The sequence below is a fragment of the Lawsonibacter asaccharolyticus genome (assembly GCF_022453915.1).
Lineage (GTDB): Bacteria > Bacillota > Clostridia > Oscillospirales > Oscillospiraceae > Lawsonibacter > Lawsonibacter asaccharolyticus.
The window spans coordinates 342,955-399,103 of record NZ_CP091870.1 but is presented as its reverse complement, the minus strand read 5'-3'; the positions used below and the strand labels follow the sequence as shown (position 1 = coordinate 399,103).

Genomic DNA, 56,149 nt, shown 5'->3' with positions numbered 1-56,149 from the left:
GCCCTGGTCCTGGGCATCGCCGGGGCGGTGCTGCTCCTCCGCCGGGGTGTTGACGGGCCGCCCCTGATGGAGGCCGTCTGGGTCTGCCTGTTTGTCCTCTCCGGCGGGACCGCCGTGCTGGGGGGCAGGGCCTGGGGCCGGTATCAGACTCTGCTCACAGAGCCGGAGGCTATGGAACGGACCTGGCAGGCCCGCAGAGCCGGCCCCCAGACGGAGGCCGACCAGTCCTACCGCCGTGATGTGAGCCGGTCGGGCCGTCTGGGCCTCCTGCTCCTGGCCGCCGCCCTGCTACTCCTGCTCCTGGGCATTCCCCTTCAGGCCCAACTCACCGGGAGGGCGGCGGATGTGTATGGCCAGGTGATCTTCTGCCTGTTTCTGGTCGGCTTCAGCATGATGGCGGGGAGCTGGCACACCCTCGCCCGGCCGGAGGAGCTGCGCTCCGCCCGGGTGGCCCGCGACGACGAGCGCAGCCAGGAGATCGAGCTCCGGGCCGTGTGGAAGGCTGCCCGGGCTACCCAGACCGCCCTGTTCCTCGGTCTCCTGGCGGCCGGATGGCTCGGCTGGTCGGATGTGTCCCTGACCCTGTCCATCGTGCTGTTTTTCTACTTTTCCGCTCTGGCCGTCTTCCGCGCCCGGCTGTCCAAGCGGATGTGAGGGTGGCGGGATGGAACAGATACAGAGGAAGACCCGCCGCCTGGAGCTGGTCCTGGGGCCGGAGGACGGGGGCGTCAAGGTGGACACCCTGCTGCGGCGGAGGCTGCACCTGTCCGGCACGGTGATCCGCCGGATCAAGTGGCTCCCCGACGGCATCCTGGTGGACGGGGCCCGGGTGAATACCGCCTTCCGCCCCCGGGAGGGACAGACTCTGTCCGTCCGCCTGTCCGACCCGGAGCGGCGCAGCGGCATCCTGCCCGCCCCGGGTCCCCTGGATATCGTGTACGAGGACGGGGACCTGCTGATCCTGAACAAGGCCCCGGGGGTTCCGGTCCACCCCGGCCCCGGACATTTTAATGATACGATAGGTAATTTTTTGCTGAATTATTACAATTCGGAGGGAATTGAAGGAGATTTCCACCCCGTCCACCGGCTGGACCGGGGGACCTCCGGGCTGATGGCAGTGGCCAAGCACCCCCACGCCCAGGAGGTGCTGAAGGGGCAGCTCCACACCCCCACCTTCCGCCGTGTCTATCTGGCGGTGTGCGACGGCGGGCCTCAGCCCCCCTCCGGTGTGGTAGACGCCCCGCTGGGGCCCCGGGAGGGCTCCCTGGTGGAGCAGATGGTCCGCCCCGACGGCAAGGACGCCCGCACACGGTATGAGACCCTGTCCCGCTCCGGGGGGCGTTCCCTGGTCCGTCTGGAGCTGGACACCGGGCGCACCCACCAGATCCGGGTCCACATGGCCTCTCTGGGCTGCCCCTTGACAGGAGATTTCCTTTACGGGTACGAGGACCGTTCCCTGATCTCCCGCCCTGCCCTCCACTCCGCCCAGCTGTCCCTCCGGCAGCCCGTCACTGGGCAGGAGCTGTCCTTTACCCTCCCCCTTCCGGAGGATATGGCGCGCCTGCTGACCCATCAGAAAGGAGAGAAGGAGCCGTGAATGTGATCCGGCGCTGGATCACCCAGCCCAACGCCCTGCTCCGGGCGGCAGCTTTGTTCGGGGCAGGCATGGCCCTGACGCTGGCGGCGGCCTGCCTCAGCTGGCCTCTGCTCCCAGAGGGGCTCCTGAAAAACGCCAATCCCCTGTGGAACTGGGCGGTCTCCTCCCGCCCCCTTGTGGGCGGGCTCCAGATCTTCGGGTTCAACCTGATCTTTGCCTGCGTCCTCGTGGGGGCCAACCTCTTCGCCAGGGGACCGCAGGGGGGTCCCCTGATCCCCTGCGGCTACTCCTGTCTCCTCCTGCTGTTCCTGCTCTATGGGCTGATGGTGGGCACCTGGTCCTTCCAAATGGGCGGAGAAGCGCCCCCTTTCGCGGCCCGGCTGCTACGCATGCTCCATATCAGCGAGGCCTCCGGCATGGTGGAGATGTCCGCCTTCTGCTGCATCGCCTCGGGAACGGCGGACATCTCTTTCGTCCAGACCCTGGGGGGCCGGACCACCGCCGGACGGCTGCGGGATATCCGCCTGTCCCGTCAGGACAGGCTGGTCCTTGCTTTGGGATTCCCGCTCCTGTTCGCCGCCGCCATGATCGAGGCGGCCAGCATCCTCCGCCTGACCTGAACACAGGGCCCGGGATCAAAAATGATTCCGGGCCCCTCCCTTTTACCCTTTGGACTGATTTTGGGTATAAATAACCTCCCTTCGTCAAAATGACGTGGGAGGTATATTCGTAGTTGGCAGCTAATTGATAAAGCAGAATTTATATATTCTCCCGCTTTCTTTCGTGTTCCTGATGCTAATGTTTAAAATCAGGATACAGACTTATTCATCCACAGTTCAACTCTATAATAACTATTTCCGGTGGATTGTTGATTCTCACCGGAATGATACTGTTTCCAACACCTCTGCTCACAATCATAGTTGTTCCATTCTCTGTATAGGCTCCTGCGTCATATTTCGGGAAAAGTCCTTGGCCTGGAGCAATAACTCCTCCCCCCAATGGCAATCGAAATTGTCCACCGTGGGCGTGACCCGACAATACTAAGTCAATATTTTTATTTTGATAGACATTAAAATACTCGGGTCTATGCGATAAAAGTATAGTAAATCCATCGCTAATATTTACCTGCGAAAGTTTTGCTTCCAAAATACTTTCCGATAAAAGACGGTCTCGTTCTGAAAAATCAGGGTCATTTAATCCTATTAGCTGAATACACACATCACCATAGTTCAATTCGATGGCTTCATCTTGAAGAACAGTAATTCCTGTATTTTGTAATGATGTCTTTAACTCTTCGTATTGTGAGCCGATCCATGCCTCGTGATTGCCTGTGACAAAATAGCAAGGAGCAATTTTTACGGCTTGCTGAGCAAAAGATAATGCAACTTCAAGATTTGTATGGTTAGAATCTATCAAATCCCCAGTAATAGCGATTATATTTGGGCTTTCTGCCTCTAATATATCAATTAACTTTTCATTATTTTTTCCGTATTCTGCATTATGCAAATCCGAAATATGGGCAATAGAAAATTTGTCAAACGCTTCAGGCAAGTCTTTAGATGTTACTGTTAATTTGGTTGTTTCTACCGACAGATTTCCCCAAATCACCCAACTGACCATAATTGAAATCAGAAGCATCACAAGTATAATCGTTGTTCGATTTTTTATCTTTCTCACGACATTATGCCTCGCCATTATAAATCCTGCTCCACAAATTCCAATCTATTGTTTTGTTTACTTTATCATATTTATCTGTTTGCATCAATGTTTGGTACAATCGATGGAGTTAAAACCCATCGATTCAAATGTAAAAAGGGAACCGGGCCCTGTTCCGTTGCCTTTTTTCTTCCCATGGTGTATAATGCCCGGGAATCTGATGAGAGAGGAGGGGATGCTATGGACCAGCTGAAGGAGCTGCCCATCCCCCTGCTGCTGTGGTACCGGGAGAACGCCAGGGTGCTGCCCTGGCGCAGCCACCCCACGCCCTACCGGGTGTGGGTATCGGAGATCATGCTCCAGCAGACCCGGGTGGCCGCTGTGCTGGACTACTACCGCCGCTTTCTGGAGGCTCTGCCTACGGTGGCCGACCTGGCCGCCGTCCCGGAGGACGCACTGATGAAGCTGTGGCAGGGACTGGGCTATTACAGCCGGGCCCGAAACCTGCAGCGGGCTGCCCGTCAGATCATGGAGGAGCATGGAGGCATCTTTCCCTCCACCTATGAGGAGATCCGCGCCCTGTCCGGTGTGGGGGACTACACCGCCGGGGCCATCTCCTCCATCGCCTTCGGCCTCCCCGTCCCGGCGGTGGACGGCAACGTGCTGCGGGTGGCTTCCCGGGTCACGGGAGACGAGGGGGACATCGCCGCGCCGGCCACCAAAAAGCGGGTGACCGCCGCCCTGGCAGAGATCATCCCCCTGGACGCCCCCGGCGACTTCAATCAGGCCATGATGGAGCTGGGGGCCACCGTCTGCCTGCCCAACGGGGCGCCCCTGTGCGACCTCTGCCCAGCCCGGGCGTTCTGCACTGCCCGCCTCACCGGCCGGACCGGCCAGCTGCCGGTGAAGGCGGCCAAGAAGGCCCGGAGGGTGGAGGAGCGCACCGTCTTTCTCATCTTCCACGAAAACCGGGTGGCCCTGCGGCGCAGGCCGGGACGGGGGCTTCTGGCCGGGCTGTGGGAGTACCCCAACGAGCTCTCTCCCGCCGGGGACGCCCTGGCCCGCTGGGGCATTGCTCCTGCCTCCCTCCGGAGCGCCGGGATGGGGAAGCATATCTTCACCCACATCGAGTGGCGCATGGCCGCCCTGGCGGCGGAGGCGAGCTCCCACGCGCTGCCGGAGGGGTGGGTCTGGGCGGACCGGGCTGCCCTGGCCCGGGAATACGCCGTCCCCAACGCCTTCCAGCCCTTTCAAGGGGCGGTGGAGGAGAGGCTGGGACATTTTTGACCGGAGGAGGAAACGCCATGATCTGCGATCTCTGCCCCAGACGCTGCGGGGCGCTGCGCACAGAGGAGCGTGGGCTGGGCCGCTGCCGGATGCCGGAGCTGCCGGTGCTGGCCCGTGCTGCCCTCCACCGCTGGGAGGAGCCCCCTATCTCCGGCACCCGGGGCTCGGGGACCATTTTTTTCTCGGGCTGCTCCCTGGGCTGTGTGTTCTGCCAAAACGAGGAGATCAGCCACCGGGGCTTCGGGAAAGCGGTCACCCTTGAGCGGCTGGCCCGGATCTGCGGCGAGCTGGTGGACCAGGGGGCCCACAACCTCAACTTCGTCAACCCCACCCATTACGCCCATGTAGTGGGGCGGCTGCTGGAGGAGCACCCCCAGCCCGTCCCGGTGGTGTGGAACTCCGGAGGATACGACCGGGTAGACACCCTGCGGGCTTTGGAGGGAAAGATCCAGATCTATCTGCCCGACCTGAAATATCTGGACAGCGACGCCGCAGGGCGGTATTCCGGCGCCTCCGACTATCCTCAGACAGCCCAGGCCGCTATCCGGGAGATGGTGCGCCAGACCGGCCCCTGCGCCTTTGACGGGGATGGCCTGCTCACCCGCGGGGTAGTCATCCGCCACCTGATCCTCCCCGGCCAGGTCAGTCAGGCCAAGGCAGTGATGGACTGGGTGGCGGCGGAGTTCGGCCCAGGGACTGTGCTCTTCTCCCTGATGAGCCAGTACACCCCCTGGGGCCGGTCGGCGGAATTTCCCGAGATCCACCGGCGGCTCCGGGCCGGGGAGATGCGGGCGGCGGCGGAATATATGGCAAATCTGGGGCTGGAGGGCTTTACCCAGGAGCGGACCAGCGCCCAGCGGGAATATACCCCCCCCTTTGACCTGACCGGGGTGGCGGGGGAGGGAGGAGCACTGTGATATCCCCGGCCCGTCTGTTTTCCCTGATGAAGCGGGAAGCCGTTCTGTCCGCCGCCGCGGCGCTGGCTCTGCTGTCCATGCTGTGGGTGCCGCCCGACGGGGCCTATCTGTCCTATGTGGACTGGAGGACCATGGCCCAGCTGTTCTGCCTGATGGCGGTGATGGCTGGGCTGCGGGAGCTGGGGGTCTTCAGCCGCCTGGGCCGGCAGCTGCTCTGCCGGGTCAGGAGCGCCCGCCAGCTGGAGTGTGTGCTGGTCTTTCTGTGCTTTTTCACCAGCATGGCCATCACCAACGATGTGGCCCTGCTCACCTTTGTCCCCTTTTCCCTGGAGGTGCTGACACTGGCCGGACGGGAGGAGCGGGCGGTGCCGGTGGTGGTCTTTCAGACTGTGGCTGCAAACCTGGGGAGCATGGCCACCCCCATCGGCAATCCCCAGAACCTGTATCTTTACGCCCAGTCCGGCCGGGGACTGGGGGATTTTCTGGCCCTGATGCTGCCCTACACCCTTCTGTCCGGCCTGATGCTGCTGCTCTGTCTCCTGCCGGGGCGGAGCGCCCCCCTGGCCGGTCTGGCCCCCGGCGGGGCGGAGCCCTCTCTGCGCCGGCGTCGGACCGGGATGTACCTGCTTCTGTTCCTGGCCTCGGTCTCCTCTGTGGCCAAGCTGCTCCCGGTGTGGCTCCTCACCGCCGCCGTGGTGGTGTGTGTCCTGGCTGCCGACCGGCGGGTGCTGCGCCGGGTGGACTGGTCCCTGCTGCTCACCTTCGCCGCATTTTTCGTCTTTATTGGAAACATGGGCCGCGTACCCGCCTTCCGCTCGCTGCTGGAGCAGGCCATCTCCGGCCACGAGCTGGTCACCGCCGTGTGCGCCAGCCAGGTCATCAGCAACGTGCCCGCCGCCTTGCTCCTCTCCGGCTTCACCTCGGAGTGGGATGCCCTTATCGTGGGGACCAACCTGGGCGGGCTGGGGACCCTGATCGCCTCCATGGCTAGCCTGATCTCCTATAAGTTCTTCGTCCGGGAGCACCCCCAGAAGCGGGGAGCCTATCTTCTCTTCTTTACCGGGGCCAACCTGCTCTTTCTGGCCGTCCTGCTCCCGGCGGCCCTGCTGCTGGGCTGACCGGGCCGCGCCCATGGGAAGGGACTGACTGGTCCACTTTTCTAAAAACAGGGAGGCGCGCTGATTCATCAGCGCGCCTCAGTTTGTTTCTATCTCCGCACCAGATTTTCCAGGGGTTTCCCAGCCTGCCAGCGATTCAGGTTGTCCAGCGCCTGCCGGACGCAGTTGGCCCGGGTGACCTCCAGGCGCATCCCGCCCGCGGAGTGGGGGGTGATGATCAAATTGGGGATCGTCCACAGGGGGCTGTCCTGGGGCAGGGGCTCTGGGACCGTGACATCCAGGGCGGCGCCCCACAGGCGTCCCTCTCCCATGACGGCCGCCAGCGCCTCCTGATCCAGCACGGAGCCCCGCCCCATGCTCAGCAGGATGGCGTCCTCCTTCATCAGCCGCAGCCGCCGCGCGTCCATCAGTCCTTCCGTCTGGGGGGAGTGGGGCAGCATCAGGGCCACCACGTCGGCCTGGGGCAGCAGGCCGTCCAGCTCCTCCATCACCGCCAGCCGATCAAAGCCCTCCACCGGCCGGGAGACATCCCGCTTCAGCCCCACAGTATGGGCACCCAGCCCCCGGCACAGTCCGGCAAACCAGGAGCCGATGTGTCCCGCCCCCGCCACCAGGACGGTGGCACCGGAGAGGGTCTTCATCTTTCCTGGGTCCGTCCAGAGCCGCTCCCGCTGCTGATCCCGGCACTGGGGGAGGCGGCGGCACAGGGCCAGCAGGCAGGCCAGGGCGTGCTCCGCCACCGACTGGCTGTTGGAGCCGGCGGAGGAGGTGAGGACCACCCCTTCCGGCAGGACGCCGGGGGCCAGATACTCGTCGGTCCCCGCCCACATGGACTGGAACCACTTCAGGCGGGGGGCGCGGCTCAGGTCGGCGGGCCGGGGCCACCCGAAAAGGATGGTGGCCTGTTCCAGCTGCTCCGCTGTCACAGTGCGCCGCCCGGCGCAGACGTGGACGGCCCGGGGGGCTGCCTCCTGAAAGGCAGCTTTTTCCTCCTCCGTCACCGGCAGCAAATTCAGAATATACTCAGCCATGGGGGAGCCTCCTTTTTTCAAAAGACAGATGATATTGATTATACCCCAGTCCCTCCCCTGATGGCAAGAGCGGCACGTTCCCTCCTCCGACGGTACGGCCTATGCTCACTTCAGAGGGATGCAGAACTCACACCGGTGCAGGGCCACCTTTTCGGCAGAGTAGCGCTCCAAAACGGGGCTGGCGCGGTCCACCGGCAGCCCGGCGGTCAGGCGCTCCAGATCTTCCCAGAACCGGGAGACCTCCCGCTCCGTATGAGGGATCTCAAAGACGGCGTACCGTCCGCCCCGGACCCTGCGGGTGTCCAGTGGGAGCCGCTCCCCCTCTCGGATGATGATGCCCACATCATACCGGCACCGGTCCGGCGGAGTTCTGCTGGGATCGTCCAGGGCGATCCCCAGCAGGACGGTCCCGGACCCCATCCTGCCCCGCTCCTTCAGGAATACCTTCAGGCGCTCCATCAGCTGTCGGTTTTCCGGGCCGTAGGGGCCTGTCCTGCGCAGATAGGCGATCTCAACAGCCTCCATTTCTTCCATATTCAATGGTAATCCTCCCTTTCTGTTCCGCCCTGCGGCTGTTTTGACCCATCATAAGCGGAATTAAAATGATTTTCAAGGGGGATTCCCCTGCAGTCAGGGCAAAAGTGGCCGCTTCCATTTCCTTTGCTTTTTTCCTCCTCGCTGTGGTAAAATAGGCACATCCTGCCCGGCTGACAGGCCGGGCCATGCCGCATGAAAAAAGGGAGGGGGGAGCCACATGACCATCACGCTGGACACACCGGTGACGGATTTTCCGGGCGTGGGGCCCGCCCGGGCCAAGAAACTGGAGAAGCTGGGCATCCTTCGGGCCGCCGATCTGCTCACCTACTACCCCCGGGACTACGAGGACCGGCGCCGGATCTGGTCCATTCGGGCTGCGCCGCTGGGGGAGAAGGTCTGCGTCTCCGCCCTTGCGGCGGAGCGCCCTGTCCTCTCCTACATCCGCAAGGGGATGGAGCTGGTGAAGCTGAGGGTGGTAGACAACTCAGGCACCCTCTACCTCACCTTCTTCAACCAGTCCTATCTGAAAAATTCCTTCCAGCCTGGGGAGGAGTATGTGTTTTATGGGGAGATCCAGGAGCAGGGCTCCCGCCGCTCTATGGTCAATCCGGTCTTTGAGCGGGAAGGGGACCGGGACTTTACTGGACGCATCGTACCGGTGTACCCCCTGACTGCAGGGATCTCCAATCATCTGATGGTCTCCCTGATCCGCCAGGCAGTAGAGCAGTGCGCCGGCCAGGGGGCAGAATCCCTCCCGGCCAGCCTTCGGGCCGCGCACCGGCTGGTCCCGGCGGAGCGGGCCTGCCGGGACATCCATTTCCCGGAGGACTTTGACGCCCTGGAGCAGGCGCGGCGGCGGCTGACCTTCGAGGAGCTGTTCTACCTCTCCGCCGGCCTGACCCTTCTGAAGGACCGCCGGGACAGCCAGTGCTCCGCCGCGGTGTTTGCCCCCCGCCCCTTGGAGGCGTTCTGTGCCCTGCTCCCCTTCGCACCCACCCAGGCCCAGCGGCGGGCCATGGAGGAGACCGCCCGGGACCTGGCCTCTGGCCGCCCCATGAACCGGCTGGTCCAGGGGGACGTGGGCTCCGGTAAGACCACGGTGGCCGCCTGGGGGGCTTGGCTGGCCGCCCAAAGCGGCTGGCAGTCCGCGCTGATGGCGCCCACCGAAGTGCTGGCTGAGCAGCATTACCGCACCATGGACCAGCTGCTCTCCCCAGCCGGCGTCCGGGTGGCCCTGTTCACCGGCTCCATGACCGCGGCTGAAAAGCGGGCGGCCCGGGCCGCCCTGCGCTCCGGGGAGGTGGACCTGGCGGTGGGCACCCAGGCCCTGCTGTCTCAGGGGGTGGACTTCGCCCGCCTGGGGCTGGTCATCACTGACGAGCAGCACCGGTTCGGCGTGGCCCAAAGGGCGGCGCTGGCCGCCAAAGGGGCGGCACCGCAGTCCTCTTCCCCCCACGTGCTGGTCATGTCCGCCACCCCCATCCCCCGCACCCTGGCGCTGATCATCTACGGTGACTTGGACGTGTCCGTCATTGACCAGCTCCCCCCGGGCCGCGTCCCGGTGCAGACCTTTGTGGTGGGGGAGAGCAAGCGTCAGCGGATGTACAACTTTGTCCGCAAACAGGCCGGAGAGGGCAGGCAGACCTATATCGTCTGCCCTGCGGTGGAGGAGAGCACCGGGGACGGGGCCCCGCCCGGCCTGATGGACCTGAAGGCGGTGAAGGTCTACGCCCGGCAGCTCCAGGAGCAGATCTTTCCTCAGCTGCGGGTGGGGCTGCTCTACGGTAAGATGAAGCCCCGGGAGAAGGAGGCCGTCATGTCCGCCTTCGCCAGTGGGGAGCTCCAGGTCTTGGTGTCTACCACCGTCATCGAAGTGGGGGTGGACGTGCCCAACGCTGCCCTTATGATCGTCGAAAACGCAGAGCGCTTCGGCCTCAGCCAGCTCCACCAGCTCCGGGGCAGGGTGGGACGGGGCCGGCACCAGTCCTACTGCGTGCTCCTCACCTCCAACCGCAGCCCGGACACCCTGGCCCGTCTGCGGGTCTTCGCCTCCACCACAGACGGCTTCAAGATCTCTGAGGAGGACCTGAAGCTACGGGGCCCCGGCGACTTCTTCGGCCGCCGCCAGCATGGCCTGCCCACCCTGCGGCTGGCCGATCTCTCCGGGGATATGCGCCTGCTCAGCGAGGCTCAGCAGGCGGCACGGGACCTGCTCTCCGCCGACCCCCGCCTGGCCTTGGGGGAAAACCGCCCTGTGCTGGAGCGGGTACGGGCACTGTTCTCCGATACGCCGGACATCTTCAACTAAAACAGCAGACCGGGGCCGCGGCTCAAGCCGCGGCCCCGGTCTGTCACGGCAGGACAAAGGGGATGTTCAGGTCTTCATGGTCCGCCGTCTCTGTATGTGCCAGCTGGATCTGGATGCGATTCCAGGCACAGTTTTGGATGTGATACAGATACTCGACATGCTTCCTCCCGTCCACCTCCTCCGCTGTCCCAGAGGTGGTCACGCCGTCGAATGTGTGCTCCGTCCCCTCCGGGTCCCGAAAGAGGAAGGTGAAGGGGGCGTCCGGCCCTCCCTCCGCCTGCCGGAAAAGCAGGATGGTGCGATCCCCTTCCCGGCAGACCTGAAGCAGCTCAGTCCCCTCCGGAAGTCCGCAGGCGGTTCCGGCGGCCAGGTCGATGTCCGCCCACTCCTGCTCCTTGTCCAGCCATTTCAGCCTCCGGATGGAGAGGGTCATCTCCTGTCCCTCCAGGAAATACAGGCTCTGCCGGTAATAGTGGAGCATGGAGCGGGAATCCTCCCCGCCGGTGGCAGTGATATACCCGTCCCCTGTGTCGTATTCTTTTCCATTCCCGTCTACAAAGGCAAACTCGGCCCCCGCCAGCCAGCAGGTATTTTCCGGGTCCTCCTGGAGATGGATCTCCGTGTGGGTGGGGTAGGCCTCCAGCTGGTCCACCTTCAGCCGCTGGCCGTCCGCCTCCACCCAGGTGTCCACCACCACCGTCTTGGGACCGGCCATCTTGTCCCGGTCCAGCTGGATGGGGAACGTGAGGGCCACAGCTTCCCCCTCCGCCGGCTCTCCGGCCCCGTCCACTGCCGGGGCCCTGTTTTCCGCTTCCCCTGCTGGTCCGGCCGGTTCCACGGTGCACACGGCCAGGAACTCCTCCGGGAGTTCCCCCCGGCTGAAATGGAACTCCGTGTGCCGCAATTCCTCCGCCTCTCCGGCCGTTCCGCTGTACTGGGCGGAGCTGTATCCTTCCAGGGGGGTGCCGTCCGGCGTCTGGAGCTCCCAGGACACCCGGCCGCCGCCCTCCACAGAATAGAACAGGTGTGCCCTGGCTGGGGAGGCGATGACATACTCCGCAGTAACGGAGATCCTGTCCGCCCCCTCTGTCCGGCCGATATACTGCACATAGTCGTGCTCCACCGCCGCCCGCAGGCTGGGAGAGAAGGCCACCGCCGCGGCCAGCTCCCGCAGGACCGGCACCTTGGCGCAGGAGATGGCAAAGGCCGGGGAGGCGTTCACCATCACCACGAAAGCGGCGCACACACCAGCCAGTCCGGCCAGCAGCTCCGCTGGCCGCCGGCGCCTCCGCCTGGCGCGGTCCATCCCTCGCCGGACCGCGCTCTCCAGTTCCGGGGGCTCCCGGCGCAGTTGTTCCGTCAGCACCCAGTATTCCTCTCTCCGGTTCATGACCCCACCTCCTGTCCGTCTGTCAGGTCCAGCCTGAGAAGCTCCAGGGCCCGCCGCTGGCGGGAGGATACCGTCCCCCTGGGGATCTCCAGGGCGGCGGCTGTCTCCTCCAGCGTCAGGCCGGTAAAGTACCGCAGGACGATCACGGAGCGCAGCTCTTCCGGCAGCGCCCGCACCGCCTCCCGCAGGGAGAGGGCATCCATGTGCTCCGCCTCCGGTTCCGGCGGGACGCAGACCCGGCACTCTCTGCGGCGGCGGCGCAGCTCGTCCTTGCACACATTGATGAGGATCCGGGTCAGCCAGGTCTCGAAGAACTCGGGCTGCCGCAGCTTCCGGCGGTCCCGGAAGGCGCGGTACACCGCCTCGTCCACCGCGTCCACCGCAGCGTGCTCCCCGCCCAGGTAGAGGAAGGCTGTGCGGTAGAGCCGACCCCGCTGGTCCTGGGCCCGGAGGGCGAATTCCTGTTCCGTCATGCTCCATCCCTCCCTTTTTGACCATTAGACGCCGGAGGTCCATGTTTTGCCCACCTCCGGTTGAAAAAATTTTTCTGTGATATTATAATAGCAGACAATGAAACAAAGGAGGATCGCTATGCTGACCTTTCGCGATATGACACTGGACGACCGGGACACCGTCCTGCCCATGGTGGATGCCTTCTACCGGTCCAACGCGGTAGACCACCCGGTCCCCCGGGAGATCGTGGAGCGGTCCTTTCTGGCTGCTGCCGGGAATGAGCCCCTGCTCCGGGGCACCCTGATCTTCGAGGAAGGCCGGCTGGCGGGCTATCTGTATGTCACCCTGTGTTACTCCGCGGAGGTGGGCGGGACCTGCGTCTTCATTGAGGAGGTCTATCTCCTGCCGGAGTTCCGTGGCCGCGGCCTGGGCCGGCAGGTCCTGGAGTGGATCTTTACCCAGTACCCGGACAGCCGCCGCTTCCGTCTGGAGGTCACCCAGATGAACCAGGGGGCCGCCCATCTGTATGAGAAGTGCGGCTTCCAGTACCTGCGCTACGACCAGATGGTGCTGGACCGGTGACCGGCAGGCCATCGTGATTTATTGTGGGAGGAAAACTTGAAATGGACTATGTTGAAAAGGCCCGGGCACTCCGGGCAGACCCTGCGGTCCACTACAACTGTTGTCAGGCGGTCCTGGTGACCTTTGCCGACCGGCTGGGACTCACGCCGGAACAGGCCAATGCTCTGGGGGCCCACTTTGGGTCCGGGATGCGTCACGGCTCCACCTGCGGCGCGGTGAGCGGCGCTCTGATGGTGCTGGGCCTGCTGGGCTGCGATGAGAAGCAGTCCACCGCACTGCTCCGAGACTTCCGGACACGTCACGGCGCGCTGGACTGCGCCGACCTGCTCCGGGCTTCCAAGGAACGGGGAGAGCTGCGCAAGGACCACTGCGACAGCTTGGTCCTGGAGATGTCTCGATTTCTGGAGGAACTGCTCAGGGAGCAGAGCACCTGACCCAGACAGAGGAGTGGGCGGGGACTGTCAGGTCCCCGCCCACTCCTCTGTTTCATCCACCAGCGTCTCCAGCTGCTCCCAGGTCAGCTGGCGCTCTTCGATCTCCGCCCAGCAGGAGATCTTTCTCTCCAGTTCCTCCCATGTAATATACCAGAAGACATATTCGATCCCCAGGTGGGCTGGCAGGATATCCTCAATGATCTCCCGGATCTCCTTAAATCCCTTTGGGATGCCTGGAATATCAGGGAAGGAGACCGCCACCTCTCCCGGGATCTCCTTCTCCTCCACATGGGCATGGACGCCGCACCCGGAGATGGTGGCGTTGATGGCCTCCAGGGTGAAGCTGTCCCCGCCGATCCGCATCAGCGCAGCCAGGGCTTTCCGCATCCCCGTCGGCGTGTCCGCTACCGGCCGCCGGGCCAGCAGGGCGATGATCCGCTCCAGCCCCCAGCTCTCCGCCTCCGCCAGCGTGCTCTCCCGCCGCAGCTCCGCCAGCCAGGTGTCCACCCCGTCCAGCGCCCCGCCCTGGACATTCAGCTCCCCGCCGTTGAAGGGGGCCTCCAGATCATAGAGCCTCAGCGGGGCCAGCAGCTCCCGCAAATATCTCCCGTAGCTCATTGCATTGCCTCCACCGTCAGGGTCCCAAGCACCGGAAGCTGGTCGGGCTCTAAGGCCAGGTCCTCTGGAGGCGCTGTCAGCTCGTAGTTTTTTACCCCTTCACAGCCGAAGATCAGGCTTCCCAGCCGGGCCCGGAGGACATCCTGCCCCAGCCGCTCTCCGGTGAACCACTGCCGCAGGGCGGTCTTCACCCGCTCTGCGGCCCCCGCCTGGTCCGCGCCCCCGTCGATCTTGACCGCCACATCCACCGTCACCGCCTCCGGGGCCCGCACCAGCACATCCACCGCGATCTCCCTGCGCTGCTGGAAATAGTCCGTCAGCTGGCCCAGCAGCTCCTCGTCCGGCATCCCCTCCAGGGTGGCCGCCACCACGTCCACCGTACCCCTGCCCCGGCTCCGGGGCAGTACGGACGCCGCAGCCACTTGGTCAAAGGAGAGGGCCCCCTGCTCGTAAAATGCGGCGTTGGCCCCGTTGGGCAGCCGCCGGAAGGTGCTAAGCACCCGCTGGCGCAGGCCCTCGTCCCCCTCCTCGTCCCCGCCGCCGGCAAAGGGGGCGGGGTTGGTGCAGGCGGCGATTCCCACCGGCGCGGCCGCCATGGCGGTCACCGCCCCTGCCGGGACATTGCCAGCACTGCCCGGCATCAGCGCCCGGGCGGGCACATCCACCCAGGACGCCCCTGCCTCCAGAACCGCCGCCTGTGCCGTCTCGAACCGGATCATCCCCGGGGTCATGCAAACGGTCCCGGCGGGGATAGGCCGGTCCGTATCCGCCGCCCGCGCCACAGAAAACCGGATGCTCCCCTCCGCGGCGGTGGCCTGCTTCCGGCTCAGCCCCCGCAGCTGGGCGTGGCTGTCCAGGCAGCTTCCCGCCGCCGTCTGGGGAAAGCACTGCCGGAGCACCCAGTCCGCCTGGGCGTACAGGGCGTACACCTGGGCCGCCACCGCGTAGAAGCGCACCGCCAGATCGCAGCTCTCCGCCGCCTCCAGCCCAGTCCTCTGGGCAAAGCAGTCCAGCATCTCCTGATAGATCTCTTCCAGCTCCTTCATTCCGCTCCCCCTCTCACAGCAGCGTCTGGACGGCCAGTGCCTCTCCCTGCCAGTCCAGCCGGACAGTCAGCAGGCCCCGGTCCCCCTCCTGGGCCAGCGATACCTCTGTCACCCGCAGTCCGCTCTCTCCAGCCAGGGCCTCCGCCACATACTGCTCCGCCAGCGCCTGGCGGGCTGCCGGTTTCTCCCGGAGCACCAGATAGAGGCGGCTGCCCAGCTCCGGCATAAAGGGGAAAGCCCCCCGCCGTGGGACCAGGCGGAACAGGACCCGCTGCAAAAGGGCCTCGCCCCCGGTCAGCCGGCGGAAGCCTCCCAGTCCGTCGGGCACATAGTCTCCGTTTTGGATCTGAAGCTCCATCCCCTTCACCCGCCTCCCAGGATTGCCAGCACGATCTGCCGGATCAGGCCGTTCAGCGACTGGCCGTTCACCATTACCTGACCGTTCAGCTCCAGACGGCCGTCCGTGCGCAGGAGCAGCCCGCTCTCCGCCCCGCTGCTGGAGATGGACACCTCCCCAGCGCCCAGCGTCTCCGCCTCCCCCTGCCGCTTCCCGGCGACGCAGGGGGACTCGCCCCCCTGTCCCGCCTTCAGCACCAGGACCCGGTCCCCCAGGGCCGGCTTCCAGCAGTAGCCGCCTGGCCCATAGACCGCCAGCTGCCGCCGCTCACCGTCCAGATAGGCCCCTGCCGGGTCCCCCTCCAGGGTCACTTCTCCCCAGTCCACCCAGCTCTCACCGGCCTGCCGTGTTTTTCTCCGGTCTGATGTCCACATTTCGCTCACCTCATATCACAACGTCGGGGACCGCCAGCTCCAGCCGGGTCCGTCCCCCTGCCTCGTCCGCCTGTACTGAGGCCTCCACCACCCGCCAGCTGCCATTTCGGTCCCAGTCGGACCTCTGTATCCGCACCAGGTCCCCCGGCTTTCCATAGAACAGGACCGGCACCACCGCCTCCATCCGGACCAGCTCCGCGGCGGAGCGGTCCAGCTGGAACTGTCCGCTGTACCGCATGGCCTGATAGCTGCTCCGCCCCGGCATGGTCATCACCCGGCGGCACCTGCCGCCCATCCGGAGAAAGTCAGTGGCCTCCACCTGCTCCACCGTCTGGCGCACCCTGTCCCGCACCAGGATCTGGGAGAGCACCCCGTACCGCCGGTCTCGGACCGTCAGGCTGGTCACCGGTGTGGCATCGCTTATGGCCAGATTTTCCACTTCGGTCCACCCCTTCAGCACCAGCCGCCCTGCCCGGTCAAAGCGGGGACACACACCGCCGCAGTATTGTGCGAACTCATAGAGCACCGCCCACTCGCTGCTCCCAGTGGACACGGAGAAGGGGCTCACCGCTGGCAGGCTGGCCTCTCCCGACAATTCGATCCCATAGGGGGCCACATGGTCCCGCAGGATGTCTTCCAGGGTGGCGGTCCCGTAGTCCTGTCCCAGGGCCTCGTTGTCCAGCAGCAGGGCGGCCATCCCCCGGCCTGATACCTCCAGCCGCAGGCCCTCCGCCCCCTGGTTCACCTCGCACTCGTCCACCACCCCGGAAAACACTGTCTCGCCCGCCTCCGCTGCGGAGAATCGGACCCACTCCGCCGGGTCCGTGCCCTGGCCCGCCTGCCAGGGACAGCGCACCCAAAAGCTGTCGCTGGGCACCCCGGCAGTATAGTTCAGCTCCCAGGACAGCGGAACGGGGAGCTGAAAGGTCCGGCCTGCCGCCGTGGTCACATAGGCTGTCACCGGACTGTCACCTTCTCTCCCGGCAGGATCAGGTTTGGATCGCGGATCTGGGGATTTCGGGCCAGCAGCTCCGTCATCCCCACCCCGTATCGGGCCGAGATTGCCCACAGTGTGTCCCCCTGCTCCACCGTGTGGCTCAGCACTCCGCCGCTCCCGCCGGATGCCGCCTCTCCGGTCCGGGTGACCTCCTGCACCGCTCCGCTGTACAGGCCGCTGGCCTCCCAGAAAGCGAAGGAGTAACGCACATAGTCCGGTCTGGGCTCCTGCTCCAGCCGCAGCTCCACAAAATAGGCACTGGCCGTCTGCCAGAGGGGGTGGATCAGCAGCCCCGGCCCTGGGTCATAAAAGGTGTTGGCCAGCAGGCCGAACTGGGAATAGGCCCCCTCTCCGGCAAATTCCCCCTCTCCCCGCATCACCCGGCGGGTCCGGCCCAGGTCCTGGAGATGGTAGGTGCCGAAGGGCACCTTGTTCACCGCCATCTTCCGCTCATAGTCGATGGAGTACACCCTTGGGTTGTGGGGCCACACATAGTCCTTGTAGCGCATGGGCGCCAGCTTCAATGGAGATCCTCCTCTCAGAACAGGGCAAAGCCCCCGTCGTACCGCCGGGCATCCCGGCGAAAGATCCGGTCCACCGTCCGTGCGGAGTCATGCTCCCGGAGAAGCGGCTCATCCGATCCTGGCCGAAGGGAGACCGGCCCCGCCCGGTCTGCTCTGGGCTCCCGGCGGTACCCCGCTGCCCGCCGGGCCAGTTCCATGGCTGCCTGGAGCCGTCGGGTGCCCGCCACCCCCTCTGTCTCCCAGAGGGAGGCGCGTTCCTCCCCCCGGATCTCCGGCACAGTCCCGGCCCCCGCCTCGGGTCTCCCCAGACTCCGCTCCCGAGGGACGGCACGCCCCTGCCGTCCGGCCCACAGCAGCCAGGACAAGGTGGACGCCTCATCCCCCTCCAGTGGGCGGTCGGACAGGACCGTCCTCAGCCCTGCCGGACCTTCCGGCTGTTCCGCCCGCTCCCTGGACTCCAGAACCGCCCCTGTCTCTCCGGATCGAGACTGCCCCTCCTGCTCTGTTTCGATCCAGTTTTTCCCACCCCCGGCCGCCTCTTCGGCCCCGGCGCTTCTCTCCGGCTCCGCCGGGCCGCCCGCCGCCTCCGGCCGCTCCCTGGATCGGCGGGGCAGGGGAGGGGAGACCCCCTCCGTCCACTCTGCCTCCGCCTGGTCCAGCGCGTCCTCCGTCCCGGCCAGCAGCTCCTCCAGATAGTCTCTCAAGTGCCCTCGCCCTCCTTCAGCCGTCGAAACCGCTCCATGTCAAAGGAGGGGTTCACCCCGGAAGCCTGGATCAGCGCCCCGCAGCCGGGGCACCGCTCCTGCTCCGCCTCCGCCCGGCATGTGGGGCACAGCTGATCCAGCTCCTCCTGGTCATCTAGCAGTTGGTTGAGCAGGCACCACAGGTAGTCCCGCTCCTTCATCTGTCTGGCCCGCCTCTCGGTGGGCAGAGCGCCGAACTGCTTCAGCACCTTCCAACGCAGGCGATCCCCGGGGCTGCCGGCTAGTTTTTTTTTACGTTTTCCAACTCCTCCGCTGTTCCTGCGGCGGAGGGGTTCTCCTTCCGGTCGAACTCTCTCCACCGCCCGGCCAGAGCGGCGATCTCACTCACCGTCAGCCCTGCCAGCACCGCCCGTCCACTGTCAAATACCGGCTTTTCTCCGCTCTCCAGCGCCCGGGCCAGCAGGCATGCGTTGGAGCACAGGGCCCGCTCCTCCTGGCTCTCCGCCAGCTGGGCCGCCTCCCGCCGGGCCTCCAGAACTTCCAGGGCGGACAGCAGCCTCAGCTCCATGCCATTCTCCAGTTCCATGCGGTCTGCGCCCGCCAAAATCGACCACACCACTATCACACCCCCGTCTCAATGCGCTTGGAGGCCACGATGGTCACCTTCTCCACCACCATGGCACCCAGGGTGCCCGCCTCGCTGATGCTGCTCCACTGGCAGTCGGAATAGATGATCTTTCGGTCCGGCTTGCAGATCACCAGAGAGAAACCGCTCAGCCCGTAAAAGTCGATGCCGTCCCGGATGGCCTCGTCGGTGGCGTACAACCGGGTCAGCTCCAGCACATGGCTGGTCTGGCCCGGCACCGTGGCCACCGGCTCGCTCTCTCCAAAGGCCTCCACCGCCGAGCTGGTCTTGCTGGCCTTGGCGGAATAGCTCTGCACCACTGCCACCTTGACTCCATCCACCTCCAGATAGATGTCGCTGCTGGTGGGAAATCCTGCGATACTCACTCTGCTCCCTCCTCACTGTCTGTCCTTTGCCGGCGGCCTGTCATACGGTGATGTGGGCCGTCAGCCAGATCTGGTTCAGCCCCTGGGCCGCCGAGAAGGAGAACTCCACCTGGCACACCGTGGGGTTGTCCGGGTCGGCGGACACCGCCACATTGTCATAGCCGGAGATGATCTCCCGCTCCTTTCGGTTCTCCAGCTCCAGCACCACCTGGGAGCGGATGGCCCCCCGGCTCTGCTCCGTGTTCTTGGCCCGGTGGAACTTGCTGCGCAGGGCGGAGCGGATGCCGGGGATCACGTCGTCCACCACCAGGATGGTGGACAGCTCTCTCCAGGTGGTGTCCGCCGTCCCGTCGGTAGTGGTTCGTGTGGTCACTCCCCGCACCACCGAGGTCACCCCACCCGTCCGCTCTGCCGGAGTCACGCCGCCCCGGATGAGCAGGTCCAGGTCGTTGTCCCCATAGGTTGTCTCCAGCCCATACAGTCCGCTGAGCACCGCGCCCCCCAGGGGGAGGGCGGGGTCGGTTGTCCCGGCAATAGCCCCGGCCACAGCTGCGGCCAGGGAGAGGCCGGAGACGGCCTCCCCTTCCTCATCGGTGCCCCCGGGGGCCACCAGCACCACCCGCTCGCTGTTCAGCGCCTTGGCCCGCTCCAGCAGCTCTGTCACCGTCTCGCCCGCCCCGCCGGCGGCCACCGCGATCCTCTCCCGGCGGGCGGCAGAGGCGGCGGCGGCGCTGTCCCGCAGGGACTGCTGCACCTCCCGGTCCACGCTGTCACAGATGACCACTCCGATATCGTCCATCGCCGCCAGGGCGGCAAATGCCGCCTCATAACCCTCCTCGTCCGCCACCGGCACCGCCACCACGCCGGCCGCCCCGTTCTTCAGTGCCAGCCGGATCAGTTCTGTCATATCCTGCCCCCCGGTGCTGCCGAAGGCGATCAGCGCGCTCTCGTAGCTGGTCACCGTCTGGGGCACCCCTGCCGGGGCCGTGGCGTGGATGGCAGCCATCCCCACCATCTTTCGCCCCTGTCTGCCCTGCACCACCGAGGAGGCATCATACTCCGAATACACCCCCGGCCGCTCATGTGTGGTCACGCTCATGGCTCCAATCCTCCTCTGATCTCAAAGTCCTGGAAAAGGCCGCCCGGCTCCGCCGCAGCATAGAGGCACGCCTCATATACCGCCTCCACCGGCCGCCTCAGCAGCTGCCCTCCCTGGTCATACTCCGTCTCCCCGCAGGAGAGCTCCAGCAGCCGCATCCCCGGGGGACCTTCCCGATGGAGCGCCCCCGCCAGGGCATCGAAGGCCGCCTGGAGTGCCTGGTCCCCCTGCGCCCGCTCCCCGTACAGGTCCAGACCGAAGGTGAGCTTCACCCTGCGCCCATACAGCTCCTCCCAGCGCCCCGCCTCCGGGTCATATCGCTCCCCCAGATAGTCTTGAAAGCCGGCCGGGCCCCAGCGGCACCCCCGCAGGGATACTGCGGCCACCGGCCCGCAGGGGAACGTCCGCGCCGTCCCGCTCCAGGCAGATACTGCCCGGATACCCTTCCCATTGAGGTGGGCGGTCAGCCCCTCCCGGATCTGTTCCAGTCCGCCGCTCATGTCTCCTCCTTGCCCCAGGGGGCCAGCACTGCCCACCAGTGGGACAGCCGCTCCCCCAGATAGATGGGGTGGGCGGTGCGGACCTCATATCCGCTCTCCCGCCACACCACCCGGTCCCCGGGGGCCGCCGGGACGTCCGGCTCCCCCAGCATCAGATACCGGTCCTCCCGCCGCAGCCCCAGGGGGGAGGGGCGGGCCTGTTCCCTCCCCGCCTCCCGCAGGGGCTGGAGGAAGGCCCGCACCTCTCTTCCTGGCTCCACGCCGCCGCGGTAAAGCGTCACACACTGCCCATACCGGTCCAGCAGGACGGAAATGGTGTCCACTCTCACCCCAGCACCCCCCGAAAGGCAAATCCGTCCGCCAAATAGGGGGCCATCAGCCGCTCCGCCTGGCGTCGCATGGCTCCCGCCCCGTCTCCTCCGGTATGTACCGTCAGGTCGCCAGCGGAAAAGGAAGTCACGCCGTCCGTCCCTGCCTCCAGTCCGGCCAGCACCAGCCAGGCTGCGGCCACCGGGAAGGCGGGCCCGCACGCCTCGGGGGACAGCCCCTCCCTCAGCCGGCCCGCCATCTCCCGCTCCGCTGCCTGACACAGGGGGCGGAGCAACTCCTCATTCCCGCGCCCCCCCATCAGTTCCACAAAGGCCAGGATCTGTTCCTCCATCACAGCTCCAGCACCCGGCCCGCGCCCTGGAACAGCTTGGCGAAGCCGCTGATGGTGGTGATGGCCGCCCGCTCCAGCTGCCGGTCGATGAGCTTGTCGTACTCCACCAGCACATCGCTGCCCTGCACCATCTCCAGGGCGAACCGCCGGTCCAGGCCGATGATGGTTCCGGCAGGCATGGCGGAGGTGCGCAGCAGGCTGGCCCCCAGGGGGGTGGACAGCCTGCCGGTGCCCTGGAAGTTCAGCCCGGTGAGCGGGTTCTGGAACTCCTCCAGCTTGAGCATCTTCACCATCACGTCGTTGCCCACCAGAAGGGTGTTCATCTCATAGGGGTCGAACTTGGCCCAGAAGTCCACCAGGTCCTCATAGGTCACCGTGTCCTCCGTTGCCGTGCTGTCCACCGGGGCGGCGTTTCCGTTCCCATCCCCCTCCATCAGCACCTGGATAGCGTCCTCCAGATGCATCCGGCTGATGTGGGCGCCGATCTGCCGCAGCGTGACGGAAAACAGGTCCAGCTTCTGGCAGCGCACCGCCTCATAGCTGGCCACCAGCATCCGGCCCCGCTTGTTCAGCTTCACCAGATTCTCCTGCACCTTGACCGTGGTGCTGGGGATCTCTGTCCCCTCGTCTACTCGGCGCAGCTCTTTCTCCTCGCCTCCCGCCTCGGAGGTGATGGAGCGGTAGTCCATGCCGTCGAACCGTGTCACCGCGGCGGTGAGCTGGGGCAGCAGGTCCGCCTCCTCCATACCCTGGCGCACCGAGCGGGCGATATACTCCGGGAACAGCACGGCGGAGTCGGCAGTGCGGAAGAACTTTTCCACCACGTCGCTGCCCGTCCCCTTCACCTTGATATCAAAGCGCTTGAGCTGCCGCTGAAAGGCATCCAGCCCCTCCAGGGCGGTGCCCCGGTACTGCTCCGAGGGGTCCCGGCTCTCCAGCACCTGAGTGAAGGACCGCCCCGCTTCATGATACATCCCCTTCTCCAGCTTCAGATTGTCGTAGCAATAGGCCATCTCAGCTCTCTCCTCTCTGTCTCACAGGCAGATCACGGCGCGCTTGCCCGCCGTGTCCGTACTGACCACCAGACACTCCACCCCAGATGGGGACTCTTCGGCCCCAGCGGTCGCCGTCTGGACGCCGCCGGCCCCATCCGCCGCCAGCACGTTCCACCCCAAATCGATGGAGCCCGTCACCGCCACCGGGCAGAATCCCTTCACCTGTACGCCGGCGCACCCGTTCTCATTGGACAGGGCCACGCCGCAGAACTTGTCCCCGGCCGAGCAGGGCCCCACCTGGCCGTTGCCCGTCATCTTCACCACCTGTCCTGCCTTGACCTCCTTCTGGGCGAAAAAGGTGGCCGCCACTGCGCCGATCTCCTCAAAGGAAACCTTGTTCATTCCCGATCCCTCCCGATTTATTTTGTAAAGACGGCCCCGCCGTCAGATCAAAAAAGCCCCGTCCGGCCGCTCCGGCATCCCGTCCCCGTTACCGTAGGACAGCTGCGGGGCGATGGGGTAGCGCTCCGCCGCCCGCCGCTGATAATTCTCCCGCAACTCCAGCAGCTCCTTTTCCTCCAGCCGGTCCGCGATGTGCCGGAGGGTCTCCGCCCCCACCTGGCGCTCCGCCAGCAGGCCCAGCCGGACCACCTCGTTCCGCAGTCCCGTCAGATAGCGGCGCCCCAGCTCGGCCGCCTGCTCCAGATCTTCCAGCTCGGCTGCGGCGGCGGGCTCTCCCAGCGCCAGCTGCTTCAGCGAAGGGCTCCCTCCGGCCCGCTTCATCACTCCAGCCCTGGGCTGGGCGGGCACTGCGACAAAGGAGAACTCGAAAGCGTCTGTGGCCTCCAGCAAACGCGCGCAGCACAGCCTGCCGTCGTACCGCTTTCCCTTCTCGTGGGCGCACCTGCCCATGTCCGACCCGCAGATGGAGCACTCTGCCCGCTTTACCGCGCAGCCCACGCTGACCTCCCGCTTGATACCCCCTTCGATCTCCGCGATCAGGTCCTGGTTTCCCTGGGTCCGCACCATGTAGGCGTACCCCTTCAGATAGCAGGCGGGCTCTCCCAGCGCCGTGCGTATCCCCTCATCCCGGACCACTTCCGTCCGGTAGATGCGGGCCGTCTGACCGCCGGCGCTCCACCTGTGGTCAAAGATCCCGCTCTTGCCCACAAACAGCTCCGCCAGCTGCTCCAGGGTGGCCTGTGGAAACTGCTCCCCGTCCCGGTCCACCTCGTTGTCGCACAGCCGCACCGCGAACAGATAGACCTCCGCCGCTGTCAGCTCCTTCCGGCTCTGCCGGTTGACGAGGGCCAGCTCCTCCTCTGTGGGCTCCACCCTCTGGCCCCCAAGGGCCTCCTTTTCTACCTTCATGTCCGTTCCTCCTCTCTGATGGCTTCCGCTTGGGCCAGATACAGCTTCGCTCTGGCCTCCTCCACGAAGTCCTGCAAGTTGATGTCTGCCCAGTCCACCGTCACATCGCCGCCCCAGCCGTGGAGCCGCAGCCACATCTCACAGATGCGCTCCACCGCCGGCTCCAGGGTCCGGCGCAGGGCGGTGATCTCGCTGGTCATCAGATCGGCCTGCTGGGCGCTCATCCGCTCCGTGCTGGACCAGGACAGCCCCAGCAGGAAGGGAGGGATACCGGTGCGGGCAACGAGCTGTTCCAGGATCTGACGCACCGGCACCTGGCTGTCCAGCACCTGATTGTCCGCCCCAATGACCTTGATGTCCAGATCCCCCACCGCCACAAAGTCCCGCACGGCCCCCTGCCTGCCCGCCTGCATGGCGGCGGACCACTCCCCGGCGATTTGCCGGCACCGCTCCTGGGCATAGGCTCCCTCTCCCTCTCCGGGGCGGCAGATGACCGCGAAGCGCACGTTGCCCATTCGCTCCCAGTTCATCCCCGTGGCCTGGTAGATCTTCAGCAGGATGTCGGTGAGGAAGGGCATGGACCGCAGCAGGGACACCCCGTAGGGGTGCTCTGTCTCCGGCTGAAAAGGGGTGAACAGCAGCAGCTCCTGCCAGGGCAGGGGCTCACAGGTTCCGCCCGGGCCCCGGGCACACAGCTGAAAGTCCAGGGGCGAGTCCCCCTCCCGGATCTCCACCTGCTCCGGTCCGGCGCACAGCAGAGCGGCGATCTCCCGGCCCTGGCAGTCCAGCACCAGTTCGCCCACCCCCCGCCCGCAGGTGAGCATGGAGTCCAGATAGCAGTCCAGAAAGGACTGGATGCCCCGCTGTCCCCGCCCGGTGGGGACAGTACGGAGGAACCGCTCCAGCCCCGCCTGGGCGGCGGGCTCCCCGCACTTCACCGCCACTCCGCCGGCCAGCCGGATCAGCTTCCAGATGGCCGCGTCCAGGATGGGCACCGCCTCCCGGATGGCCCGATAGAGCTGGAGCTCCCCCGCCCCCAGGGGCACATACCGGTCCAGCACGCCGAAGGGATGCCGTCCGCTCTCCCGGATCTGCACCGCCTCCGCCCGAGCCGGCCCCTTGTTTCGTTCCCGCCGCTTCATCGCAAAAGCCTCCTTTGCCTCTTCCGGCCCCCGCCGGTCAAAATATCCTCCGTTCCACGCTGCCGGCCCAGTTGCCGCCGCGCTCCTTTGCCGCCACCGTGACGGCAAAATACCGGATGTCGTCCATTGCGTGGTCATGTTCCTTGCACACCTGGTCCCGCCCTCCGGCGCTGGTGTCCCAGCGGTACAGCCCGAACTCCCGGATGGCGTCTCCGCACCCGGGACAGATGACCAGCCGGCCCGTCCGCAGCAGCTCCGCCGTGGTGCGGATGCCGGAGAGCACCTCGTTCTCCGCCCGCCGCACCTGCCAGCCCCGCCGCCGCAGGCACTCCAGAAAGCTGGCGGCGGAGGGGTCTGCCACCACCTCCCTGATGGGCCGCCCGTCCGCCAGTGCCTCCAGCGCGTCGGCGTATTCGCTGTCCGTCTTCTGCCGCCCCTCCCGGCGGGAGTCGTAATAGAACTCCTCCACCCGGTACCACGCCTCCCCCCACCGCCCCCAAAGTCCCATAGAGGTGGGGTTCACCGTACCGTAGTCGCAGGAGATATACCACTCCGCCGCCCGCCCCTCCGGCGGCTCGCACACCATCTCCCGGGAGAAGAAGTCATATACCAGCCCTGCCGCCGCGGTCCATTCCCCCAGCACGAACCGGCGGTAGAAGGTCCCCTGGAACATGGTCCGGTATCGCTCCCGCACCTGGGGAGACAGGCCCGGGTTGTCCTCCATGGTGAAGTGGAGGTAAAGGGCGTTGCGCTCCCCGGCCTTCTGGACCCACTCCTGATAGAACCAGTGTCCCGGCCCCTCCGGGTTGCAGGAGAACCACAGCCTGGCCCCCTGGACCGAGCACCGGGCGCAGCACTGCTCCACAAAGGAGCGGGGCATCAGAACAGCCTCGTCCAGCAGCGCCCCCGCCAGGGTCACCCCCTGGATGCGTGCCGCCGCCCCCTCGTCCCCTCCGCCGAACAGGCAGAAGATGTTCCGCCGCCGCCCCAGGGACACCGTCACCTCCCCCCGGGTCAGTTGCTCCCGGCACTGGAATCCCATCCCTCTCAACAGGGGCAGCACCTCTCCCGTCAGGTTCCGCCGCACCCCCTCCATGCTCCGGCCGCACAGGGCGAATCTCCGCCCCTGGAAGCGGGCCATGGCCCACAGGAAGAAGGACAGGCCTAAGCACAGGGTCTTACCGCTGCGCACCGCGCCGTCGCAGATGATGGCGCTCTTCTCCCAGTGGGGAGACCCCTCTCGCCACCAGGTCAGCACCTGCCGCTGTTTGGGGGAGAACCTCAGCGCTCCCATTCCGGCTCCTCCGCCGTCCCGCCCAGGGTCCGCAGCAGCTCCTCCGCTTCCGTCTCCCGGTTCTCCCGGATCAGCTCCATCAGCTTTTCCAGGGCCTTGAGCCGGTCGGTGAACTTGATCTCCACCGCTCCGTTCCCCGCCCGCTTGAACTCCGTCATAGCCGTCAGGTCCAGCCCGTCGATGGCCTCCAGCGCCTCCCCGGACAGATAGGCCAGCTTGACGGCGTCATTCACTCTCGCCCGAGTCAGTCGTCGCACCTGCCGGATCAGCTGCTCTCGCTGCCGCTTTTCTTCCGCCTTGCTCACCCCATCACCCTCCTCACCCCTGGTCCGACTTCGGAAAAAGTTGTACAGACCCGTCCACGCAGGCCAAAAATTTTTGAAAAATTTTTGCATCATGCAACGATTTGCGCAGAAAAAAATACCGGTCCGCTGCGGCGTATAGAAGTCCTCGCCCCTCCACATCCTTTTCACAGAAACATTTGGATTTGGAGGGACCCGCCATGAACCGTTTCCTTTCTTTGGCGCTGGCCGCCCTGCTGCTGGCGCCCTGTGTATCTGCTGCTGACCTCCCCGCCTCCGCCGCCCCCTCCGGGCCGGAGACAGCCGCCGCCTCTGCGGTGCTGATGGAGAAGGAGAGCGGCGCTGTCCTCTACGAAAAAGACGCCCGCCAGAAGCTGGAGCCCGCCAGCGTCACCAAGATCATGACCCTGCTTCTCATCATGGAAGCCCTGGACAGCGGCCGCATTGCCCGGGACGACATGGTGACCGTCTCCGCTTATGCCGCCGGCATGGGCGGTTCCCAGGTCTACCTGAAGGAGGGGGAGCAGATGTCCGTCTCCGAGCTGCTCAAGTGCATCACTGTGGTCTCCGGCAATGACGCCGCTGTGGCCATGGCCGAGTATCTTTCCGGCAGCGAGGCCGCCTTTGTTGCCGAGATGAACCTCCGGGCCCGTGAGCTGGGCATGGCTGACACCAACTTCGTCAACTGCACCGGCCTCCCCGCCCAGGGCCACCTCACCTCCGCTCACGACATCGCCCTCATGTCCCGGGAGCTGATCCTCAACCATCCCAGCATCCGGGAGTACACCACCATCTGGATGGACTCCATCCGGGACGGTGCCTTCGGTCTCACAAACACCAACCGTCTGGTCCGCTTCTATCAGGGAGCCACCGGCCTCAAGACCGGTTCCACCGATTCCGCCCTGTACTGCGTCTCCGCCACCGCCGAGCGGGACGGCATGGAACTCATCGCCGTGGTGATGAAGTCTCCCACCTCCGCTCAGCGCTTTGAAGACGCCAAAGCCCTTCTGGATTACGGCTTCGCCAACTATACGCTCGCCCGGGTCTATCCCGATGTCCCACTGGCCCCCGTGGAGGTGCTGCTGGGCACCACCGCCCAGGTCCAGCCTCAGTTGGAGCAGGAGTGTTCCCTCCTGGTCCGGAAGGGGGAGGAGGGCCTGATCTCCACCCAGATCCAGCTCGCCCAGGACCTGGAGGCCCCGGTGGAGCGGGGGCAGAAACTGGGGCAGATGGTGGTCACTGTGGACGGCGAGGTCCGGGACACCATCCCCATCGTCGCCTCCCAGCAGGTGGACCGCCTCACCATTCCCGGCATCTTTGGAAAGATGTTTCAGCGGCTGCTGATGGCCCGCTGACGCCCTGTTCGGAGCTCCCCGGCCGCCGGGGGGCTCCGAATAAATTCCATTTTACCGGCTTTTCACTTGACGCGTCCTCTCTTCTGTTGTATAATTTTTATAAATATAGAGGAGAATTTTTGGTTTTTGTTCGTGCTTTTCGACCATTTGTGACACAAAAGAGTGATTTGAGGTGGTTTCATTGGCCAAAACGAAGAAAAATGCCCCGGTTTATGCCCCGGAACATGAACTGAGAGCGTTCAGTGATGGACACAGCACCCATGCCTGGGAGTGCTTCGGCGCCCATGCCGGCGAGCAGGACGGTGTCCCCGGCTACTATTTCCGAGTCTGGGCCCCCAACGCCCAGCAGGTGTGTGTCTTTGGTTATTTCAACGACTGGGACCCCAACGCCAACCCTCTGACCCCTGTTCAGGGCGGCATCTGGGAGGGGTTCATCCCCGGCCTTCAGCAGTATGACGCGTATAAATATGCAGTACATACCAAGGATGGCCGCCTGACCGGCAAGGCTGACCCCTTTGCCTTCCACGCAGAGACTCGCCCAGGCACCGCCTCCAAGCTTTACGACCTCTCCGGTTACCAGTGGGGGGACCGGGCCTGGCTGGACTATCGGGCCAAAAACGCCCCCTACCGCCGCCCTATGAACATCTATGAATGTCACCTGGGCTCCTGGCGCCGCACGGGGGAAGGGGAGTTCCTCAGCTACCGGGATCTGGCCGCCTATCTGGTCCCCTATGTGAAGGAGCTGGGCTTCACCCATGTGGAGCTCCTCCCTGTCACCGAACATCCCCTGGATGCCTCCTGGGGTTACCAGTGTACCGGCTACTTTGCCGCCACCAGCCGCTTCGGTACCCCCCACGACCTGATGTATTTCGTGGACCAGATGCACCAGGCTGGCATCGGCGTCATCATGGACTGGGTCCCCGCCCACTTCCCCCGGGATGAGTTCGGCCTCTATCACTTTGACGGCACCCCCACCTACGAGTATGCTGACCCCCGGAAGGGAGAGCACGCCGACTGGGGCACCAACGTCTTTGACTACGGACGCAACGAGGTGCGCTCCTTCCTCTACTCCTCCGCCATGTTTTGGCTGGATGAGTTCCATTTTGACGGCCTGCGGGTGGATGCGGTCTCCTCCATGCTCTACCTGGACTATGCCCGCAAGCCCGGAGAGTGGATACCCAACATCCACGGCGGTAAGGAGAACCTGGAGGCCATCGAGTTCCTCCAGCGCCTCAACGAGATGGTCTTCGGTGCCCATCCCGACGTGCTGATGATCGCGGAGGAGTCCACCGCCTGGCCCAAGGTCACCTATCCGGTGAGCGACGGGGGCCTGGGCTTCAACTTCAAGTGGAACATGGGCTGGATGAACGACATCTGCCACTACATCAAAATGGACCCATACTTCCGGCAGTTCAACCACCGGGACATCACCTTCTCCCTGGTGTATGCCTTCTCGGAGAACTACATCCTGCCCCTCTCCCACGACGAGGTGGTCCACATGAAGGGCTCCTTCTTTGGCAAGATGCCCGGGGACAACCCCATGAAGTTTGCCGGCGTCCGGGTCTTCTATACCTATATGCTTGCCCACCCGGGCAAAAAGCTCACCTTTATGGGTGCCGAGTTGGCCCAGTGGAACGAGTGGCACTATGAATATTCCCTGGACTGGCATTTGCTCCAGTACGAGCCCCACCGCCAGACCCAGGAGTTCTTTAAGGCGGCCAACGCCTTCTATCTGGAGCAGCCCGCCCTCTGGGAGCAGGATGACTCCTGGCAGGGCTTCCAGTGGCTGTGCGCCGATGACAACCAGGCCAACACTGTCTCCTTCCTCCGCTGGGACAAGGAGGGCAGCCCCCTGCTGGTAGTGTGCAACTTCTCTCCGGTACACCGGAAGGGTTATCGGGTGGGGACCCCCTTCGCTGGGATGTGGTCCGCTGTGCTGAACACAGATGACGTGTCCTTCGGCGGGGGAGGCCTTGGCGACCAGGACCCTGTACGCACCGAGTACATCCCCTGCCACGACCAGGACCAGTCCATGGAGATCGACCTGCCCCCCATGGCCGCCGTCATCTACCGCTGTACCCGCAAGTTCCCCAAGCGCAAGCCCAAGGCGTCCAAATCCGAAAAAACCGGCCCCGCCGGCAAGCGCCCCGCCAAGCCCGGAGCCTCCAATCGGAAAAAAGAGGCATAACCGGACCAGTTTCTCCGTTTGCTCCTGGTCTGTTATACGATACTTCCCTGTGTGTGCTTATCAATCCAAGAGGTGATGAATGAGATGAAGAAAGAAGTTGTGGCAATGCTGCTGGCCGGAGGGCAGGGCAGCCGGCTTTACGCCCTGACCAGCCATGTAGCAAAGCCCGCGGTCCCCTTCGGCGGCAAGTACCGCATCATCGACTTTCCCCTGTCCAACTGTGTCAACTCCGGCATCGACACAGTTGGCGTTCTGACCCAGTACCGTCCGCTGGAGCTGAACAGCTACATCGGCTCTGGCCAGCCCTGGGACTTGGACCGCTCCGATGGCGGCGTACATATCCTCCCCCCCTACATGCGCGAGGGCGACCAGGGCACCTGGTACAAGGGGACTGCCAACGCCATCTATCAGAATATCGGCTTCCTGGACCTGTATGATCCGGACTATGTAGTCATCCTCTCCGGCGACCACATCTACAAGATGGACTATGCCGACATGGTGGACCTGCACAAGAAGACCGGTGCCGCCTGCACCATCTCCGTGCTGGAGGTCACCATGGACGAGGCCAAGCGCTTCGGCATCATGAACGTGGACGAGAACGACCAGATCTATGAGTTCGAGGAGAAGCCCCCCCAGCCCAAGAGCAACCTCGCCTCTATGGGCATCTACGTCTTTTCCTGGCAGAAGCTGCGCCGCTACCTTATCGATGATGAGGCAGATCCCAAGTCTTCCAACGATTTCGGAAAGAACATCATCCCCAACATGCTCGCCGCAGGGGAGAAGCTGATGGCCTACCGCTTCCATGGCTACTGGAAAGACGTGGGCACCATCAACTCTCTGTGGGACGCAAACATGGACATGCTGGCCCCCCACAGCGGCATCGATCTTTATGATACCAGCTGGCCCATTTACGCCCGCACCCCCATCAAACCTCCCCACGTCACCGGCCCCAACGCCGTGATCTCCCACTCCCTGGTCACCGGCGGCTGCCAGGTGGACGGCTCGGTGGCCAACTCGGTCCTCTTCCACTCCGTCACGGTGGAGGAGGGGGCCAAGGTGGAGTACTCCATCCTCATGCCCGGCACCGTGGTGAAAGCCGGTGCCAGCATCTCCTACGCCATCGTGGCGGAGGACGCCGTGGTGGAGGCGGGCGCCGTGGTGGGCGCGCCTCCGGACGATTCTCCCGGCTGGGGCATCGCCGTAGTGGCAGGCGGCGTCACCGTGGGAGAGAAGGCCACCGTGACGCCCAGCGCCATGGTCCGGGAAGATGTGAAAGGAGGTGAGCGGGTATGAACGATCTCCACGGCATCCTGTTTGCCTACCATTCTGACTCCAATCTAGGTGAGCTGACCCGCCCCCGCAATACCTGCTCTCTGCCCTTCGGCGGTCGGTACCGCCTGATCGACTTCATGCTCTCCAGCTATGTCAACGCGGGCATCAGCGACGTGGGCCTAATCGTCCACGAGAGCTATCAGTCCCTGCTGGACCATGTGGGTTCCGGCAAGGACTGGGACCTGAGCCGCAAGCACGGCGGCCTGCGCATCCTGCCCCCCTTCGGCGTGGCAGAGCGGGGCGGCAGCGGGGAATACCGCGGCAACATGGAGGCGCTGGCGGGCATCTACACCTATCTCCAGAACATCCGTCAGGAGTATGTCATCATGGGCTGGGGCGACATGGTGGTCAACCTGCCCGTGGCCGAAGTGTTCCAGCAGCATCTGGACAGCGGTGCTGACATCACCATCCTCTGCACCCAGGAGCTGAAGGGCGCCCCCCGCAACACCGTCTACATCACCCAGGGTCCCGATGGACTGGTGAGCGATCTGTCCATCAATCCCGCTCACGCGGCCAACGCCCTGGAGTCGCTGGAGACCTACATCATCTCCAAAAAGCTGCTGCTGGACATGGTGGACTACTGCGCCGCCCATAACATCCACAACTTCAGCAGGGGCGTTCTGCTTCCCCGTCTGAGCACCCTGAAGGTGCTGCCCTATCTCCACAGAGGCTATGTGGCCCGCTTCCAGTCCGTGGCCGACTACTTCCAGCACTCCATGGACCTGCTGGACCCAGCGGTGCGGGCGGACCTGTTCGATCCTGACCGCCCCATCCGGACCAAGGACCAGTCCAACCCCTCCACCTACTACGGCCCAGACGCCAAATCAATCCACTCCCTAGTGGCGGACGGCTGCTTCATCGAGGGCGAGGTTGAAAACTCCATCCTCTCCCGCGGCGTCATTGTGGAGGCAGGCGCCAAGGTCTCCAACAGCGTCCTGATGCAGGGGACCATCATCCGCGCAGGTGCCTCCCTGTCCTACACCATCACCGACAAGAATGTCCAGGTGAATCAGGACCGGATGCTGATGGGCCACTCCACCTATCCGCTGGCCATCTCCAAGGATTCCATCGTCTGATCGCAGGGGAGGCCCCTGACCGGACAAGGGGCCTCCCTCCGCGCTGATATGAAGAAAGGAACTGATCTATGAGAATTCTGTTTGCCTCGTCTGAGGTGGCGCCCTTTATCAAGACCGGCGGGCTGGCCGATGTGGCCGGCTCTCTGCCCAAGGCGCTGGCCCAGGAGGGCCACGACGTCAAGGTCATCCTACCGCTGTATGAGGGGGTCGGAGAACAGTGGCGCAGCCAGATGAAGTTCGAGCAGTATTACAACGTCACTCTGTCGTGGCGGCACGTGTACTGCGGTGTCTTCTCCCTGGAGCAGGACGGCGTCACCTACTGGTTCGTGGACAATGAGTATTACTTCAAACGCTGGCAGCTGTACGGCCACTTTGATGACTGTGAGCGCTTTGCCTACTTCTCCCGGGCCGTCATCGAGACGCCGGGCCACTTCGGCTGGGCCCCGGACATCATCCACTGCAACGACTGGCAGACCGCCCTGGTCCCGGTCTACATGCTGGAGGAGCGGTACCACGTCCCCGAGCTGGCCAACACCAAGACGGTGTTCACCATCCACAACATCGAGTATCAGGGCCGCTACGGCGACCAGGTACTGGAGGACGTCATTGGCCTGGACCGCAGCTATCTCAACGAGGGGATGCTGGGCTACTACAAGGACGTCAACCTGATGAAGGGCGCCATCATGGCCTCCAACTTCGTCACCACCGTCTCGCCCACCTACGCCCAGGAGCTGCGTCTGCCCTTCTATGCCCACGGCTTGGCCGGAGTCATTAACGAGCAGAGCGGAAAGCTCCAGGGCATCCTCAACGGCATCGATACCCAGCTCTATGACCCCGCCGCCACCTCCGGGCTGGCCGCCAACTTCAGCGCCCGCTCCCTGGTGAAGGGGAAGGCCGAGTGCAAGCTGGCCCTCCAGCGGGCCGTTGGCCTGGAGGAGAACGCCGACGTGCCCATCATCGCCTGCATCTCCCGCCTGGTGGGCCACAAGGGATTCTCCCTGGTCACTGATGCCCTCCACGAGATCATGGCCATGAATGTGCAGATGGTGGTCTTGGGCACCGGAGACTGGCAGTATGAGGCCGCCTTCCGTGAGGCGCAGGTCCAGTATCCCGGCCGCTTTTCCGCCCAGATCACCTATTCCGCGCCTCTGTCCACCGCCATTTACGCCGGCGCGGACCTGTTCCTCATGCCCTCGGTCAGCGAGCCCTGCGGCCTGAGCCAGATGATCGCTATGCGCTACGGCACTGTCCCCGTAGTGCGGGAGACCGGCGGCCTGAAGGACACCGTCACCCCCTACAACAAGTTCGAGGGCACCGGCCGGGGCTTTACCTTCTCTGACATCAACGCCCACGATATGGTCTGGGTCCTGCGGGAGGCAGTGGACCTCTATTTCAACAACAAAAAGGCATGGCGCGGCATCCAGAAGGAGGACATGACCGCCGACTTCAGCTGGAACAGCTCCGCCCGCCAATATCTGGAGATCTATCAGCGTATCCTGGGCTGGTAGATTCAGGGCCCGTCTGGGTATCCCGCCGGAAACGGGCTGAAATGGCGGCTGTTTTGGCCCTTCCGCCAATTGACGCGCCCACTCCGGTCTGCTACAATGGAGCCTGTATGGAAAAATTTTTCGCCATACAGGCTCCGTGATTTTTATTTTCATTTTAAATTAACAGGGAGGCAAATTATGGCTGAATACAACAAAGCCCAGCTCACTGAGATGATCGTGGGCAAGCTCCTGCGGAATTTTGGCCGCACAGTGGATGAGGCCACCCCTAATCATATGTTCAAGGCCTGCGCCATGGTCCTGCGGGATATCATGTCCGGTCATCAGATCGAGACCAGCAACCACGTCTGGGAAGCCCAGGGCCGGCAGGTCCACTACCTCTCTCTGGAATTCCTGATGGGCCGCTCTTTGGAGAAGAACGCCTATAATCTGGGGCTGCTGGACACCTTGACCCAGGTGCTGGAGGATCTGGGCTTTTCCGCCGCTGACCTGTTCGAGACCGAGCCAGACGCCGGCCTGGGCAATGGCGGTCTGGGTCGTCTGGCCGCCTGCTACCTGGACTCCATGACCACTCTGGAGATCCCGGCCACCGGCTATTCCATCTGCTATGAGCTGGGCATCTTCAAGCAGAAGATCATTGACGGCAAGCAGGTGGAGCTGGCCGACAACTGGCTTGGCCTGGGCGACGCCTGGCTTATCGCCAAGATGGACGAGGCGGAGGAGGTCCGCTTTGGCGGCAGGATCGTGGACCATTGGGTGGACGGCCACAATAAACCGGAGCACGTGGGCTACACGACCGTGCTGGCCATTCCACGTGACATGGAGATCGCCGGCTACAAGACCAACCACACCAACACCCTGCGCCTGTGGGACGCCAAGAGCCCGGTCCCCGTAGATATGTCCCTCTACTCCCGGGGTGAGTACCTGAAGGCGGTGGAGCAGCAGGCCATGGCCGAGGTCATCGCAAAAGTGCTCTATCCCGATGACAACCACTACGAGGGCAAGTCCCTGCGGCTGAAGCAGCAGTATTTCTTCGTCTCCGCCACCGCCCAGTCTATCGTCCGCCAGCACCGTGCCCAGTATGGGACGCTGCGCAACTTCCACCAGAAGCATGTCATCCAGATCAACGACACCCATCCCACCCTGGTCATCCCCGAGCTGATGCGCATCCTGCTGGACGTGGAGGGGTACAGCTGGGACGAGGCGTGGCACATCGTCACCAACACCGTCTGCTACACTAACCACACCGTCCTGGCCGAGGCCCTGGAGCGCTGGCCCCAGAACCTGATCGAGTCCCTGCTGCCCCGCATCTGGGAGATCCTGAAGGAGATCGCCGCCCGCTACCAGCGCCAGCTGGAGGGATACTTCGGCGGGGACATGAACCGGGTCTCCCGGATGGCCATCATCTGGGGTGGGGAGGTCCGCATGGCCAACCTGTGCGTGTGCGCCTGCTCCGCAGTCAACGGCGTGTCCGCCCTCCACTCCGATATCCTCAAGCGGGACGTGTTCCATGACGCCTACCTCCGCCAGCCTGACCAGTTTAAAAACGTGACCAACGGCATCGACCACCGCCGCTGGCTCTCTCAGATCAACCCCAAGCTGGACGCCCTGATCCGGGAGTGCACCGGCAGCGACGCCTACCTGCTCCACCCGGAATCCATCTCCGGCCTGGAGAAGTACAAGGACGACTCCGCCGTCCTGGACCGCCTGGAGTCCATCAAACAGGAGAACAAGCGCCGTTTTGCCGGCTATGTGGCCCGGGAGTCCGGGATCATCCTCAACACCGACGCCATCTTCGACGTACAGGTGAAGCGCCTCCATGAGTATAAGCGCCAGCTGCTCAACGTGCTGCATATCGTGTGCCTGTACCAGCAGCTGCGGGACGATCCCAATATGGACTTCACGCCCCAGACCTTCCTCTTCGGCGCCAAGGCGGCCCCGGGCTACCACGTGGCCAAACAGATCATCCAGCTCATCAACTCCCTGGCCGCCCAGATCAACGCCGACCCCGTCTGCAAGGATAAGCTCCAGGTGGTTTTCCTGGAGAACTACCGGGTCTCCCTGGCAGAGAAGCTGATGCCTGCCTCCGAGCTCTCCGAGCAGATCTCCACCGCCGGCAAGGAGGCCAGCGGCACCGGCAACATGAAGTTCATGATGAATGGCGCCCTCACCATCGGCACCCTGGACGGAGCCAATGTGGAGATGCACCAGCAGCTGGGGGATGAGAACATCTTCCTTTTCGGCCTCACCGCCGACCAGGTGGAGGAGCGCCGCCGCCAGGGCTATCGCTCTCTGGATTACTACCAGCAGGACCCGGTGCTCAAGCGGGTGCTGGACCAGATCTCCGCCGGCTTCTCCGACGGCAGGGCCTACACCGACCTGACCAACCGCCTGCTCTTCGGCGGAGGGGGCGGGATCGCCGATGAATATATGCTACTGGCCGACTTTGACAGCTACTGTCAGGCCCACCGCCGCTCTCTGGAGGTCTACAAGGACCGGAGAGCCTGGGATCAGAAATCTCTCATCAACATCGCCCGGTCCGGCATCTTCGCCGCCGACCGCTCCATCCGGGACTACGCCCGGGACATCTGGCATGTCCCCACCCGGTTCGACTGACCCTTTCAAAGCCGCCGCAGACGGGTCTGCGGCGGCTTTTTCCGTCCGGCTTAGCGCTGGCTGGAACGCCGTTCCTCTTCCGGAAATGGTAGGAAGGGATTTCCAAGAAAATCACTTGCAAAATGTCAACAAATGCAATAAAATAGAGGGCGAAGCGGACTGATCCACAGAATTTGCCCGCCGGAGGTCTCTGTATGTATCTTGCTGATCATCACATCCATTCCTGCTGCTCCCCGGACAGTGAGGCGCCCCTCTCGGAGATGCTCCGGGCGGCCCAGGCCGCCGGCCTCTCCGACCTGTGTGCCACTGACCACTGCGACCTGCTGGATCTGGACGGGGGACGGGTCGCAGGGCTGGACTGGGCCCCCATCCTGACCCAGTATCAGGCGGCTCGGGGGGACTGCCCCGCCGGCGTGAAGCTGCGCCTGGGTTTGGAGCTGGGCGGTGCCCCGGTGGACCCGGACTGCGCCGCCGCCATCCTCTCCGGCGCGGACCTGGACTTTGTTATCGGCTCCATCCACAACCTCAGCCCCGCCAAGGGGGGGAAGGACTTCTATTTCCTGGACTACACCACCCCCCGGGCCTGCTATGGGGCCCTGGATGACTACTTCGACAGCCTGGCCCAGCTGGTCCATCTGGACTGCTGGGACACGATGGGCCATATCATCTACCCCCTTCGGTATATGCAGAAGATCCCTGGGCATCCTGTCACTCTGGAGAGGTACCAGGACCGCCTGCGCGCGCTCCTCACCGGGGTGGCCCAGGCGGGGCGGGCCATTGAGGTGAACACCTGGTGCGGGCGCACTGTGACCCAGTGGCAGCCCCTGCTGGAGCTCTACCGGGACTGCGGCGGCGAGCTGATCACCCTGGGGTCCGACGCCCACAGGCCAGAGGACGTGGGGAAGGGGATCGCCCAGGCCCAGGAGCTGCTCCGGACAGTCGGCTTCCGTTATTTCACCGTCTACCACCGCCGGACCCCCCAATTCATCCGGCTGTGACAGAAGGATAGTTGAAGAAGAGAGAAGAAGGAGGATTTCATTATGATCGCAATCGCTTCCGACCACGGAGGGTACGCCCTGAAGGAGCACATCAAGGCCTATCTCGCCGCTAAGGGGATCACCTGCCAGGACTTCGGCTGTGAGACGCCGGACCGGTGCGATTACCCTGTTTTCGGCAAGGCTGCCGCCCAGGCCGTGGCCTCCGGCCAGTGTGAGAAGGGGATCGTCATCTGCACCACTGGCATCGGCATCTCCATCTCTGCCAACAAGGTAAAGGGCATCCGCTGCGCCCTGTGCGGGGATACCCTGTCCGCCGAGATGTGCCGCCGCCACAACAATGCCAACATGCTGGCTATGGGGGCGGGTATCGTGGGCCCCAACCTGGCGGAGCGGATGGTGGACGTGTTTCTGTCCACCGAATTCGACGGCGGCCGCCACACCAAGCGGGTAGAGCTGATGATGGAGATCGAGGGCTGAGCCCAGCAGAAAAATGTTCCGGAGACAAAAAGGGAATTGACAAACAGCTCCCCGTGCGATAAAGTAGTAAATAACTTTTACCGGGGCGACCCGGAAGATGACAAAACGCGATGACCGGGCCAGTAGGCAGTTCCAAAGGGTACAGAGAGGGAGCGGTTGGTGTAAGCTCCACCTGTGGAACAGGGCGCCGAACATCACCCGCGAGCAGTCCCGCTGAACCGTTTGCCGCAGTAGGCGGGGCCGGAGACCCACCGTTACAGGGGCATGAGCGCGCAGCGCCGGCCTGTTCTGGCCGCTCCGCTGTGAAGTTAGGTGGTACCACGGAGCAGACGGCTTCGTCCTATCGAGATAGGACGAAGCCGTTTATTTTTACCCCGCCGCCCAGGCGGCATGCAATTTGGAGGTGATCTTCTCATGACAGGAGCACAGGCCCTGATCGAGAGTTTGAAGCGGGAACAGGTAGCGCATATCTTCGGCTATGCCGGCGCCACCATCTGCCCGGCGGTGGACGCCTTGAAGTCCCACCCGGAGATCGGCTACACCCTGGTCCGCACGGAGCAGAACGCGGGCCATATGGCCTCCGGCTATGCCCGGATCAGCGGGAAGGTGGGGGTGTGCATGGTGACCTCCGGCCCGGGCGCCACCAACCTGATCACCGGCATCGCCACCGCCTATATGGATTCCATCCCCATGGTAGCCATCACCGGCCAGGTACCCAGCAATCTGCTGGGGCGGGATATCTTCCAGGAGGTGGATATCACTGGCGCGGTGGCCCCCTTCTCCAAGCACAGCTACCTGGTCAAGGACGCCAACGACATCCCCCGCATCGTCAAGGAGGCCTTTCACATCGCCTCCACTGGCCGGCCCGGCCCGGTGCTCATCGACATCCCCATCGACGTACAGGAGCAGTCCCTGAAAAAGTTCTACTACCCCGAGGAGGTCAGCATCCGGGGCTATAAGCCCAGCGTAAAGGGCAATGACCTGCAGATCAAGCGGGTGGTGGAGGCCATCTCCCGCTCCAAACAGCCTCTGATCTGCGCCGGCGGCGGCGTGTGGCTGGCCGACGCCAAAGAGGAGCTGCTGGAGCTGGCGGAGCGGTGCTCCATCCCTGTGGTCAAGACCATGATGGGGCTGGGGCTCCTGCCCACCGACCACCCGCTGAACATGGGGATGATCGGGGCCCACGGCAACCACTGCGCCAACAAGGCCCTGGCCAAGGCGGACCTGCTCATCATGGTGGGCACCCGGGCCGCCGACCGGGCCATGGTGGACCCGGGGGAGATCCAGCGCCGCATGGCCACCATCCACATCGACGTGGACCCGGCGGAGATCGGAAAAAATATGCAGGCCGCCATCCCTCTGGTGGGCAATGTGAAGGTCATCCTCCGGCAGATCCTGGACCGGGACGTGGCGGCCACCGACTCGGCGGCCTGGCTGGAAAAGTTGCGTGACTACCGGAAGGCGGAGCTGAACCGCGTCTTCCCCCGCCGGGCGGGCTCGGTCTTCCCGGGCACAGTCCTCCGCCGGCTGGGAGCCCGGCTGGACGACGATGCCGTCATCTGCGTGGATGTGGGCCAGAACCAGATCTTCGCCTGCAAATATATCCCCCAGAAGCACGGACGCCTGCTCACCAGCGGCGGCCTGGGCACCATGGGGTATGCCCTCCCTGCCGCTGTGGGGGCCAAGGTGGCCGGTCCCGACCGCCAGACTCTGGTGGTCTGCGGCGACGGCTCCTTCCAGATGGCCATGAACGAGCTGGCCGCCATCCGGGCGGCGGACATGGACATCAAGATCGTCCTGTTCCGCAACCACACCCTGGGTCTGGTCCACCAGATCCAGAGCAGCGCCCCCTACCACGGGCCCTTCGGTGTGGCGCTGGACGGCTCCCCGGACTTTGAGACCATTGCCGCCGCGTACCGGGTCCCCTGCATCCAGGTGGGGGACGAGGATCACCTGGACGAGGCGCTGGACCGTTTTCTGGGCACACAGGGCAGCTGTCTGCTGATCTGTGAGGTCCACCCTGACGTTGGGACCAATGACTGAGAGGGGGATAAGCCATGAAACAGACCATTTCCGTCCTGGTGGAGAACCAGGCCGGCGTTCTGAACCGGATCACCGGCCTGTTCTCCCGCCGCGCCTTCAACATAGAATCCCTGGCAGTGGGTGTCACCGATGACCCCACCATCTCCCGCATCACCATCATCGTGGACAGCGGCAACAGCGTGGTGGAGCAGGTGGAAAAGCAGCTCAACAAGCTGATCGAAGTCATCAAGGTCCGCACCCTGGAGGAGAACAGCCTGATCGGCCGGGAGCTGATGATCCTGAAGGTGAACGCCAACAACAAGACCCGCCAGGATATCATGACCATCTGTGAGATCATGGGGGCCAAGGTGGACGATATCTCTCCCACCTCCCTCACCCTGGAGCTGTCCGATACTCCCGACCGGCTGGACACCTTTCAGTCCATGATGCGCCCCTTCTCCATCCTGGAGGTGGCCCGCACCGGGGTCATCGCCGTCCAGAAGGGCGGAGGGAAAATTTGATCGTGAGTCAGGAGATAAAAGTTCTGAGTCAGTAAGTGCGCTTCCGGCGCACAAATATAAAGCGGTCCGGCGAAGCCGGGCGCCTCAGCTCCTATCTCATCGTTCCTATCTGAACCAAAGGAGGCAGCAGCTTGAAAGTAAGAGCCACCCAGGCCATCCTGGAGTGCCTGCTGGAGCAGGAGGTGGACACCGTCTTCGGCTATCCGGGCGGGACCATCCTGAATCTCTATGATGAACTGTATCACTACCAAGATAAAATACACCACATATTGACCGCCCACGAGCAGGGGGCCTCCCACGCCGCCGATGGCTATGCCCGATCCACCGGCAAGGTGGGGGTGTGCTTCGCTACCTCGGGCCCCGGGGCCACCAATCTCACCACCGGCATCGCCACCGCCTATATGGATTCCTCTCCTGTGGTCTTCATCACCTGCAATGTCACTGAGGAGACCCTGGGCAAGGACGCTTTCCAGGAGGTGGACATCACCGGCATCGCCATGCCCATCACCAAGGCCACCTATCTGGTCCGGGACCCCCAGACCATCCCCGACGTGATGCGTCAGGCCTTTGCCGTGGCTGCCACTGGCCGGCCCGGCCCGGTGCTCATCGACTTTCTGAAGAACGTCACCTTCCCCACCACTATGATCGACTATGAGTTCATCCCCTGGAAGGAGAACCGCTCCTGCGGCAGCATCCGGGAGCTGAACCTGCGCCACGGCCTCAAGCCGCCGGAGCCTGACCTGGGGGATATCGACAAGCTGGTGGAGATGATCGCCCAGTCCCAGCGGCCGCTGCTCATGTGCGGCGGCGGCGTGGTCCGCGGGCGGGCGGACCGGCAGTTCCGGGAGTTTGCCGAGAAGCTGGACTGCCCTGTGGCCATCACCGTCATGGGGGGCGGCGGCTTCCCCGGTGCGCACCCCCTCACCACCGGCATGGTGGGGATGCACGGCACCCAGGCCTCCAACACCGCCTGTGACCAGTGCGACCTGCTCATCGCCGTGGGCTGCCGCTTCTCTGACCGGGTGGCTTTGGACCCTGCCTCCTTTGCCAGCCAGGCGAAGATCGTCCAGATCGATATCGACCGTTCGGAGATCGACAAGAACATCCTCACCGACCACCACATCATCGGCTCCGCCAAACGGGTGCTGGAACTGCTCAACCAGCGGGTCCCCCAGTACCACCGGGACGCCTGGAAGGAGCAGATCCTTTCCCTGAAGCGGGAGCCGGAGGTGGAGACCTCCCAGGTCCTCACTCCCAGGCAGGTGCTGGAGACCATCCGCCGCATGGCCCCCCAGGACACCATCGTGGCCACCGATGTGGGCCAGCATCAGATGTGGTCTATCCAGCATTTCCACTTCGACTACCCCGGCCAGCTGCTCACCAGCGGCGGCTTCGGCACCATGGGCTTCGGACTGGGGGCCGCCATCGGTGCCAAGGTGGGCAATCCGGACAAGGTGGTGGTCCACACCACTGGAGACGGCTGCTTCCGCATGAACTGCCACGAGCTGGCCACTGTGGAGCACTACCACCTGCCCATCATCACCGTCATCTTCAACAACGGCTGTCTGGGCATGGTGCGCCAGTGGCAGAACCTGCTCTACCACCAACGCTTCTCCCAGACTACCCTGGACCGTGGCCCCGACTTCGTCAAGCTGGCCGAGGCATATGGACTGAAGGGCTTCCGGGTCTCCACCCGGGCGGAGATGGAGCAGGCCTTTGGCCAGGCCCTCCAGGCGGGGTGCGGCTGTGTCATCGACTGCCGCCTGGATATGGACGAGATGGTCCGGCCTATGGTGGCCGGCGGGGCCCATATCACCGACTTTCTGCTGAAATAAAGGGGGCTTCACCATGAGACCTGATATGAACAAGGACATCAAGCCCTACACGCTGTCCATTCTGGTCCAGGACATCCCCGGCGTCCTCAGCCAGGTGGCCCGCCTCTTCTCCCGCAAGGGCTACAACATCGAATCCATCGTCTCCGGCGAGTCGGGGGACCCCGGCGTGACCCGCATCACCATCGTGCTGCTGGGGGACGAGCTGATGATCTCCCAAATCGCCGCCCAGTGCCGCAAGCTCCTTCCGGTGATCGCAGTGAAGATCCTGGACGAGTCCACCTCCCTCCAGCGGGAGATGGCCCTCATCAAAGTCAAGACCCTGGACCGCAACGCCCGGGACGAGGTCATCCAGATGGCCAACATCTTCCGGGCCAACATCATCGACGTCAGCCGGGAGACTCTTACCGTAGCCATCTTCGGGGACCGGGACAAGACTGAGGCTCTGGTCCGCCTGCTGAGGGACTTCGGCGTGCTGGAGATCGCAAGAACGGGTACCATCGCCATCGAAAGAGGGCGTAGCACCATATACGACGACAATAAGATCAAGGAGGAATATAACTATGGCAAAAATGTACTATGAGAAAGACTGCGACATCAACTACCTCAACGGCAAGAAGATCGCCATCATCGGCTATGGCTCCCAGGGCCACGCCCATGCCCTGAACCTGAAGGACTCCGGCTGTGACGTGTGCGTAGGCCTGCGCGCCGGCTCCAAGAACTGGAAGAATGCCGAGGACGCCGGCCTGAAGGTGATGACCGTGGCCGACGCCGCCAAGTGGGGCGACATCGTGATGATGCTCATCAACGACGAGGTCCAGGCCGACGTCTACAAGCGGGACATCGAGCCCAACCTGGTGGAGGGCAATGCCCTGGCCTTCGCCCACGGCTTCAACATCCGCTACCAGCAGATCCGTCCCCCCAAGGGCGTGGACGTGTTCATGGCTGCCCCCAAGGGCCCCGGTCATACCGTCCGCTCCACCTATGTCAACGGCAAGGGAGTGCCCTGCCTGGTGGCCGTGGAGCAGAACGCCACCGGCGACGCCTATAAGATCGCTCTGGCCTACATCGCCGGCATCGGCGGTGCCCGGGCCGGCGTGATGGAGACCACCTTCCACGACGAGACCGAGACTGACCTGTTCGGCGAGCAGGCCGTGCTGTGCGGCGGCGTGGTGGACCTGATGCGCTGCGGCTTCGAGACCCTGGTGGAGGCCGGCTACGAGCCTGAGAACGCCTACTTCGAGTGCATCCACGAGATGAAGCTCATCATCGACCTGATCAACAAGGGCGGCGTGGCGGCCATGAACTACTCCATCTCTGACACCGCCGAGTATGGCGAGTATGTCTCCGGACCCCGCGTGCTGCCCTACGAGGAAACCAAGAAGAACATGAAGGCTGTCCTTCAGGACATCCAGGACGGCACCTTCGCCGGAAAGTGGATCGCCGAGAACAAAAACGGCCGCACCTTCTTCAACTCCAAGCGCGCCCAGCTGGCCAAGCACCAGATGGAGATCGTGGGCGAGGAGCTGCGCAAGAATATGATCTGGGGCGGCGACAAGGACCTGGATACCGCTTCCAACTAACCGGGCGCAAGCCAGCGACAGCGGTGCCGCTGACCTTTCATGTATGACAAAAGGGTTCTTGAGCATAGGGGCAATCCCGATAAAGAAGTATTGTCTAATCCCCCGGACAACGGCGTAACGCTTCGGCGTTACGCCGTTGTCCTTTTGATGCGCTTATCATATTCCGGAGAAAAGCTGATCTCCCCGATGAAATTATAGTGAACATCAATTCTCTGCACCCTATGTCCGCTGGACTTGTCTGGAGCGTGTACTACCACTTTGTCCACAAACTCCCGGAGCAGGGCCGGGGTCAACTCCGTGGGCCGGGTGTATTTCCGTACCACCTTCAGGAAGTTCTCCATGTTGGCCGCCTGCTCCTCCGTGGCCTCCAAAGCCTTCTGGAGGCCCGCCACGGCCTCCGTAAGCCCTGCCTGCTCCTCTTCATAGGCGCAGGCCAGTTTGTCAAACCGGGCCTCTGTGAGCCGCCCCATCACCTTGTCCTCATACAGCCTTTGGATGATGCCGTCCAACTCCTGGATGCGCTTCTGCTTCTTCTCCAGTTCACGCCTTGTCTTTTCCCATTCCGATTTTCTGGCCCTCTCGCTGTTCTCCATGACCTGCCTCACAAATGTCTCCTCGTCCTCCTGGACATAGGCAAGCACCCGCTGGATATTCTGGAGCACAAGCTGCTCCAGGACCACCGCCCGTATGTAGTGGGCGCTGCACTGTTTCCCGGTGCGGTAGCTGGAACAGGTGTAGCACTCCTGTTCACAGGTCCATGAACCGGTACGGCAATGGTAGAGTTTTGCTCCGCAGTCGGCGCAGTAGGCCAGCCCGGAGAACATACCCATTTCTCCCATCTTCGTGGGGCGGCGGCGCTGGGCGCGTATCTTCCGCACCCGCTCCCAGCTCTCACGGTCTATGATAGCCTCATGGGTGTTCTCGAATACCGCCCACTTCTCCGGGGGATTGCAGACCGTTTTTTTCAGCTTGTAGGACAGCCTGGTTGTTTTGAAGTTGGTGGTCCTGCCCAGGTAGGCGTCCTGGTCAAGGATGTTTGCCACTGTATCAGAGGTCCAGCGGCAGGGGTCCTCCGGGTGGTAATTCCGGGTGCGGCCTGTCCGCCGAAATTCTATCGTCCCCGGTGTGGGGATATCCCGCTCTTTCAACATACGGGCGATTTTGCCGGGGCCGTTACCTTCCTGACAGAGTTGATAGATCAGTTCCACCACCGGGGCCGTCTCCTCATCCACGAGCAAAGTGCCGTCCTGGTCCCGGACATAGCCGTAGGGGGCGTTGGTAGACAGCCGCTTGCCGGATAGTCCTTTGGTGCGGAACACGGCGCGTATCTTCTTGCTGGTGTCTCGGCAATACCATTCGTTGATGATATTGAGCAACGGGGTGAAGTCATTGTCCTGCTGGTTGGCGCTGTCAATGCCGTTGCTGATGGCGATGAAGCGCACACCCAGTTCGGGAAAGCACATTTCCGTGTAAAGCCCCACCTCCAGATAGTTCCGACCAAATCGGGACATATCCTTGACGATCACGGTATCGACCATACCGGCCTCGATGTCGGCCAGCATTTCCTGGAAGCCCGGGCGGTTGAAATTCGTCCCGGTATAACCATCATCTTTGTAAATTTTATACTGGGTCATACCGTGCTCTCCGGCGTATTTGGTGAGCAGTTCGATCTGATGGGTGATGCTGTCGCTGTCCCCGGCGTTGTCATCATCCCGGGAGAGGCGGACATAGAGCGCCGCCCAGGTCTCTTTTCTGTTGCTGGACCGCCTGTTCATCATTTCCTCCATTCCGGCAGTCGCCGCATGGGTCTCATTTGACCCTTTTATTGTACTTGAAATGGGGAACGGCGTCAAATTTTGCGGCGCTGGGTCTTGTCAAGCAATCACCGCCTCTTTTGTAAAATAAATCGCACGGTGCGATTTATTTCGCCGCTGTCAGACAAAAACCGCGCCGGACTGCCCGGCGCGGTCTTATGCTATTCACGCTGATTTTTCAAAGGCGGAGCAGGCGGCGGCTGGCCGGGCCGCTCCATAGGGTTTCCGTGCCTCCCCCCATTCCCGTGGGCGGGGCGTCCTACGCTGTGACGCATAGCCGACGCAAGTATCATTGTCCCGCTGTCTGCCTCCTGGCCTGCGGGCCGGCCCGCCCGCTTTACGGCGCTGGTGTTGTTCGCTCCTGTCCTGGCGCACCCGCCGCCCGGCTCCGCAGACAGTTCTCGTACCTGCTGCCTGTATTCGCTTGTCCGTATGTAAGGAGACGCTACTCCGTCAAGCAGGAGTACGGTATATCTTCCCTTATCAGTCTACAACAGCACCGCTACAAAATAAGGCGAAATGCGTCCCACCGTGAGATTTATTTCCTGTACTTTTTGCTCAGACGGGGTAGAGGGTGTCCTTTTTCCTCAATTTCTATACTCGCTCACACCGCACTGTGACCCTGGCCTTGCCGCCGATGGTACAGGTGAACAAGGTCAGGTCCCAGTCTCCGGCCTCCATCTCCTCCACAGCGGTTCCGGCAAGCTGTTCCAGTTTGGACACCTGGTAGGAGAACAGATTGCTATCTGCGTCCGTGAACAGGACTTTGTCCCCCACATTCAGTTCACCCAGGCGGGCGAAATGCCGCTTGTAGTTGTGCCCTGCGATAATCAAGTCATCCAGATAGGCGGAACCGGTGTACCGGCAGGGTGCCAGCTTCAGGGCCTGGTCGCTCCATTGGCTGACGACGGGCAGCGTCAGCTCTAGGGCCGGTATCTCCAGCGTGCCGATATACGCTGTTCCGTTGATGTCCACGGTGGGCATCTCCATCTCCGGGTCCAGGATATAGCCTGGCAGCTCTGGCTGAGGGGCCGATACAGCCGGCTCGGCGTCGGGCTCCGGAGCCCGAGCCATCTGTTCCAGGGTCTGCTGGGCGGCCCGCCCGGCCCGCTGGTCGTCCCAAAGGTTGTAGGCGGTAAGGCAGAGGGCTGCCGCGATCAGCAGCAGCCCCCCAAGAATCAAAATCCTTCGCGCCATCACTTCCGTGCTTTGCGCTTGCCCTGATAAGGCGGGTTGAGGCTGATCCCGCCAATTACCAGCCCCATACCGGCCAGAAGCAGCGCTAGCACCAACGCCCAAGGCTGTCCGGTCTGGGGCAGGCCCGGTTCACTGGTCTCTTTTGGCTCGTCAGGGGTTCCCGGCTCGTCGGGTTCATCGGGTTCGTCCGGCTCGTCAGGGTCATCCGGTTCGTCGGGTCCGTCCGGCTCGTCAGGGTCCTCCGGTTCGTCGGGTCCGTCCGGCTCGTCAGGGTCCTCCGGTCCGTCGGGTTCGTCGGGTCCGTCCGGTTCGTCGGGTTTGTCCGGTTCGTCGGGTTTGTCCGGCTCGTCGGGCTCGTCCGGGTCCTCCGGTTCGTCGGGCTCGTCCGGGTCCTCCGGTTCGTCGGGCTCGTCGGGTTCGTCCGGCTCGTCCGGGTCCTCCGGTTCGTCCGGGTCATCGGGTTTAGCAGTATTTGTGATGGTGAACTCGGTTCCGTTCTGCTCCACAGTTACAGTGAAGCCATCCGGCACATCTACCTCCTGGACTGTCCATCGGTGACCGTCCGGGAGGCCGGTCCAGGTGTACGTCCATCCGTTGCTGTCACTCAGTTGGATAGTCTCCTGCTGCACGCCGTCTTTCAGCAGGGCGACGGTAACGGATTTTGGAGCTATGCCGTCATCGTCCAGCTTCCAGACCTTTTTCACCGTTACGCTGGTGGTGTCGGTGCCGGGGTTGCCGCCGTCCTTATGGTTGTTAAAGGTGACGGACAGCGTTTCATCCGTCGTGATCGTGCCCTGTGCATTGCCCGGCACCGTGGTCGTATAGCCGTCCTGGTTCGCTTCCGCTTCTGTGACGGTATAGGTAATTCCCACGGGAAGACCAGTGGCTGTTTTGCTCTCCCCGTGCTTTAGGGTAAAGGTGGTAACGCCATTTGTAAACGTCATGTCGCCGTATGTGCCGTTGATAGGCTCATCGGAAATCAGGGTTACGGTAAAGGTAAACGCTTTGTCCTGCTCGCCGCCGGCGCCGGTGACCGTCTTCGATACAGTCAGCCCGCCGGTTTTGTTCGGTTCCACCGGCGGCTCGTCGGGGTCATAGGTGTTCGTGATGGTGAAACGAATGGTATTCCCGACCATTTCCGATTTGCTGATTGACGTCGTAAACCCGGGAACGGCCTCCTCCCGGACGGAGTATTCCGTTGTGCTGGGGTCATCCGTCAGGCCGGAGAAGGTGGCCGTCCAGTCATTTGTTTTGTTCAGTTTCACCGGGCCAAGCTCTTCGCCGTTGATGAGCAGATAAACGCTGACTTCGGCCTGTTCATCCTCCGGCGTATTTTCCCACTTTTTCTCCACGGTGACAGAGTAGGCCTTTTCCGCCGGCGTGCCGATGATCAGGTTGCCGTTAGTGCCGATACCGCCGCCCCGGGAGGCGTGGTTGCCGGTGATGACGACGCCTTCCTTCTCCGCAATCGCCATCGCCGCCGCTGCGTCGTCAGCGGACACTACATTTTTCAGGGCAACGGATGCGCTCTGGTCAACGGTGTCTGTGTAAAGTTTCTGGAAAGTCTCCCCATACCGCATGGATCTCGTTGCAGGCGCGCCCGTGCCAAAGCTTCGGTCTGCGTCGCAGTCAGGCTTAGGATTTTGTAAATACAAAGTTACGCCGCCGTCCCGATAATATTGGTTCAGTCCGCCGCCCAGCATGTGGGCGTACAACGTCAGGGTATTCTCGCCCATAAAGTTTGAAATATCGTCTCCGGCCTGATTACTGTCCCGTATTCCATCAGCGGCTTGGGCATGGTTATCATAGACAGCGCCGCCATCTGTGACATAAATCTTAATATCCCCTGTGCTGCAGGTCCACAGGCCGCCGCCTAGGACATCGGCGGAATTGTCTGTAATGACAGTGTTGTAGAGCTGGAGGGTCGCATCCTTTTCCACATAAATTCCGCCGCCGAAGCTGACATTACACTCCGATGTATTATCCGTAATACTGCCGCCAGAGATTACTGCGTGTGTTGTTCGGATAAAGATACCAGCGCCGCCCGCGTGGGCGGTGTTCCCGGTGACAGTGCCGCCGCTCATCTCGAAGGTGTTGTCCTTCTCTGTATAAATCCCGCCGCCGCCGGATTTCTCCGCAGTACAGTTGGAGATGGTGCCGCCCCTCATGTAAAAAGCGGGGGTTCCGGTCTCATCCGTCGTCTTATGCAGATAGACGCCGCCGCCGAATTTCTCTGCGGTGCAATTCCTGATCTCGCTCTCGCCGCTCATGATAAATTGGGCGGAACCGCCTACGTAGACGCCGGCCCCATCGCCGTAATGATGATTTTCGTCCGCAAAGCAATTTTGGATCATGCCGCCGGTCATTTCAAAGGACATTGGCTGGCTGTCCGTGCTTTGCAGCAGCACGCCCCGGCTGTTGTGCTCTGGATTGCCCTGAATCGTACCGCCAGACATGGTCATGCTGCCGCCGTTGTCCACGCAAACGATGGCGTGCGATAAATCGGCGTTTCCGGAGGACAAGGTGCCGCCCTTGAGAGAGAACAGACAGTTCGCGGGGACACTTACAAGGGTTCGGACGTCGGCCGACGTGGTCACCGTCAGATCGTTGGAAGCGATGGTCAGGGAACCGGCTCCGGATAGCCGGAAACAATTCCCACCTGCTTTCAGCGAAAATGTGATTGTATGCTTTCCATCGGCGGTCAGTTCAACGTTTCGCTTGTCTATCGTGATCTGCTCTGTGATTGTTATGTCATTCACAATCTGGACCTTGGTGGTCTCTTCCTGATTTTGGTTAACCGCATTGATGGCCTCCTGGAGAGAACCGTATTCGACCTCGTCAATCTTTGCCACAACTTCTCTATCAATGTCTTCGACGGTGCCTCCATTCTTATCAAAGGTAGCATATTGGTTCTGATATACATAATTGCCGCTTCCCGAAGAACAGCTTTTTATCGTTCCGTCATGCATGATAAAAGCTGCGGTGTCAAAAATCGCCACACCGCCGCCGCGGCCTGTTGCGAAGCAGTCGATAATCGTCCCGCCGGTCATGGTGAATTTTCCTGTTCCGGTGACCGCCACACCACCGCCGTCCTGCCCTGAGCAGTTAGAAATTGTGCCATTGCTCATGGTAAACTCAGCAGCGCCGATTATCCAGACACCACCGCCGCGTCCCGTTGAGGAGCAGTTGGTAATCATCCCGCCGGTCATGGTAAACGACATCGGTACAGAGGGATCGCTCGTGTCCTGCAGCATCACGCCGCAGCTGTTTTGCTCTTGGTTGCCTTCAATCGTGCCGTCGGTCATGGTCATGCTTCCACCGTTGTCAACGCAGATGATGGCTTTTGATAAATTGGCATCTCCAGAGGTCAATGTGCCGTCCTGTAAAGAAAGAGAACCACTTTTAACAACATTTACGATGGACCGCAGGGACTCGTTTGTGGTTGTGATGGTCAGTTGGCCTGATATGGTCAGCGAGGCTGCGCTGTCGCTCCAGTTTCCGACCCGAAAGCAATTCGATGTTTCAGCAAGGTCGGAAAAAGTGATTGTGCATTCCTCGTCCGCCGTCAGAATAACGTTCTTGCGCTCGATGTTGATCTGCTCTGTGACCGTCGTGTCGCGCACGATCTGAATCGTGGTCGCACCCTCTTGGTTCTGCCCAACCACTTCGACGGCCGCTTCCAGCGTTTTATACTGTTCTGACCCAATGACCGCAACCGTATCAGCATCCCATTCCGGCGTACCGCTGTTGTCAGGCGTGTCCTCCGGCTCGTCCGTATTCTGCGGATTGTCCGGGTCATCCGGTTCACCGGGTTCGTTCGTGTTGTTGTCCGTGTTCCTGCTGCCATCGGGCTGCTGGTCCCGCTGCGTATAGTCCGCACTCTGTCCGCCCTCTGTATTACCATCAGCAAAAGCGACCGAAGGCAGCCCCGCTAAAAGGCACAACGCCAGCACTCCAGCCAATATTCGTTTTTTCATAAAATGATGCACCTCTCCTGTTTTGAAAAATTGTACCTTTGCAAATTGGAACATTTTTAAAGTTTGTGTGCAAAAAAGCATTGAAAAAGCAGTGTTTTTCGTGTACCATACAAGTAAGCGGTAAGCTGTCTGAAAATTTGTAAAGGTACACTTTTTCAAATTTTAGGCCAGTTTATTTTAGTCGGACTTTTCAAATTTGACCGCCTTGGCGTAGAAGGTGCCTACTGGCATTTCACAGGCATTTGCCGCTTGCTTCAAGGTCAGCCGCTTGTTTCTCCACTCTCTGTGCACCTCGTGGAAGTTTTCGGGCAGAGGCCGGGGCGGCCTGCCGAACTTCACGCCCCGGGCCTTGGCGGCGGCGATCCCCTCGGCTTGCCGCTGGCGGATGTTTGTGCGTTCATTTTCCGCCACAAAAGAGAGCACTTGCAACACAATATCGCTGAGGAATGTGCCCATCAGGTCCTTGCCCCGGCGGGTATCCAGCAGGGGCATATCCAGCACCACGATGTCCACGCCCCTGTCCTTGGTGAGCAGCCGCCATTGCTCCAAAATCTCCTTGTAGTTGCGGCCCAGGCGGTCGATGCTTTTGATATACAGCAGATCGTCCCGCTTCATGCGCCGTACCAGCTTCTTGTACTGGGGGCGCTCAAAGTCCTTACCGGACTGTTTATCGGTAAAGATATTCTTCTCCGGGATGTTCAGCTCCTGCAGAGCCAGAAGCTGGCGGTCCTCATTCTGGTCTTTGGTGCTGACCCGGATATATCCGTAACTCGTCAATGTTAGATCCTCCATATTTGGTCCATAGGCAATACTCCGATCTTTCAGTTTACAACAGCGGCGGGGCCGCTGCTTTTTCATGTTTGCTCCCTGCGCGGAAAGGGTCGAAATAAATCCCACGATGGGACGCATTTCCTGTCGAAAAATGGATCGCACCGTGGGACGGATTTCAGGGCGGGTAAAACCATCCCGGCCCCGGAAACGGCAAAAGCCGCCCTTGGGCGGCTTTTGGGGCATATCCCCCCTTGGATACTGAAAACGCCGCCGGGCCCCGTCGGTCAAGGCCCGCCCCACCGGGGCGGCTCGCGGCGATTGCGTCAGCAATCGTCCGGCCTTGACGGGTGGGGATTGGCGGCGTATCCTCTCTCCCGCAAAGGGGGAGATGCCCTGGCCCCGGTTAAAGGGTATCCTTGACCAGCCGCCATGCCTGGCCGACCAGGTCGAGAACACGGGACAGTTCCTCTTCGGAAATGGCCTCCTGGGTATTGGCCCACCGGGCGATTTGGTTGACATTCCGGCCAATGGCGGATAGCTCCCGGAGCAGGGCGGCGTATTCCTGGGGCGGCTTTGGGCGCACCTCTGTTCCAGCTATCAGGTGCCGGAGCAGGGCGCTGGCAGTCAATCCAGTGTCGGCGCACAACTGGAGCAGATGGTCGTGCTCCTGTTCATCCAGCCAAAAGCTGACATAATACGGGCGGCTCCTCATAGACGGGCCTCCGTCCTGTGCGCCGTGGAAAATGCGTCCCATGGGACGCATTTCGGGGGTTTGGGGGCTTTGCCACCAACAAGGGTCGTTTGTGTAACAAATGACATACTTGCAGAAGCAGCGGCGCAAGATGCGCCGCTGCCTGGGTGGAGGACTGTTTTCTGGTCCTGTTTGTCAAGAAAATATATCGCACGGTGCGATTTATTTTTATCTGTCTCTGGTTCGGGCGTTGGGTGGATAGCTCGTGGAACTGTGCGCGGCTCCACCTTTGCGGAGGGTGGTTGTTCGGAAGATGACGGTGTGTTCCTGTCTGCCCTCTGTTTCTCTGGTCTCTGACAGGATTGATAGATGGATTGATAAGTTTGGATAAAATCAGTTTTATTTCTATCAGTCTTATTACAATTCGGTTTTCCGCAGTCTGTAACGGCATATTCCGTTAGTCCCGGGGCGGAATAGTGGACTTGCTCACTCCGGACAGAGCCGGTGTCAGGGGCTTTGTCCAGTTCTGAACTGTTGTGGTCTGGCTCGGGAGTTTCCTGGGAGATAAACCGCTTGACGAATATCTTTGTGGGCTTACCCTGGCCCTGCTTGACACGCTCGATCAGGCCTACGCCCCTGGTGGTATCCAGTTCGGCCAGCAGCTTCATACCCTTTTCGCTCCCGCAGTTCAAAACCTCCTGCACCTCGTTCAGGGTAAAGTAGATATACACCCGGCCCTGGTCATACCATCCATTCCGGGCGGACAGGCTCATGCGGTCCAGCATGAGGGTATAGAGCAGCTTGGCGTCATTGGACAGGCTCTTGAAGCGGGGGTCTTTCATCAGGGCTTTAGGCATGGAATAGAATTGATACTGTGTGCTCTCCTCGCCTCGGAAATAGTCAAAATGAGTATTGTTAGTCATGTTAGTCATATTCGCTCCTCCTTCTGAGCATAAGAAAAGACCAGTTCAATTTTGAACTGGTCTTTTCTTCTTACATTTTCTTGTCAATGAGGCCGCTTTTTGCGGTGACTTCCTGTGTTTTTGTCATTTTGGGTCTTGGTCTTTATCCGGCATCGGCTTATGCTCAAGAACCCTTTTGTTATGATCTATAGTGTTGTCATTCAGCAAAGAAAGGTTGTTATCAATATTGAAGTCATCACAAGGAACTCTAACAGTATTTGTATCCCTTGATTAGGAGCGTTATTCTTTACTCTTTTATGCCAAAAAATAATCTCAATTACTTTTACTGAAAGGACAAGAAAGCAAAAAAACTGACTCAAAACAGGAAAAGGCGGATAATATTGATATAATTGATAAAATGCGGCAGGTAAAAAAATCGAAAAAGTACATTGATATTTTTTTCGGCAGTAAAATCTTAATAATATGATGAGCTCATATATAATTGCAAGGATCCAGATCACAATATAGATCTGTAAAAATAGACTTTCTCCAAGATATTCAGCTAAAACACCGCTCTCCCAGGGATATTGCGGAAACATCGGGAATAGCAGGATGTAGGATATTGCCAATAAGAATGATAGTATTTTAAGAACTAGCATCCGAAATCACCCACCTAAATTTTGCTTAAAACCATCATCGACTTTCAAGCTCTTCTATTAGGTCATTATCTTCTGCTTTTGTAAATGTACCATAAGCAACCAAGTCGCTGTCCAAAAATTTTATATATGGAAAATTGATCCACTCCCAGGGTACAATGCACTTTGTTGTATCTTTTGGCGCAATCCATCGGCCCGCTCTTTTCGTTACGTTCAGTGGCATGGACTGTCATCTGTTTCCCAATACTCCACCGTCCCCCGTCACGGCATAGGACGCATTGTTGCGAATCGCCAGTGTGTACTGGCCCGCCCGTTCAGGGCAGGGCCTCCCGGCACAGCTCCAGACACCGCTGGTAGGCCGCTCCCTCCTCCACCCGGAAGAGGCTCCCCTCGAAGCAGAGAAAACCGTTCTCATACAGGACCACATCCCCCAAGGGCTCGTAGGTGCGGAACAGATCGATATGATAGGTATGCTGCCCCCGCTCATAGCGGATGGCCTGATAGGGCCCCCGCCAGGCCACCCGCAGCTCCCCCAGGGCCTGGACCAGGCCGTTCTCCTCCACTGTGAACCTGACCATATCCTTGTGGGAGGGGGATACATAGAACTCTGTGACCTGGTCCAGAGGGGGCAGCATCCCCTGCAGCGGCCGGGCCCCCAGGAAAACCTGGGCGGCCACCGCCAGCAGGGCCGCCGCCGAGAACAGGGCAAAGGCCCAAGCCGCCGCCCGGTCCCGCAGGCTCATCGTTCCGTGCTTCATTTCCCGCGCCTCCCATCTGTTCCAGAGAGAGTCTTTTCTAAAACAAGCTTAACAGCGGGGACCCATTTTGTAAACGGGTCCCCGCCAATTTCAGCAGGATTTTTCCCCCGGCCCCAGGAACAGCTCGTCCACCGTGGTCCCCAGCACCCCGGCCAGGTGGAAGGCCAGGGTGAGGGTGGGGTCGTACTTGTTGTTTTCGATGGCGTTGATGGTCTGGCGGGACACTCCGCACCGGCGGGCCAGCTCTTCCTGAGAGAGCCCCATCTCGCTCCTCAGCGCCCGGATCTTGTTCTCCATGCTCAGCCTCCGTACTTGTGCTTGAACCAGCCCAAAAAGGCCGCATACACCACCGCCGCCGTTACCAGCTGGATAAAGGGGGAGGCCGGCTCCCTGCTGGGCTGCTGTACCGCCGTCCGAATCACCTCGATCAGGTCGCCGCCCACCACGGCGATGAAGGCCCAGGTGCTGGCCTTGCCCACGATCATCTGCCGCCGCTCGTCCTCCAGCTCCGACCGGACCAGGGAGACGAACATCCACACGATCAGCACTGCGGAGAGGATCAGCACGGCCAGAAAGATCACCACAAAAATAGAAGTCCCGTTGGATTCCATGACGCTGCCTCCTTGTCAAATCAAGATGTCAAATTCTTTTGACATCTTGATTCTAACATGGATGTGCGGGAATGTCAAATACTTTTTACATCCCGTGCAAAAAAAGACCCGGCCTCCCCTGGATGGCCGGGTCCTGAAAGCGCAGCATATGCGTCTTTGGTCAGGAGTTCTTCATTACGATCTGCTCCACCACGTCCGCCACATGCTCACAGGCGTCAGTGCATTTCTCAAGGTAGAAATAGACCTCCCGCCAGCAGATGATCTCCACCGGGTCGGTGCAGGTGGTGTGCAGCTCCCGCATGCTGGTCACAAAGACCTGATCCGCCTGCTCCTCCAGGGTGTTGATGGCGATGATGTGGTCCCGCAGGCTCTTGGAGTGGCGGAAGGAGGCGAACTCTTTCAGCATGAGCTTGACCATGTCGCAGCTCTTCACCACGATGGAGACCAGCTCCAGGGAGTCGGGCCGGATGCTCTGGATGTTGTTGTAGTAGAGCCGGAGCATCACATCCTCGATCTTGTCTGTCACCTCATCGATGTTCTGGCTGAGCAGGATGATGTCCTCCCGCTCGATGGGGGTGATGAACGCCTTCACCAGAGCGTCCAGCACCTCGTGCTTTTTCTCGTCAGCGGCGTGCTCCACCTTGTGCATGTCGTCCAGCTTCTCCCGGATCAGCAGGGGATCGAAATCCCGCATGACCCGCTCCAGCAGGTGGGCCGCCTGATAGGCGCAGTCCGCACAAGCGTAGAAGTTGCCGAAATAAAAGGAATCACTCTTTTTCGCCATAACACTCTTCCTCCCCATGATCGATCAGAAGATCGCCGTAAATATCTTAGCCATGACAAAGCTGATGAGCCCGCATCCCGGGAAGGTGAACACCCAGGTGAGCATCATGTCCTTCACCACGCCGAAATTGATGGCGGA

Annotated in this window: 58 protein-coding genes and 1 other annotated feature (2 of these 59 running past the window's edge); of the genes, 22 read left to right on the top strand and 36 right to left on the bottom strand. The window is 62.3% G+C overall.

All coding sequences use genetic code 11. The annotated features are described in order from the left end of the window. The 3 genes in view from L9O85_RS01855 to L9O85_RS01845 are tightly spaced (at most 10 nt apart) and all read left to right on the top strand, a layout consistent with a single transcriptional unit that may run on beyond the window. Window positions 1-654, top strand: the 3' portion of a protein-coding gene (locus L9O85_RS01855; protein ID WP_301579355.1) for a hypothetical protein. Its footprint begins 93 nt before the window's first position; only the last 654 of its 747 coding nucleotides appear in the window; the start codon falls outside the window, past its left edge; the stop codon is at window positions 652-654. 10 nt (window positions 655-664) lie between these two features. Next, window positions 665-1,597, top strand: a complete 933-nt coding sequence (locus tag L9O85_RS01850; RefSeq protein ID WP_301579353.1) for an RluA family pseudouridine synthase — start codon at window positions 665-667, stop codon at window positions 1,595-1,597. Further along, window positions 1,594-2,217, top strand: a complete 624-nt coding sequence (locus L9O85_RS01845; protein WP_301579351.1) for a hypothetical protein — start codon at window positions 1,594-1,596, stop codon at window positions 2,215-2,217. The genes L9O85_RS01850 and L9O85_RS01845 overlap by 4 nt, the downstream gene beginning before the upstream one ends. Window positions 2,218-2,422: 205 nt before the next feature. On the opposite strand, the gene L9O85_RS01840 is transcribed toward L9O85_RS01845, so the two are convergent. Further along, entirely contained in the window at window positions 2,423-3,274 is an 852-nt protein-coding gene (locus L9O85_RS01840) for a metallophosphoesterase (protein WP_301579349.1), read from the bottom strand. A 219-nt stretch (window positions 3,275-3,493) separates the two neighbouring features. On the opposite strand from L9O85_RS01840, the gene mutY reads away from it, so the two are divergent. Genes mutY through L9O85_RS01825 form a run of 3 tightly spaced genes read left to right on the top strand, consistent with a single transcriptional unit; the run spans window position 3,494 to window position 6,575 of the window. After that, window positions 3,494-4,540, top strand: a complete 1,047-nt coding sequence (gene mutY / locus L9O85_RS01835; RefSeq protein WP_301579347.1) for an A/G-specific adenine glycosylase — start codon at window positions 3,494-3,496, stop codon at window positions 4,538-4,540. A gap of 17 nt (window positions 4,541-4,557) precedes the next feature. Beyond that, window positions 4,558-5,457, top strand: coding sequence for a 4Fe-4S cluster-binding domain-containing protein (locus L9O85_RS01830; RefSeq protein ID WP_256183417.1), 900 nt, complete (start codon window positions 4,558-4,560; stop codon window positions 5,455-5,457). Further along, window positions 5,454-6,575, top strand: coding sequence for an SLC13 family permease (locus tag L9O85_RS01825; RefSeq protein WP_346015875.1), 1,122 nt, complete (start codon window positions 5,454-5,456; stop codon window positions 6,573-6,575). Before L9O85_RS01830 ends, L9O85_RS01825 begins: the two co-directional genes overlap by 4 nt. A gap of 89 nt (window positions 6,576-6,664) precedes the next feature. On the opposite strand, the gene L9O85_RS01820 is transcribed toward L9O85_RS01825, so the two are convergent. Together L9O85_RS01820 and L9O85_RS01815 are read right to left on the bottom strand one after the other, a co-directional pair. Beyond that, complete coding sequence (locus L9O85_RS01820) at window positions 6,665-7,606, bottom strand: D-2-hydroxyacid dehydrogenase (RefSeq protein WP_050622842.1); 942 nt, start codon at window positions 7,604-7,606, stop codon at window positions 6,665-6,667. 105 nt (window positions 7,607-7,711) lie between these two features. Further along, window positions 7,712-8,140, bottom strand: a complete 429-nt coding sequence (locus tag L9O85_RS01815) for an AraC family transcriptional regulator (protein ID WP_256183420.1) — start codon at window positions 8,138-8,140, stop codon at window positions 7,712-7,714. A 220-nt stretch (window positions 8,141-8,360) separates the two neighbouring features. Between L9O85_RS01815 and recG the strand changes: the two genes are divergently transcribed. Beyond that, window positions 8,361-10,451, top strand: coding sequence for an ATP-dependent DNA helicase RecG (recG, locus tag L9O85_RS01810; RefSeq protein ID WP_301579344.1), 2,091 nt, complete (start codon window positions 8,361-8,363; stop codon window positions 10,449-10,451). A gap of 43 nt (window positions 10,452-10,494) precedes the next feature. Here the strand turns inward: recG and L9O85_RS01805 are convergent, their stop codons facing one another. Both L9O85_RS01805 and L9O85_RS01800 read right to left on the bottom strand, forming a co-directional pair. Continuing rightward, window positions 10,495-11,841, bottom strand: a complete 1,347-nt coding sequence (locus L9O85_RS01805; RefSeq protein ID WP_301579343.1) for a DUF4179 domain-containing protein — start codon at window positions 11,839-11,841, stop codon at window positions 10,495-10,497. Continuing rightward, window positions 11,838-12,314 carry a sigma-70 family RNA polymerase sigma factor gene (locus L9O85_RS01800; protein ID WP_108979978.1) on the bottom strand — a complete coding sequence of 159 codons (477 nt, stop codon included), beginning with the start codon at window positions 12,312-12,314 and terminating at the stop codon, window positions 11,838-11,840. Before L9O85_RS01800 ends, L9O85_RS01805 begins: the two co-directional genes overlap by 4 nt. Before the next feature lie 118 nt (window positions 12,315-12,432). Here L9O85_RS01800 and L9O85_RS01795 point away from each other — a divergent pair, with 118 nt between their 5' ends. Together L9O85_RS01795 and L9O85_RS01790 are read left to right on the top strand one after the other, a co-directional pair. Next, window positions 12,433-12,876 carry a GNAT family N-acetyltransferase gene (locus L9O85_RS01795; protein WP_050622847.1) on the top strand — a complete coding sequence of 148 codons (444 nt, stop codon included), beginning with the start codon at window positions 12,433-12,435 and terminating at the stop codon, window positions 12,874-12,876. Window positions 12,877-12,917: 41 nt separating this feature from the next. Further along, window positions 12,918-13,310 carry a C-GCAxxG-C-C family protein gene (locus L9O85_RS01790; RefSeq protein ID WP_108979980.1) on the top strand — a complete coding sequence of 131 codons (393 nt, stop codon included), beginning with the start codon at window positions 12,918-12,920 and terminating at the stop codon, window positions 13,308-13,310. Between the two features lie 27 nt (window positions 13,311-13,337). Here the strand turns inward: L9O85_RS01790 and L9O85_RS01785 are convergent, their stop codons facing one another. From L9O85_RS01785 to L9O85_RS01690, 20 genes are read right to left on the bottom strand one after another with little or no spacing between them, the layout of a single operon-like run. Next, complete coding sequence (locus L9O85_RS01785; RefSeq protein WP_050622849.1) at window positions 13,338-13,928, bottom strand: hypothetical protein; 591 nt, start codon at window positions 13,926-13,928, stop codon at window positions 13,338-13,340. Further along, window positions 13,925-14,974, bottom strand: coding sequence for a baseplate J/gp47 family protein (locus L9O85_RS01780; protein ID WP_301579340.1), 1,050 nt, complete (start codon window positions 14,972-14,974; stop codon window positions 13,925-13,927). Before L9O85_RS01780 ends, L9O85_RS01785 begins: the two co-directional genes overlap by 4 nt. Window positions 14,975-14,987: 13 nt before the next feature. Next, window positions 14,988-15,332, bottom strand: coding sequence for a hypothetical protein (locus L9O85_RS01775; protein WP_050622851.1), 345 nt, complete (start codon window positions 15,330-15,332; stop codon window positions 14,988-14,990). Between the two features lie 5 nt (window positions 15,333-15,337). After that, complete coding sequence (locus L9O85_RS01770; protein ID WP_050622852.1) at window positions 15,338-15,745, bottom strand: hypothetical protein; 408 nt, start codon at window positions 15,743-15,745, stop codon at window positions 15,338-15,340. A gap of 10 nt (window positions 15,746-15,755) precedes the next feature. After that, complete coding sequence (locus L9O85_RS01765; RefSeq protein ID WP_301579338.1) at window positions 15,756-16,706, bottom strand: hypothetical protein; 951 nt, start codon at window positions 16,704-16,706, stop codon at window positions 15,756-15,758. Next, window positions 16,703-17,266, bottom strand: a complete 564-nt coding sequence (locus L9O85_RS01760) for a LysM peptidoglycan-binding domain-containing protein (RefSeq protein WP_276853405.1) — start codon at window positions 17,264-17,266, stop codon at window positions 16,703-16,705. The genes L9O85_RS01765 and L9O85_RS01760 overlap by 4 nt, the downstream gene beginning before the upstream one ends. A 14-nt stretch (window positions 17,267-17,280) precedes the next feature. Then, window positions 17,281-17,970: a hypothetical protein gene (locus L9O85_RS01755; RefSeq protein ID WP_301579337.1), complete on the bottom strand. Its 690-nt coding sequence runs from the start codon at window positions 17,968-17,970 to the stop codon at window positions 17,281-17,283. Continuing rightward, the gene (locus L9O85_RS01750; RefSeq protein WP_242850266.1) at window positions 17,967-18,218 is read right to left on the bottom strand and encodes a molybdopterin oxidoreductase; all 252 of its coding nucleotides are present in this window, start codon (window positions 18,216-18,218) and stop codon (window positions 17,967-17,969) included. Before L9O85_RS01750 ends, L9O85_RS01755 begins: the two co-directional genes overlap by 4 nt. A gap of 32 nt (window positions 18,219-18,250) precedes the next feature. Continuing rightward, window positions 18,251-18,556, bottom strand: coding sequence for a hypothetical protein (locus L9O85_RS01745; RefSeq protein WP_301579335.1), 306 nt, complete (start codon window positions 18,554-18,556; stop codon window positions 18,251-18,253). Between the two features lie 35 nt (window positions 18,557-18,591). After that, on the bottom strand, window positions 18,592-18,981 hold the full coding sequence (locus L9O85_RS01740) for a hypothetical protein (RefSeq protein ID WP_050622856.1): 390 nt from the start codon (window positions 18,979-18,981) through the stop codon (window positions 18,592-18,594). Window positions 18,982-19,021: 40 nt separating this feature from the next. Further along, window positions 19,022-20,080, bottom strand: a complete 1,059-nt coding sequence (locus L9O85_RS01735) for a phage tail sheath C-terminal domain-containing protein (protein ID WP_301579334.1) — start codon at window positions 20,078-20,080, stop codon at window positions 19,022-19,024. Next, on the bottom strand, window positions 20,077-20,580 hold the full coding sequence (locus L9O85_RS01730) for a hypothetical protein (RefSeq protein WP_256182872.1): 504 nt from the start codon (window positions 20,578-20,580) through the stop codon (window positions 20,077-20,079). The genes L9O85_RS01735 and L9O85_RS01730 overlap by 4 nt, the downstream gene beginning before the upstream one ends. Continuing rightward, window positions 20,577-20,909, bottom strand: a complete 333-nt coding sequence (locus L9O85_RS01725) for a hypothetical protein (RefSeq protein WP_050622859.1) — start codon at window positions 20,907-20,909, stop codon at window positions 20,577-20,579. The genes L9O85_RS01730 and L9O85_RS01725 overlap by 4 nt, the downstream gene beginning before the upstream one ends. Beyond that, window positions 20,906-21,241, bottom strand: coding sequence for a hypothetical protein (locus L9O85_RS01720; RefSeq protein WP_077138680.1), 336 nt, complete (start codon window positions 21,239-21,241; stop codon window positions 20,906-20,908). Before L9O85_RS01720 ends, L9O85_RS01725 begins: the two co-directional genes overlap by 4 nt. Beyond that, the gene (locus L9O85_RS01715; protein WP_301579333.1) at window positions 21,241-22,254 is read right to left on the bottom strand and encodes a phage major capsid protein; all 1,014 of its coding nucleotides are present in this window, start codon (window positions 22,252-22,254) and stop codon (window positions 21,241-21,243) included. Before L9O85_RS01715 ends, L9O85_RS01720 begins: the two co-directional genes overlap by 1 nt. Before the next feature lie 21 nt (window positions 22,255-22,275). Continuing rightward, complete coding sequence (locus L9O85_RS01710) at window positions 22,276-22,638, bottom strand: hypothetical protein (RefSeq protein WP_108979990.1); 363 nt, start codon at window positions 22,636-22,638, stop codon at window positions 22,276-22,278. Window positions 22,639-22,680: 42 nt separating this feature from the next. Then, the gene (locus L9O85_RS01705) at window positions 22,681-23,607 is read right to left on the bottom strand and encodes a hypothetical protein (protein WP_301579331.1); all 927 of its coding nucleotides are present in this window, start codon (window positions 23,605-23,607) and stop codon (window positions 22,681-22,683) included. Then, window positions 23,604-24,749, bottom strand: a complete 1,146-nt coding sequence (locus tag L9O85_RS01700; protein WP_050622863.1) for a hypothetical protein — start codon at window positions 24,747-24,749, stop codon at window positions 23,604-23,606. Before L9O85_RS01700 ends, L9O85_RS01705 begins: the two co-directional genes overlap by 4 nt. Window positions 24,750-24,786: 37 nt before the next feature. After that, window positions 24,787-26,043, bottom strand: a complete 1,257-nt coding sequence (locus L9O85_RS01695) for a PBSX family phage terminase large subunit (RefSeq protein WP_301579329.1) — start codon at window positions 26,041-26,043, stop codon at window positions 24,787-24,789. Continuing rightward, window positions 26,031-26,348 (bottom strand): hypothetical protein, encoded by a 318-nt coding sequence (locus L9O85_RS01690; protein WP_050622865.1) that lies wholly within the window; start codon window positions 26,346-26,348, stop codon window positions 26,031-26,033. The genes L9O85_RS01695 and L9O85_RS01690 overlap by 13 nt, the downstream gene beginning before the upstream one ends. Window positions 26,349-26,545: 197 nt before the next feature. Between L9O85_RS01690 and L9O85_RS01685 the strand changes: the two genes are divergently transcribed. The 13 genes from L9O85_RS01685 (at window position 26,546) to ilvC (ending at window position 43,850) form a co-directional block, all read left to right on the top strand. After that, window positions 26,546-27,700 carry a D-alanyl-D-alanine carboxypeptidase family protein gene (locus tag L9O85_RS01685; protein ID WP_301579328.1) on the top strand — a complete coding sequence of 385 codons (1,155 nt, stop codon included), beginning with the start codon at window positions 26,546-26,548 and terminating at the stop codon, window positions 27,698-27,700. A 172-nt stretch (window positions 27,701-27,872) separates the two neighbouring features. Then, window positions 27,873-29,888 (top strand): 1,4-alpha-glucan branching protein GlgB, encoded by a 2,016-nt coding sequence (glgB, locus tag L9O85_RS01680; RefSeq protein ID WP_430688776.1) that lies wholly within the window; start codon window positions 27,873-27,875, stop codon window positions 29,886-29,888. 75 nt (window positions 29,889-29,963) lie between these two features. Beyond that, a complete protein-coding gene (locus L9O85_RS01675; protein WP_050622868.1) occupies window positions 29,964-31,181 on the top strand; it encodes a glucose-1-phosphate adenylyltransferase in 1,218 nt (405 codons plus the stop codon). Then, entirely contained in the window at window positions 31,178-32,296 is a 1,119-nt protein-coding gene (gene glgD / locus L9O85_RS01670; protein WP_108979997.1) for a glucose-1-phosphate adenylyltransferase subunit GlgD, read from the top strand. The genes L9O85_RS01675 and glgD overlap by 4 nt, the downstream gene beginning before the upstream one ends. A gap of 68 nt (window positions 32,297-32,364) precedes the next feature. Further along, window positions 32,365-33,804: a glycogen synthase GlgA gene (gene glgA, locus L9O85_RS01665; RefSeq protein WP_277102980.1), complete on the top strand. Its 1,440-nt coding sequence runs from the start codon at window positions 32,365-32,367 to the stop codon at window positions 33,802-33,804. 177 nt (window positions 33,805-33,981) lie between these two features. Further along, window positions 33,982-36,417, top strand: coding sequence for a glycogen/starch/alpha-glucan phosphorylase (locus tag L9O85_RS01660; protein ID WP_050622871.1), 2,436 nt, complete (start codon window positions 33,982-33,984; stop codon window positions 36,415-36,417). A 194-nt stretch (window positions 36,418-36,611) separates the two neighbouring features. Continuing rightward, window positions 36,612-37,415: a PHP domain-containing protein gene (locus L9O85_RS01655; RefSeq protein ID WP_301579324.1), complete on the top strand. Its 804-nt coding sequence runs from the start codon at window positions 36,612-36,614 to the stop codon at window positions 37,413-37,415. Between the two features lie 42 nt (window positions 37,416-37,457). Then, window positions 37,458-37,892 carry a ribose 5-phosphate isomerase B gene (rpiB, locus tag L9O85_RS01650; protein ID WP_050622873.1) on the top strand — a complete coding sequence of 145 codons (435 nt, stop codon included), beginning with the start codon at window positions 37,458-37,460 and terminating at the stop codon, window positions 37,890-37,892. 101 nt (window positions 37,893-37,993) lie between these two features. Then, window positions 37,994-38,238: a binding site (T-box leader), on the top strand. A 68-nt stretch (window positions 38,239-38,306) separates the two neighbouring features. Continuing rightward, complete coding sequence (gene ilvB / locus L9O85_RS01645; RefSeq protein WP_082203476.1) at window positions 38,307-39,935, top strand: biosynthetic-type acetolactate synthase large subunit; 1,629 nt, start codon at window positions 38,307-38,309, stop codon at window positions 39,933-39,935. A gap of 14 nt (window positions 39,936-39,949) precedes the next feature. Beyond that, a complete protein-coding gene (gene ilvN, locus L9O85_RS01640) occupies window positions 39,950-40,435 on the top strand; it encodes an acetolactate synthase small subunit (RefSeq protein WP_050622875.1) in 486 nt (161 codons plus the stop codon). Window positions 40,436-40,566: 131 nt separating this feature from the next. Next, complete coding sequence (gene ilvB / locus L9O85_RS01635; protein ID WP_050622876.1) at window positions 40,567-42,270, top strand: biosynthetic-type acetolactate synthase large subunit; 1,704 nt, start codon at window positions 40,567-40,569, stop codon at window positions 42,268-42,270. A gap of 13 nt (window positions 42,271-42,283) precedes the next feature. Then, complete coding sequence (gene ilvN / locus L9O85_RS01630; RefSeq protein WP_242850269.1) at window positions 42,284-42,850, top strand: acetolactate synthase small subunit; 567 nt, start codon at window positions 42,284-42,286, stop codon at window positions 42,848-42,850. After that, entirely contained in the window at window positions 42,831-43,850 is a 1,020-nt protein-coding gene (gene ilvC / locus L9O85_RS01625) for a ketol-acid reductoisomerase (RefSeq protein WP_050622878.1), read from the top strand. Before ilvN (L9O85_RS01630) ends, ilvC begins: the two co-directional genes overlap by 20 nt. 128 nt (window positions 43,851-43,978) lie before the next feature. On the opposite strand, the gene L9O85_RS01620 is transcribed toward ilvC, so the two are convergent. From L9O85_RS01620 to L9O85_RS01570, 11 genes are all read right to left on the bottom strand, one after another. Continuing rightward, window positions 43,979-45,625 carry a recombinase family protein gene (locus L9O85_RS01620; RefSeq protein ID WP_301580085.1) on the bottom strand — a complete coding sequence of 549 codons (1,647 nt, stop codon included), beginning with the start codon at window positions 45,623-45,625 and terminating at the stop codon, window positions 43,979-43,981. A gap of 633 nt (window positions 45,626-46,258) precedes the next feature. Beyond that, the gene (locus L9O85_RS01615) at window positions 46,259-46,861 is read right to left on the bottom strand and encodes a sortase (RefSeq protein WP_240287553.1); all 603 of its coding nucleotides are present in this window, start codon (window positions 46,859-46,861) and stop codon (window positions 46,259-46,261) included. After that, window positions 46,861-50,838, bottom strand: a complete 3,978-nt coding sequence (locus L9O85_RS01610) for a Cna B-type domain-containing protein (RefSeq protein ID WP_301579320.1) — start codon at window positions 50,836-50,838, stop codon at window positions 46,861-46,863. The genes L9O85_RS01615 and L9O85_RS01610 overlap by 1 nt, the downstream gene beginning before the upstream one ends. A gap of 177 nt (window positions 50,839-51,015) precedes the next feature. Further along, a complete protein-coding gene (locus L9O85_RS01605; RefSeq protein ID WP_430688775.1) occupies window positions 51,016-51,615 on the bottom strand; it encodes a recombinase family protein in 600 nt (199 codons plus the stop codon). A 397-nt stretch (window positions 51,616-52,012) separates the two neighbouring features. Then, entirely contained in the window at window positions 52,013-52,321 is a 309-nt protein-coding gene (locus L9O85_RS01600; RefSeq protein ID WP_301579319.1) for a plasmid mobilization protein, read from the bottom strand. Then, window positions 52,318-53,232, bottom strand: coding sequence for a replication initiator protein A (locus tag L9O85_RS01595; RefSeq protein WP_301579317.1), 915 nt, complete (start codon window positions 53,230-53,232; stop codon window positions 52,318-52,320). The genes L9O85_RS01600 and L9O85_RS01595 overlap by 4 nt, the downstream gene beginning before the upstream one ends. A gap of 940 nt (window positions 53,233-54,172) precedes the next feature. After that, a complete protein-coding gene (locus tag L9O85_RS01590) occupies window positions 54,173-54,616 on the bottom strand; it encodes a hypothetical protein (RefSeq protein ID WP_276853205.1) in 444 nt (147 codons plus the stop codon). 90 nt (window positions 54,617-54,706) lie between these two features. After that, entirely contained in the window at window positions 54,707-54,913 is a 207-nt protein-coding gene (locus tag L9O85_RS01585) for a helix-turn-helix transcriptional regulator (protein ID WP_050622882.1), read from the bottom strand. Between the two features lie 2 nt (window positions 54,914-54,915). Further along, a complete protein-coding gene (locus tag L9O85_RS01580) occupies window positions 54,916-55,227 on the bottom strand; it encodes a hypothetical protein (RefSeq protein ID WP_301579314.1) in 312 nt (103 codons plus the stop codon). Window positions 55,228-55,387: 160 nt separating this feature from the next. Then, window positions 55,388-56,011 (bottom strand): DUF47 domain-containing protein, encoded by a 624-nt coding sequence (locus L9O85_RS01575; RefSeq protein WP_050622884.1) that lies wholly within the window; start codon window positions 56,009-56,011, stop codon window positions 55,388-55,390. Between the two features lie 24 nt (window positions 56,012-56,035). Further along, window positions 56,036-56,149 carry the 3' portion of an inorganic phosphate transporter gene (locus tag L9O85_RS01570; protein ID WP_050622885.1) on the bottom strand. Its footprint extends 939 nt past the window's final position, so 114 of the gene's 1,053 nt are visible here — the last part of the coding sequence; its start codon lies off the right edge, out of view; the stop codon is at window positions 56,036-56,038.

Bases quoted from the DNA above. Each gene is read 5' to 3' on its own strand.
- L9O85_RS01850 (WP_301579353.1), top strand. From the start codon at position 665: ATGGAACAGATACAGAGGAAGACCCGCCGCCTGGAGCTGGTCCTGGGG.
- mutY (WP_301579347.1), top strand. From the start codon at position 3,494: ATGGACCAGCTGAAGGAGCTGCCCATCCCCCTGCTGCTGTGGTACCGG.
- L9O85_RS01830 (WP_256183417.1), top strand. From the start codon at position 4,558: ATGATCTGCGATCTCTGCCCCAGACGCTGCGGGGCGCTGCGCACAGAG.
- L9O85_RS01820 (WP_050622842.1), bottom strand. From the start codon at position 7,606: ATGGCTGAGTATATTCTGAATTTGCTGCCGGTGACGGAGGAGGAAAAA.
- L9O85_RS01815 (WP_256183420.1), bottom strand. From the start codon at position 8,140: ATGGAAGAAATGGAGGCTGTTGAGATCGCCTATCTGCGCAGGACAGGC.
- recG (WP_301579344.1), top strand. From the start codon at position 8,361: ATGACCATCACGCTGGACACACCGGTGACGGATTTTCCGGGCGTGGGG.
- L9O85_RS01805 (WP_301579343.1), bottom strand. From the start codon at position 11,841: ATGAACCGGAGAGAGGAATACTGGGTGCTGACGGAACAACTGCGCCGG.
- L9O85_RS01800 (WP_108979978.1), bottom strand. From the start codon at position 12,314: ATGACGGAACAGGAATTCGCCCTCCGGGCCCAGGACCAGCGGGGTCGG.
- L9O85_RS01795 (WP_050622847.1), top strand. From the start codon at position 12,433: ATGCTGACCTTTCGCGATATGACACTGGACGACCGGGACACCGTCCTG.
- L9O85_RS01790 (WP_108979980.1), top strand. From the start codon at position 12,918: ATGGACTATGTTGAAAAGGCCCGGGCACTCCGGGCAGACCCTGCGGTC.
- L9O85_RS01785 (WP_050622849.1), bottom strand. From the start codon at position 13,928: ATGAGCTACGGGAGATATTTGCGGGAGCTGCTGGCCCCGCTGAGGCTC.
- L9O85_RS01780 (WP_301579340.1), bottom strand. From the start codon at position 14,974: ATGAAGGAGCTGGAAGAGATCTATCAGGAGATGCTGGACTGCTTTGCC.
- L9O85_RS01775 (WP_050622851.1), bottom strand. From the start codon at position 15,332: ATGGAGCTTCAGATCCAAAACGGAGACTATGTGCCCGACGGACTGGGA.
- L9O85_RS01770 (WP_050622852.1), bottom strand. From the start codon at position 15,745: ATGTGGACATCAGACCGGAGAAAAACACGGCAGGCCGGTGAGAGCTGG.
- L9O85_RS01745 (WP_301579335.1), bottom strand. From the start codon at position 18,556: ATGGAACTGGAGAATGGCATGGAGCTGAGGCTGCTGTCCGCCCTGGAA.
- L9O85_RS01735 (WP_301579334.1), bottom strand. From the start codon at position 20,080: ATGAGCGTGACCACACATGAGCGGCCGGGGGTGTATTCGGAGTATGAT.
- L9O85_RS01730 (WP_256182872.1), bottom strand. From the start codon at position 20,580: ATGAGCGGCGGACTGGAACAGATCCGGGAGGGGCTGACCGCCCACCTC.
- L9O85_RS01720 (WP_077138680.1), bottom strand. From the start codon at position 21,241: ATGGAGGAACAGATCCTGGCCTTTGTGGAACTGATGGGGGGGCGCGGG.
- L9O85_RS01715 (WP_301579333.1), bottom strand. From the start codon at position 22,254: ATGGCCTATTGCTACGACAATCTGAAGCTGGAGAAGGGGATGTATCAT.
- L9O85_RS01710 (WP_108979990.1), bottom strand. From the start codon at position 22,638: ATGAACAAGGTTTCCTTTGAGGAGATCGGCGCAGTGGCGGCCACCTTT.
- L9O85_RS01705 (WP_301579331.1), bottom strand. From the start codon at position 23,607: ATGAAGGTAGAAAAGGAGGCCCTTGGGGGCCAGAGGGTGGAGCCCACA.
- L9O85_RS01700 (WP_050622863.1), bottom strand. From the start codon at position 24,749: ATGAAGCGGCGGGAACGAAACAAGGGGCCGGCTCGGGCGGAGGCGGTG.
- L9O85_RS01695 (WP_301579329.1), bottom strand. From the start codon at position 26,043: ATGGGAGCGCTGAGGTTCTCCCCCAAACAGCGGCAGGTGCTGACCTGG.
- L9O85_RS01685 (WP_301579328.1), top strand. From the start codon at position 26,546: ATGAACCGTTTCCTTTCTTTGGCGCTGGCCGCCCTGCTGCTGGCGCCC.
- L9O85_RS01675 (WP_050622868.1), top strand. From the start codon at position 29,964: ATGAATGAGATGAAGAAAGAAGTTGTGGCAATGCTGCTGGCCGGAGGG.
- glgD (WP_108979997.1), top strand. From the start codon at position 31,178: ATGAACGATCTCCACGGCATCCTGTTTGCCTACCATTCTGACTCCAAT.
- glgA (WP_277102980.1), top strand. From the start codon at position 32,365: ATGAGAATTCTGTTTGCCTCGTCTGAGGTGGCGCCCTTTATCAAGACC.
- L9O85_RS01660 (WP_050622871.1), top strand. From the start codon at position 33,982: ATGGCTGAATACAACAAAGCCCAGCTCACTGAGATGATCGTGGGCAAG.
- L9O85_RS01655 (WP_301579324.1), top strand. From the start codon at position 36,612: ATGTATCTTGCTGATCATCACATCCATTCCTGCTGCTCCCCGGACAGT.
- rpiB (WP_050622873.1), top strand. From the start codon at position 37,458: ATGATCGCAATCGCTTCCGACCACGGAGGGTACGCCCTGAAGGAGCAC.
- ilvB (WP_082203476.1), top strand. From the start codon at position 38,307: ATGACAGGAGCACAGGCCCTGATCGAGAGTTTGAAGCGGGAACAGGTA.
- ilvN (WP_050622875.1), top strand. From the start codon at position 39,950: ATGAAACAGACCATTTCCGTCCTGGTGGAGAACCAGGCCGGCGTTCTG.
- ilvN (WP_242850269.1), top strand. From the start codon at position 42,284: ATGAGACCTGATATGAACAAGGACATCAAGCCCTACACGCTGTCCATT.
- ilvC (WP_050622878.1), top strand. From the start codon at position 42,831: ATGGCAAAAATGTACTATGAGAAAGACTGCGACATCAACTACCTCAAC.
- L9O85_RS01620 (WP_301580085.1), bottom strand. From the start codon at position 45,625: ATGAACAGGCGGTCCAGCAACAGAAAAGAGACCTGGGCGGCGCTCTAT.
- L9O85_RS01615 (WP_240287553.1), bottom strand. From the start codon at position 46,861: ATGGCGCGAAGGATTTTGATTCTTGGGGGGCTGCTGCTGATCGCGGCA.
- L9O85_RS01610 (WP_301579320.1), bottom strand. From the start codon at position 50,838: ATGAAAAAACGAATATTGGCTGGAGTGCTGGCGTTGTGCCTTTTAGCG.
- L9O85_RS01600 (WP_301579319.1), bottom strand. From the start codon at position 52,321: ATGAGGAGCCGCCCGTATTATGTCAGCTTTTGGCTGGATGAACAGGAG.
- L9O85_RS01595 (WP_301579317.1), bottom strand. From the start codon at position 53,232: ATGACTAACATGACTAACAATACTCATTTTGACTATTTCCGAGGCGAG.
- L9O85_RS01590 (WP_276853205.1), bottom strand. From the start codon at position 54,616: ATGAAGCACGGAACGATGAGCCTGCGGGACCGGGCGGCGGCTTGGGCC.
- L9O85_RS01585 (WP_050622882.1), bottom strand. From the start codon at position 54,913: ATGGAGAACAAGATCCGGGCGCTGAGGAGCGAGATGGGGCTCTCTCAG.
- L9O85_RS01580 (WP_301579314.1), bottom strand. From the start codon at position 55,227: ATGGAATCCAACGGGACTTCTATTTTTGTGGTGATCTTTCTGGCCGTG.
- L9O85_RS01575 (WP_050622884.1), bottom strand. From the start codon at position 56,011: ATGGCGAAAAAGAGTGATTCCTTTTATTTCGGCAACTTCTACGCTTGT.